Origin of the sequence: Silanimonas sp. (assembly GCF_027530345.1) — a bacterium.
Classification (GTDB): domain Bacteria; phylum Pseudomonadota; class Gammaproteobacteria; order Xanthomonadales; family Xanthomonadaceae; genus Silanimonas.
In genome coordinates, this window is sequence record NZ_JAPZQK010000008.1 from 1 (window position 1) to 55470 (window position 55470).

The 55470-nt window shown below is 69.1% G+C and carries 54 protein-coding genes, 1 tRNA gene and 1 other RNA gene; 37 read left to right on the forward strand and 19 right to left on the reverse strand.

Annotation, left to right across the window (positions count from 1 at the left end):
* The first annotated feature begins 211 nt into the window (after nucleotides 1–211).
* Nucleotides 212–949, forward strand: a complete 738-nt coding sequence (locus tag O9255_RS04570; RefSeq protein ID WP_297865664.1) for a MobA/MobL family protein — start codon at nucleotides 212–214, stop codon at nucleotides 947–949.
* 183 nt (nucleotides 950–1132) lie between these two features.
* On the opposite strand, the gene O9255_RS04575 is transcribed toward O9255_RS04570, so the two are convergent.
* From O9255_RS04575 to O9255_RS04590, 4 genes are all read right to left on the reverse strand, one after another.
* Nucleotides 1133–2482 (reverse strand): DUF3987 domain-containing protein, encoded by a 1350-nt coding sequence (locus O9255_RS04575; RefSeq protein WP_297865665.1) that lies wholly within the window; start codon nucleotides 2480–2482, stop codon nucleotides 1133–1135.
* Nucleotides 2479–2898 (reverse strand): hypothetical protein, encoded by a 420-nt coding sequence (locus O9255_RS04580; protein WP_297865666.1) that lies wholly within the window; start codon nucleotides 2896–2898, stop codon nucleotides 2479–2481. The genes O9255_RS04575 and O9255_RS04580 overlap by 4 nt, the downstream gene beginning before the upstream one ends.
* 10 nt (nucleotides 2899–2908) lie before the next feature.
* Nucleotides 2909–3208 (reverse strand): hypothetical protein, encoded by a 300-nt coding sequence (locus tag O9255_RS04585; protein WP_297865667.1) that lies wholly within the window; start codon nucleotides 3206–3208, stop codon nucleotides 2909–2911.
* A gap of 329 nt (nucleotides 3209–3537) precedes the next feature.
* Nucleotides 3538–4203, reverse strand: coding sequence for a hypothetical protein (locus tag O9255_RS04590; RefSeq protein WP_297865668.1), 666 nt, complete (start codon nucleotides 4201–4203; stop codon nucleotides 3538–3540).
* Nucleotides 4204–4206: 3 nt separating this feature from the next.
* Between O9255_RS04590 and O9255_RS04595 the strand changes: the two genes are divergently transcribed.
* Complete coding sequence (locus O9255_RS04595) at nucleotides 4207–6009, forward strand: hypothetical protein (protein ID WP_297865669.1); 1803 nt, start codon at nucleotides 4207–4209, stop codon at nucleotides 6007–6009.
* Between the two features lie 39 nt (nucleotides 6010–6048).
* Here O9255_RS04595 and O9255_RS04600 read toward each other — a convergent pair whose 3' ends face one another.
* Nucleotides 6049–7611, reverse strand: a complete 1563-nt coding sequence (locus O9255_RS04600; RefSeq protein ID WP_297865670.1) for a hypothetical protein — start codon at nucleotides 7609–7611, stop codon at nucleotides 6049–6051.
* A 280-nt stretch (nucleotides 7612–7891) separates the two neighbouring features.
* On the opposite strand from O9255_RS04600, the gene O9255_RS04605 reads away from it, so the two are divergent.
* The 4 genes from O9255_RS04605 to trpC are packed head-to-tail and all read left to right on the forward strand — an operon-like array spanning nucleotide 7892 to nucleotide 10681.
* Nucleotides 7892–8473 (forward strand): aminodeoxychorismate/anthranilate synthase component II, encoded by a 582-nt coding sequence (locus O9255_RS04605; protein WP_297865671.1) that lies wholly within the window; start codon nucleotides 7892–7894, stop codon nucleotides 8471–8473.
* On the forward strand, nucleotides 8473–8853 hold the full coding sequence (locus tag O9255_RS04610; protein WP_297865672.1) for a hypothetical protein: 381 nt from the start codon (nucleotides 8473–8475) through the stop codon (nucleotides 8851–8853). The genes O9255_RS04605 and O9255_RS04610 overlap by 1 nt, the downstream gene beginning before the upstream one ends.
* 2 nt (nucleotides 8854–8855) lie before the next feature.
* Nucleotides 8856–9896: an anthranilate phosphoribosyltransferase gene (gene trpD / locus O9255_RS04615; protein WP_297865673.1), complete on the forward strand. Its 1041-nt coding sequence runs from the start codon at nucleotides 8856–8858 to the stop codon at nucleotides 9894–9896.
* On the forward strand, nucleotides 9893–10681 hold the full coding sequence (trpC, locus tag O9255_RS04620; protein ID WP_297865674.1) for an indole-3-glycerol phosphate synthase TrpC: 789 nt from the start codon (nucleotides 9893–9895) through the stop codon (nucleotides 10679–10681). The genes trpD and trpC overlap by 4 nt, the downstream gene beginning before the upstream one ends.
* Before the next feature lie 39 nt (nucleotides 10682–10720).
* Here trpC and crp read toward each other — a convergent pair whose 3' ends face one another.
* Nucleotides 10721–11422 carry a cAMP-activated global transcriptional regulator CRP gene (crp, locus tag O9255_RS04625; RefSeq protein ID WP_297865675.1) on the reverse strand — a complete coding sequence of 234 codons (702 nt, stop codon included), beginning with the start codon at nucleotides 11420–11422 and terminating at the stop codon, nucleotides 10721–10723.
* Nucleotides 11423–11577: 155 nt separating this feature from the next.
* Between crp and speD the strand changes: the two genes are divergently transcribed.
* Together speD and O9255_RS04635 are read left to right on the forward strand one after the other, a co-directional pair.
* Entirely contained in the window at nucleotides 11578–12402 is an 825-nt protein-coding gene (gene speD / locus O9255_RS04630) for an adenosylmethionine decarboxylase (protein WP_297865676.1), read from the forward strand.
* A gap of 7 nt (nucleotides 12403–12409) precedes the next feature.
* Nucleotides 12410–12733, forward strand: coding sequence for a multidrug efflux SMR transporter (locus O9255_RS04635; RefSeq protein WP_297865677.1), 324 nt, complete (start codon nucleotides 12410–12412; stop codon nucleotides 12731–12733).
* Here the strand turns inward: O9255_RS04635 and coq7 are convergent.
* A complete protein-coding gene (gene coq7 / locus O9255_RS04640; RefSeq protein ID WP_297865678.1) occupies nucleotides 12730–13383 on the reverse strand; it encodes a 2-polyprenyl-3-methyl-6-methoxy-1,4-benzoquinone monooxygenase in 654 nt (217 codons plus the stop codon). The two genes, O9255_RS04635 and coq7, sit on opposite strands and share 4 nt — an antisense overlap.
* A 191-nt stretch (nucleotides 13384–13574) precedes the next feature.
* On the opposite strand from coq7, the gene rplM reads away from it, so the two are divergent.
* The 4 genes from rplM to O9255_RS04660 all read left to right on the forward strand — a co-directional run bounded on the left by rplM (nucleotide 13575) and on the right by O9255_RS04660 (nucleotide 15705).
* On the forward strand, nucleotides 13575–14009 hold the full coding sequence (gene rplM, locus O9255_RS04645; RefSeq protein WP_297865679.1) for a 50S ribosomal protein L13: 435 nt from the start codon (nucleotides 13575–13577) through the stop codon (nucleotides 14007–14009).
* Nucleotides 14010–14021: 12 nt separating this feature from the next.
* A complete protein-coding gene (rpsI, locus tag O9255_RS04650; RefSeq protein WP_297865680.1) occupies nucleotides 14022–14414 on the forward strand; it encodes a 30S ribosomal protein S9 in 393 nt (130 codons plus the stop codon).
* A gap of 47 nt (nucleotides 14415–14461) precedes the next feature.
* A tRNA-Gln gene (locus O9255_RS04655) sits at nucleotides 14462–14536 on the forward strand.
* A gap of 89 nt (nucleotides 14537–14625) precedes the next feature.
* Nucleotides 14626–15705 carry a cyclic nucleotide-binding domain-containing protein gene (locus tag O9255_RS04660; protein WP_297865681.1) on the forward strand — a complete coding sequence of 360 codons (1080 nt, stop codon included), beginning with the start codon at nucleotides 14626–14628 and terminating at the stop codon, nucleotides 15703–15705.
* Between the two features lie 3 nt (nucleotides 15706–15708).
* On the opposite strand, the gene rpiA is transcribed toward O9255_RS04660, so the two are convergent.
* The 7 genes from rpiA to O9255_RS04695 all read right to left on the reverse strand — a co-directional run bounded on the left by rpiA (nucleotide 15709) and on the right by O9255_RS04695 (nucleotide 20465).
* A complete protein-coding gene (gene rpiA, locus O9255_RS04665; protein ID WP_297865682.1) occupies nucleotides 15709–16362 on the reverse strand; it encodes a ribose-5-phosphate isomerase RpiA in 654 nt (217 codons plus the stop codon).
* The gene (locus tag O9255_RS04670) at nucleotides 16359–16841 is read right to left on the reverse strand and encodes an EVE domain-containing protein (RefSeq protein ID WP_297865683.1); all 483 of its coding nucleotides are present in this window, start codon (nucleotides 16839–16841) and stop codon (nucleotides 16359–16361) included. The genes rpiA and O9255_RS04670 overlap by 4 nt, the downstream gene beginning before the upstream one ends.
* Before the next feature lies 1 nt (nucleotide 16842).
* On the reverse strand, nucleotides 16843–17409 hold the full coding sequence (locus O9255_RS04675) for a 5-formyltetrahydrofolate cyclo-ligase (RefSeq protein ID WP_297865684.1): 567 nt from the start codon (nucleotides 17407–17409) through the stop codon (nucleotides 16843–16845).
* 31 nt (nucleotides 17410–17440) lie between these two features.
* A non-coding RNA gene (ssrS, locus tag O9255_RS04680) (6S RNA) lies at nucleotides 17441–17628 on the reverse strand.
* A gap of 67 nt (nucleotides 17629–17695) precedes the next feature.
* Nucleotides 17696–17995, reverse strand: a complete 300-nt coding sequence (locus O9255_RS04685) for a cell division protein ZapA (protein WP_297865685.1) — start codon at nucleotides 17993–17995, stop codon at nucleotides 17696–17698.
* Nucleotides 17992–18216, reverse strand: a complete 225-nt coding sequence (locus O9255_RS04690) for a TIGR02449 family protein (RefSeq protein WP_297865686.1) — start codon at nucleotides 18214–18216, stop codon at nucleotides 17992–17994. The genes O9255_RS04685 and O9255_RS04690 overlap by 4 nt, the downstream gene beginning before the upstream one ends.
* A 32-nt stretch (nucleotides 18217–18248) precedes the next feature.
* Nucleotides 18249–20465: a GGDEF domain-containing phosphodiesterase gene (locus tag O9255_RS04695; RefSeq protein WP_297865687.1), complete on the reverse strand. Its 2217-nt coding sequence runs from the start codon at nucleotides 20463–20465 to the stop codon at nucleotides 18249–18251.
* A 115-nt stretch (nucleotides 20466–20580) separates the two neighbouring features.
* Between O9255_RS04695 and O9255_RS04700 the strand changes: the two genes are divergently transcribed.
* Together O9255_RS04700 and O9255_RS04705 are read left to right on the forward strand one after the other, a co-directional pair.
* On the forward strand, nucleotides 20581–21120 hold the full coding sequence (locus O9255_RS04700) for a UPF0149 family protein (protein WP_297865688.1): 540 nt from the start codon (nucleotides 20581–20583) through the stop codon (nucleotides 21118–21120).
* Complete coding sequence (locus O9255_RS04705; RefSeq protein WP_297865689.1) at nucleotides 21120–22454, forward strand: aminopeptidase P N-terminal domain-containing protein; 1335 nt, start codon at nucleotides 21120–21122, stop codon at nucleotides 22452–22454. The genes O9255_RS04700 and O9255_RS04705 overlap by 1 nt, the downstream gene beginning before the upstream one ends.
* A 10-nt stretch (nucleotides 22455–22464) precedes the next feature.
* On the opposite strand, the gene O9255_RS04710 is transcribed toward O9255_RS04705, so the two are convergent.
* The gene (locus O9255_RS04710) at nucleotides 22465–22890 is read right to left on the reverse strand and encodes a DNA polymerase III subunit chi (RefSeq protein WP_297865690.1); all 426 of its coding nucleotides are present in this window, start codon (nucleotides 22888–22890) and stop codon (nucleotides 22465–22467) included.
* A complete protein-coding gene (locus tag O9255_RS04715) occupies nucleotides 22887–24353 on the reverse strand; it encodes a leucyl aminopeptidase (protein WP_297865691.1) in 1467 nt (488 codons plus the stop codon). Before O9255_RS04715 ends, O9255_RS04710 begins: the two co-directional genes overlap by 4 nt.
* Before the next feature lie 132 nt (nucleotides 24354–24485).
* Between O9255_RS04715 and lptF the strand changes: the two genes are divergently transcribed.
* Nucleotides 24486–25574 carry an LPS export ABC transporter permease LptF gene (gene lptF, locus O9255_RS04720; RefSeq protein ID WP_297865692.1) on the forward strand — a complete coding sequence of 363 codons (1089 nt, stop codon included), beginning with the start codon at nucleotides 24486–24488 and terminating at the stop codon, nucleotides 25572–25574.
* Nucleotides 25571–26665 (forward strand): LPS export ABC transporter permease LptG, encoded by a 1095-nt coding sequence (lptG, locus tag O9255_RS04725; protein ID WP_297865693.1) that lies wholly within the window; start codon nucleotides 25571–25573, stop codon nucleotides 26663–26665. The genes lptF and lptG overlap by 4 nt, the downstream gene beginning before the upstream one ends.
* Here the strand turns inward: lptG and O9255_RS04730 are convergent, their stop codons facing one another.
* Nucleotides 26666–27187: an RDD family protein gene (locus O9255_RS04730; protein ID WP_297865694.1), complete on the reverse strand. Its 522-nt coding sequence runs from the start codon at nucleotides 27185–27187 to the stop codon at nucleotides 26666–26668. It lies immediately after the preceding gene.
* An 80-nt stretch (nucleotides 27188–27267) separates the two neighbouring features.
* On the opposite strand from O9255_RS04730, the gene xerD reads away from it, so the two are divergent.
* The 19 genes from xerD to O9255_RS04825 all read left to right on the forward strand — a co-directional run bounded on the left by xerD (nucleotide 27268) and on the right by O9255_RS04825 (nucleotide 48364).
* Nucleotides 27268–28230 (forward strand): site-specific tyrosine recombinase XerD, encoded by a 963-nt coding sequence (gene xerD, locus O9255_RS04735; RefSeq protein WP_297865878.1) that lies wholly within the window; start codon nucleotides 27268–27270, stop codon nucleotides 28228–28230.
* Nucleotides 28231–28343: 113 nt separating this feature from the next.
* Complete coding sequence (locus tag O9255_RS04740) at nucleotides 28344–29144, forward strand: DsbC family protein (protein WP_297865695.1); 801 nt, start codon at nucleotides 28344–28346, stop codon at nucleotides 29142–29144.
* Between the two features lie 113 nt (nucleotides 29145–29257).
* Entirely contained in the window at nucleotides 29258–33109 is a 3852-nt protein-coding gene (gene purL, locus O9255_RS04745; RefSeq protein WP_297865696.1) for a phosphoribosylformylglycinamidine synthase, read from the forward strand.
* A gap of 59 nt (nucleotides 33110–33168) precedes the next feature.
* Entirely contained in the window at nucleotides 33169–34896 is a 1728-nt protein-coding gene (gene gspE / locus O9255_RS04750; protein ID WP_297865697.1) for a type II secretion system ATPase GspE, read from the forward strand.
* Between the two features lie 4 nt (nucleotides 34897–34900).
* Nucleotides 34901–36124, forward strand: a complete 1224-nt coding sequence (locus O9255_RS04755) for a type II secretion system F family protein (protein WP_297865698.1) — start codon at nucleotides 34901–34903, stop codon at nucleotides 36122–36124.
* On the forward strand, nucleotides 36124–36549 hold the full coding sequence (gspG, locus tag O9255_RS04760; RefSeq protein ID WP_297865699.1) for a type II secretion system major pseudopilin GspG: 426 nt from the start codon (nucleotides 36124–36126) through the stop codon (nucleotides 36547–36549). Before O9255_RS04755 ends, gspG begins: the two co-directional genes overlap by 1 nt.
* A gap of 38 nt (nucleotides 36550–36587) precedes the next feature.
* Nucleotides 36588–37118, forward strand: a complete 531-nt coding sequence (locus O9255_RS04765) for a GspH/FimT family pseudopilin (protein ID WP_297865700.1) — start codon at nucleotides 36588–36590, stop codon at nucleotides 37116–37118.
* On the forward strand, nucleotides 37115–37603 hold the full coding sequence (locus tag O9255_RS04770) for a prepilin-type N-terminal cleavage/methylation domain-containing protein (RefSeq protein ID WP_297865701.1): 489 nt from the start codon (nucleotides 37115–37117) through the stop codon (nucleotides 37601–37603). Before O9255_RS04765 ends, O9255_RS04770 begins: the two co-directional genes overlap by 4 nt.
* Nucleotides 37600–38268 carry a prepilin-type N-terminal cleavage/methylation domain-containing protein gene (locus O9255_RS04775; RefSeq protein ID WP_297865702.1) on the forward strand — a complete coding sequence of 223 codons (669 nt, stop codon included), beginning with the start codon at nucleotides 37600–37602 and terminating at the stop codon, nucleotides 38266–38268. Before O9255_RS04770 ends, O9255_RS04775 begins: the two co-directional genes overlap by 4 nt.
* Nucleotides 38265–39176, forward strand: coding sequence for a type II secretion system protein GspK (locus tag O9255_RS04780; protein WP_297865703.1), 912 nt, complete (start codon nucleotides 38265–38267; stop codon nucleotides 39174–39176). The genes O9255_RS04775 and O9255_RS04780 overlap by 4 nt, the downstream gene beginning before the upstream one ends.
* Nucleotides 39176–40309 (forward strand): PilN domain-containing protein, encoded by a 1134-nt coding sequence (locus tag O9255_RS04785; protein WP_297865704.1) that lies wholly within the window; start codon nucleotides 39176–39178, stop codon nucleotides 40307–40309. The genes O9255_RS04780 and O9255_RS04785 overlap by 1 nt, the downstream gene beginning before the upstream one ends.
* Nucleotides 40293–40904, forward strand: a complete 612-nt coding sequence (gene gspM, locus O9255_RS04790; protein ID WP_297865705.1) for a type II secretion system protein GspM — start codon at nucleotides 40293–40295, stop codon at nucleotides 40902–40904. Before O9255_RS04785 ends, gspM begins: the two co-directional genes overlap by 17 nt.
* Nucleotides 40897–41646 (forward strand): hypothetical protein, encoded by a 750-nt coding sequence (locus O9255_RS04795; protein WP_297865706.1) that lies wholly within the window; start codon nucleotides 40897–40899, stop codon nucleotides 41644–41646. The genes gspM and O9255_RS04795 overlap by 8 nt, the downstream gene beginning before the upstream one ends.
* The gene (gene gspD, locus O9255_RS04800; RefSeq protein WP_297865707.1) at nucleotides 41643–43817 is read left to right on the forward strand and encodes a type II secretion system secretin GspD; all 2175 of its coding nucleotides are present in this window, start codon (nucleotides 41643–41645) and stop codon (nucleotides 43815–43817) included. The genes O9255_RS04795 and gspD overlap by 4 nt, the downstream gene beginning before the upstream one ends.
* Before the next feature lie 6 nt (nucleotides 43818–43823).
* Nucleotides 43824–44597, forward strand: a complete 774-nt coding sequence (locus O9255_RS04805) for an ABC transporter permease (protein WP_297865708.1) — start codon at nucleotides 43824–43826, stop codon at nucleotides 44595–44597.
* Nucleotides 44594–45793, forward strand: coding sequence for an ABC transporter ATP-binding protein (locus O9255_RS04810; RefSeq protein WP_297865709.1), 1200 nt, complete (start codon nucleotides 44594–44596; stop codon nucleotides 45791–45793). The genes O9255_RS04805 and O9255_RS04810 overlap by 4 nt, the downstream gene beginning before the upstream one ends.
* Complete coding sequence (locus O9255_RS04815; protein WP_297865710.1) at nucleotides 45790–46656, forward strand: glycosyltransferase; 867 nt, start codon at nucleotides 45790–45792, stop codon at nucleotides 46654–46656. The genes O9255_RS04810 and O9255_RS04815 overlap by 4 nt, the downstream gene beginning before the upstream one ends.
* Nucleotides 46653–47501, forward strand: a complete 849-nt coding sequence (locus O9255_RS04820; RefSeq protein ID WP_297865711.1) for a class I SAM-dependent methyltransferase — start codon at nucleotides 46653–46655, stop codon at nucleotides 47499–47501. The genes O9255_RS04815 and O9255_RS04820 overlap by 4 nt, the downstream gene beginning before the upstream one ends.
* The gene (locus O9255_RS04825) at nucleotides 47498–48364 is read left to right on the forward strand and encodes a glycosyltransferase family 2 protein (protein ID WP_297865712.1); all 867 of its coding nucleotides are present in this window, start codon (nucleotides 47498–47500) and stop codon (nucleotides 48362–48364) included. Before O9255_RS04820 ends, O9255_RS04825 begins: the two co-directional genes overlap by 4 nt.
* Here the strand turns inward: O9255_RS04825 and pyrF are convergent.
* Together pyrF and ettA are read right to left on the reverse strand one after the other, a co-directional pair.
* Nucleotides 48355–49200 carry an orotidine-5'-phosphate decarboxylase gene (gene pyrF, locus O9255_RS04830; RefSeq protein ID WP_297865713.1) on the reverse strand — a complete coding sequence of 282 codons (846 nt, stop codon included), beginning with the start codon at nucleotides 49198–49200 and terminating at the stop codon, nucleotides 48355–48357. The genes O9255_RS04825 and pyrF overlap by 10 nt on opposite strands.
* Before the next feature lie 4 nt (nucleotides 49201–49204).
* The gene (ettA, locus tag O9255_RS04835; RefSeq protein WP_297865714.1) at nucleotides 49205–50866 is read right to left on the reverse strand and encodes an energy-dependent translational throttle protein EttA; all 1662 of its coding nucleotides are present in this window, start codon (nucleotides 50864–50866) and stop codon (nucleotides 49205–49207) included.
* 207 nt (nucleotides 50867–51073) lie between these two features.
* Between ettA and O9255_RS04840 the strand changes: the two genes are divergently transcribed.
* Together O9255_RS04840 and O9255_RS04845 are read left to right on the forward strand one after the other, a co-directional pair.
* Nucleotides 51074–51601 (forward strand): RcnB family protein, encoded by a 528-nt coding sequence (locus O9255_RS04840; RefSeq protein ID WP_297865715.1) that lies wholly within the window; start codon nucleotides 51074–51076, stop codon nucleotides 51599–51601.
* 118 nt (nucleotides 51602–51719) lie between these two features.
* Nucleotides 51720–55364, forward strand: coding sequence for a condensation domain-containing protein (locus O9255_RS04845; protein WP_297865716.1), 3645 nt, complete (start codon nucleotides 51720–51722; stop codon nucleotides 55362–55364).
* Nucleotides 55365–55470: the final 106 nt, after the last annotated feature.

A 55470-nucleotide genomic window follows, 5' to 3' on the forward strand; every position in this document is an offset into this window, starting at 1 on the left:
CCACTGCGACGAATACTCGGACTGGTGCTCCAGCACCATCCGAACCGAACGCTCACGCACCTCGGGTGCGTACCTCGCCAATCTGTTCATGCTCCAATCCTCTCAAGGTTCGGAGCCTCCGAGAAAGCCGGGGCGGTTCAGAACCAGTCGAAAGCCGATGGCGAAACCATCGGCTTTTTCTATTTCTAGTTCAAGAAAGGGTAGTGTTTGTATGGCTACGTATCACGTCGAACTCAAGGCGGGGAAGAAGGGGAGTGCGGAGAAGCACTCCAGATACATTGCGCGGGAGCAGGAGTACCGGAACCGGGGGGACCTCCTCTTTTCGGGGCACGGGAACATGCCCTCGTGGGCGCTGGAGAGCCCCGGAGTGTTCTGGCGGCCCGCAGACATGTTCGAACGCGCGAACGGCGCGGTGTACCGGGAGATGATCATCGCGCTGCCTCGGGGGATGGAGGAGGATCAACTCCGCAACCTCGTTGAAGACATGATCCCCGGTCTGATTGCTGGTAGGCCCTACCAGTACGCCGTCCACACGCCAGACTCATCGATTGATGGCGGCGAGAACCCGCACCTTCACCTGATGTACTCGGACCGCGTCGATGACGGCGTCAATCGACCCCCAGAGCAGTACTTCATGCGGTACAACCCTGCTCGTCCCGACAAGGGCGGGTGCAAGAAGCTGAGCGGAGGGCTCAATCGCCTGCAGCTTCGTGACGACCTGATTGCGAAGCGTCGGCATGTCGCGGACGTACAGAACGCCCACCTGAAGCTGTATGGACGGACGGACCTGGTGGACTATCGGACGCTGAAGGAACAAGGCGTCGAACGGCCACCGGAGCGTCACTTGGGTCCGGCCAGAGTCCGACAGATGGGCCAGGACGAGCGTGCGGCAGTTGCCGGCGGAAGGGGTGGAATCGACGCCAGTCGCGTTACAACGGAGTTGAACTGAGTCCTGGGGCATCCCCGCGACCTCGGCCCCGCGAGGTTCGGTAGTGTCGCTCCGGAGGGTGCCTCAGGGGCGGAATCGGCAGTCGGAGGCTGCCCGCGGGGCGGGCACAAAAAAAACCTGCTACGGACGTAGCAGGTTTTCGGTTCGTACATCGGATTTGGTGACCTAGAGCGGCTGAAGGGCCTAAACACCGGACGTCGGGGCGTACATGTGTCCTTGGGTCATGATCGGCTGCCCAGGCAGGGGTTTCAGCTCCACATACCGTCGTCCGTTCTTCCGCACGCTCCTCAGTTCTCCGCGTTGTTCGAGCGTTGCAAGCAGTTGGTCGATCGTTTCAGGGTCTCGCAGGTGGCGCGGTCCGTACCGCGCGAGGTCGGCCTGAAGCACCGGGGGCGGCAGCGCGTACATGCTACGGTACTTGCAGCTCAGCCATTCGCTGAGACAGTCGGCGTCACGGTTGTGGCTCACCTCCGGCACGAAGTACTTCAGGTAGTGCCGCGAGAAGTGCTGGCAGATCACGATGGCACACCACATGACCTTCTCGCTGATTGGTCCGTCGAACCCTTCGTACACATGAAGCAGTCCGGCGACGCGCGTGACGTTCTCAGGCAGTCGTCGCGCGTGCTCCGGGGCGCATTCGAGGTGCCCGCCCGGACTGCTCGCTTGGAGAATGTGGTGGCGGTAACGACGCCAGACCTCCGCCGCTTCAGCGCCCATCACCAGTACCTTGCGTTTCGCGTCACGTTTGTCTGCAGCATCGACGTTGAGCTTCAGCAGGCACAGCCCACGCTCCTCGAAGGCGCGCTTCGCCGGGGTTTCAGTTTGGCCGAGATTGAAGCGCTGGACGCCCAACGCGATCGGTGCGACAGCGGTGATCACACGGCCGAGGAAGCCGTCGTCGCGCAGCTCATCGCCCTTCTTGCGCAGGACCCGGCCGATCACTCCAGGCTGGACCATCACGAGCATGGTCAGCCTGGCATTCCGGAGAGCGAGATTGCCGGTGTGGACCCGCCGGGTGCGAATCGTTTCGCCAGACCACAGGGCATTCAGCTTGATCGAGGCCGCCTGGACGAGGCCCGTCATCAGATCCTTGCCTTCGAACGACACGAGGCCGCCCATGCGAAGTTCGTGGAGTCCAGCGACGAGTGCGGGGACCGTGGTGTCCTTGTAGAGGAACGAACGGCCACTCAGCGCGGGCCAGTCACTCGACTCGAACTCTTCAATGAAGGTCAGAAAGTGACTGCCCGCAACGGACTTCCCGGAGCCAGTCTCTCCGACGCCAATCATCATCAGCGAGACCGGGCAGACCTTGCCGTCAGGGCTCTCGACGTCGACAAGGTTCTGGCAGGACATGGCCATAGCCGCCAAGGCGCATGCATAGCCGAAGTCCGCCGGTTGACCCGTCACCATCTCGAACTCATTGACGGCGTTCTGGAAGATCGGAACCGGCAGGTTGCCAAGTTTGTAATCGATGGCGCCCGGACTGTAGGCCTCCGACGGCATGCCGGGTTGGATGAAGTTACGGTAGCTCACGGCGTGCTCTCCTCAGTCACGTCCGCAGCCGAGATCGCGCCCGGAAAAGCGAGCGCCGCGGCCATCAGCCCGCTCGGGTGCTTGGGCTTGTTGAACAGCGACGGCGTAGCCTGGCCGCAGGTCGGGCAGGGGCCAGCCCCGCTCTCGTCCCGGCTCGCGAACGTCTCGATCAGTTCGTCGAAGAGCGCCGGGTACAGCTTGAGACCGGCGTCTTCGAGGATCTTCAGCAGGACCTTGCGCGGCACGTTGCGACCAAGGGCGTCCCGGACCCCGGGGTAGTACTGCTCGAACTGCTTCATCTTCTGGCGCTTGGTGTCGCCGTCCAGCGACGCAATCAGGCGAAGAGCCTTCTGCGCCTTGGTCTCGCGGCCCTCGGAGGCTTTCACGTCCGTCTTCACGTCATTCGGAGTCGTCATGGCTTGGCCCTCAGTGCACGCGACGGCTGGCGCGAGAGTTCACCCACGCATTGAGTTCGTCGACGTAGTAATAGGTCGGGCCATTCTCCGAGTCGCCGAGCTTGAACTTGAGGGGGAACGTGGGGTCCCACGAAGCGTGCTTCGGGTTCTGGCGTGCCCAGAACTTGCTCTTGCGGCAGCCGGTCAGCTTCATCGCTTCGTTCGCGCAGACGAACTTGGGACGAGGAGTCTCGATGCAGTCGTCGTTGGCGGCAGTTTCACGGATCAAGGTCTTCAGCGACTGAACCTCCTGAAACAGGCGGAGGATCATCGGGTAGAGCGGATGCGTCTCGGCTTCCCGTGCCTTAAGGTTGCTCTTCATCTTGGGTACTCGCGGTTAGGTCGTACGGGCGGAGGTTGTCCTCCGGCAGCCACTGATGTGGCGGCGGGCGAGAGCATCGCCGGGGGGAATTCCTGGTGGCCATCCGGACTTTTTTGGACGCGAATGGACCCATCCGGCCGGCAAGGGTTGTCCTTCCCGCGATCTAGGGCCTCTGGGAGAGGTGGGGTGTCATGCGGGGCCGATCGCCCCCGTGTTGCCGGCGTGGGATTTGCCCGATGACGACGGTCGATGCTTGTCGGCTTTTCTGGTGCAGCGGGCTAGCGCAGGAGCGATCCCGAGAGAGTTACGGGATCGAACGAGAACACGTGCTCAGTGGGCGAGTCATGGCATCGCCCAACGAGGCGATCTGGATAGGCGGAACCGCCTTCGTCCAGGTCCACGTCTGCCGAGCACACCGGGCATACCCCCCAGTGCCGCACGACGGAGAAGACTCGTCCCCCCACCTTCCGATCACTGTCGTGCATGGCACGCAACTGACCATGAAGCTGACTGATCGCCAGATAGGACACTCCTGCCAGGGTGACCCGACGACTGGGCAGCTCCCTGACCGGGCGCGAGAGTGTCCATAGCCCGATCGAGAGGGCCACCACCAGCGCGAGTTGCGCGAGGTCTGCCGTGGACACCGGCCGGGGTCTGGACCAGTCCAAGTAGACGAGAAAGCCGAGCGCCCCGATGAGTCCCATGTTGAGGACCGCGGAACCCAGCAGGACGTAGCCCCGCCACGAATTGATGCGGAAGGGCTGGCTTCCAACCAGAAGCCTCATCCACAGCGCCGGCTTAGCGGGGTCGATTCGATAAGTGATGGCTAGAGGTCCCACCGGTTGGGGGGCGGCGGCCGGCGGATCGCGGAGACTCCTCTCGATGCTCGTGTCATCAGGGGCGAATGGGACCGCTTCCTCAAAGGCGATCGAGAAGCGGGTCATGTGATGCCGCCCCCCGCCGGCATGGATAACGAGGCTCGGCACAAGCTCGCTTCCCCGATCTCGGGAGAACTGTGCAAGGTGGGTCTTCCGGCTCGACCACCATCGCCCCATTTCCCCGGCTCGAAGCGGGGCAACGGGGAGGGCGGAGTCTCCTCCCTTCTGGAGACGCCACAGGTCAGCAAGGGTTTGGCTGTCCTTCTCGGGGGGAGGGTCGCCTCGCTCGAGGGCTACCGACGTCGCCTCGAGCAGGTGACGCAAAGCCATTGGAATGCGCTGCTGGCCGCCGTTCTGCTCGATCCAGTCAAGGGCGAGCCTCACCGCAAAAACCTGGGGATTCCTGGTTTCCCCGCCTTTTGGACTGTTTCCCTGCATGGCCTCCGCCGACCTTTTGCTTTCCCTTTTCCCGAGGAAAGCACAATGCCGTTGCCGCCGGAAACGTTCCAGCTTGAAAGCTCAGAACCCCGCCCTACGGGACGGTCCGGCTTTCGGGTCCCCTTTGGGCTGCGAGACGGGCGCGCCTGGGCGCCGGCCGAGGTCGCGAAGGGAAAGGCCTGCGGTTGCGTCTGCCCCGGTTGTCACGCCCCCCTCTCCGCGAAGGCTCAGAACAGTCGGCGGAAGCGACCGCACTTCGCCCACCTGGTCGACATGGGATGCACGACAGGGCGCGAAACCGGAATCCACCTTCGGGCAAAGCAGCTCATCGCCGAGAGGGGGCGGCTGCTGCTGCCAACGTGGATGGGGTCGCCCCAGATGACCCCCAACCCTCCACTGGAGCAAGACATCTCCGGCTATTGGCACCAAGGACGGGGTGTCGACGTTCCCGAGAGATGGGGCACCCTAAACGAGGTCCGCTTGGAGCATCGAATGGGCGCGTTCACGCCTGACGTCCTTGCCGTGGAGGACGAGGAAACACTCCTGATCGAGGTCCGGGTGACGCATGCCGTCGATGAGCCCAAGCTGGAGTGGGCGAGATGCGCCGGCTATCGGATGCTCGAGATCGATCTTTCTAGGCTGGATCGGAACACACCCCACGACATCGAGGCATTCGAGCACGCCGTCCTGTCGGACGCGAGGAATCGGCACTGGATCGCGCATCCGGCAGCGGAACTCGAATGGCAGCAGTCCAAAGCGGAGTTGATTCAGCAGGTTGCCGAGCGGAATGCATGGATCACTGACCAGCGCGAGCGGGCAGCTCTCGCTGAAAAGGACCGAAGGGAGAAACTGCTTCGTGGTGCGAAGCAAAGAGACGAGCGAAAAGAGTTCGTGCGACGGCAGGCCCGTGGGAAGCATGCCGAAGACTTAAGCATGCTCATGAGCCTGACGGATCCCGTTCGAGTAGCACGCCTTCTCGAGGACTACCGCCAAGCATCGGAAGACCGAGTGGCCACACTTCTGAACGGCGTTCCGGAAACCGTCCGGGACGCCATGTGTTCATGGCACAAGGATGCGTGGGTCTTCGGCATCCACCCAATGGCGTGGCAACTCCAGGCCTATGTTCACTTCGTTGGACGCCAGTCCGCCGGACACCGCTTCAACCAGCGCGACGTCTCCAGCTGGGTTCGGCGCAGCTTTCCTACCGAAGCCTCTCTCTACCGACTGTTCGTCGCCAAGTACGTAGCGCGCGCCGAAGCCCGAAAAGCCGGGTATGCCAAGCGATCACTGGATTACTGGGTGTTTTCTCCGGAAGAGAATGCGCGGATCCCGGACTTCTATGCGCCGATCAACGACTTCATCCAACGCCTGGTTCGAGCCAAAGTTATCCGCGAGATGCCCGCACCAATTGGCGAATGCGAGGTTGCTGTCTGAAGCGGCTCGGGTAACTTTCCATTCGTCGTGATCGCTCGGTCACTTCTTGTGCAGAAGATCGTCGATAACGTTACTGATCTGCTCCTTCCGCTCTATGGCGGAGGCGAGTTCGACCGCGCTCACGCAATCGGCTGCTTTCTCAAGAAGCACTCGCTGAAGATCCAGCTTGGCCTCGTTCCTTTCCGAGAATCCTAGAATTCCTGCTTTCATCCACTCGTATCGAAGGCTCCACGCCTGCGACAAGGCTTCTGGAATCTCGGCGGGTTCGTCTGGGTCGCCGAGGACCCTCTTTTTGAGTGTTGAGCTTAGTGATCGGGAAATCGTTCCCTTTCCGTACGCGCGGACTAGGAACTTTGTTGGTGACCTGTGCTCATCCAGCACCGAGAGAGCCGCTGCAACCACTTCGGTCATCGAGACCTTGATCATCCCTGTGTCGAGGGTGCCTCTGCTGAAGGCCAGAGTGCGCGACAGTAGCTCCACGGACTCTTTGGCGGACTGTTCGAAGTCCGCAGCGCTCGGACGAAATCCGATGGCTGCTTCCACCATCGCCATGACAGCATCTCGTCGTTCAACAAGTAGCGACGTGACGTCTCGAAGTTCGATTGCTTGGGTTGCAAAATCAATCTCCTGGTCTAGCTCGGAGACAAAGGTTGCTGATGCTGCATTGAGGAGCGGCAGTACATTGTTGACTCGGGATGTCTTGGTCGAAGAAGGCAGGACCCCGTGAAGGGAAAGCAGGAAGTTCAGAGATTCCCAGCGATGCGTGTGCGTGTAGAGGTCAACATCGAGTCGCCTCTCTTGGTGAGTCTTCTCTTCAGCTGGAAAGTCGATTTCAGAAATTCGGCGACTAGCGTTGCGAAGGAATTGAATGCCTTCGCTTCGCCAGATGTTTCCCCGGCTAGCTGCGAGAAGTGATGAGAACGCGGCATCGATCCAGTCAGGTATTGAGCTGTAGAACGAGTCGATCTTGTCCGCGACGACGGTAGCAATCTCGATGCTCAGGTAATCCCTAAGCTCGGCGACCGTGGAGGAGAAGCTTCTCGAATAGAGGGTGGGGTGTTCGGTTCGTGACTCGAACGACGCGCTTGCGAGCGTGGGCAGCCTGAGGAGGCTGAAGATTCGCTCCCTTCTGCCAGACAGATGCTTGTTCGGATCGCGGCCAAGTTGTTCAAGCAAGTAAACAACACGAAGGGTGTTTTGCTTGTCAGGGTAATCGCTGAGGCGAGCACCGACGAGCGTTTTGATGGCTTGTCCGAGGTGTTCGAACTCGTTATTGCGCGTTTCCGGATCGTCTCCGGCCTTCCTCTCGGCGCGCACCTTCGTTGCCAGTGCTCTCAGGTAGCATTGTGATCTGGGGATGTCGGTGCTCGAGCCGAGATCGAAGGGGTCTGCGAAGACCTCCCGGCGTTTCTCCGGAGTCATCGCTTCCCTGAGGATTAGACGAAGTAGCGAGATGGAGGGGCCTTCAGATTGAAGAATCGTCTCGCTTCTGAGGCTGCGATAGCGCTCGTCGTTCCCGAAGATGAATTGCTTCGTGAACAGATCAATGTCCAGTTGCTCGCCGACGCGGTTGAGAGTGTCGGCATTCAGGGGGATAGGCATGCTGTGAGGATGGTTGGCCTGGGCGCCGAGGGCAGCATCTGACCACTCCTCACACACCGTTCGAAAGGTGCCTCCTCATCTGGCGTCGGTTGAGTCGGCTGCCCCGCGCTTCAGATCCTCGTAGGAGACGGGGAGCGTCGACCCGACAGCCGCTCCATCTCCGGTAAGCTCTCGCCCTCTTTGACGCCCGCGGCACCGTTTCGGAATGCGGGTATCTAAGCGGGTACGGATGCCGATAGGTCGTCATCAAGCCCAATAAAAACAAGGACTTGATGCTTTTATGTTGCTGATGATCGACAACTACGACAGCTTCACCTTCAACCTCGTGCAGTACCTGCAGGAGCTCGGTGAGGACGTCCGCGTCGTCCGCAACGACGAGCTCACCGTGGCACAGATCGACGCGCTCAAGCCCGACCGCATTGTCATCTCGCCAGGCCCCTGTACGCCGAACGAGGCGGGCGTGTCCGTCGAGGTGATGAAGACGCTGGGCCCGCGCATCCCGGTGTTCGGCGTCTGCCTCGGCCACCAATCGCTGGGGCAGGCCTTCGGCGGCGACGTCGTGCGCGCCAAGGTCATCATGCATGGCAAGACTTCGCCGATCCGCCACGCCGGCTTGGGCGTGTTCGCCGGTATTCCCGACCCGTTCGAGGCCACGCGCTACCACTCGCTGGTGGTGAAGCAGGAGACCCTGCCCGCCGCGCTCGAAGTCACCGCATGGACGGAAGGCGAAGACGGCGGCATCGACGAGATCATGGGCTTGCGCCATCGCGAGTTCCCGGTCGAAGGCGTGCAGTTCCACCCCGAGTCCATCCTCACGCAGCACGGCCACGCGCTGCTGAAGAACTTCATCGAGCGTCGCTGATGCGTGCGGTTCTTCTCGCCTCCGCATTCGCCGCGCTGTGCCTCGGGGCACTTCCGGTCCTCGCGGTCCCATCGACGGATGCCGAACCTGCGCCTTCGGCCCGCACCGCGGGCGCCGAGCGCCTCGACGGCGCCAGTGCCGAAGCGTTTGCCGACAGCCTTGCCGCGCTCGAGGCGGACATGGGGGATGCCGCGAAGCTGGCCCTGCACATGAAGCTCGCGCAGGTGCGGGCCAAGTTGGCCGAGCAGCGCGGCCGCCCGCTCACCGACGCGGAGTTCGCCACGGCGCTGGACGGCAAGACGCTGGCCGAGCTCGACACCCTCGCCGACGCCGCGCCGACGCACATCACCATCGATATCGAAACCAGCGACGACACCTGACCATGCCTTTGTCCCCCCAGCAGGCGCTCCAGCGCATCATCGAGCACCGCGAGATCTTCCACGACGAGATGATCGACCTGATGCGCCAGGTCATGCGCGGCGATGTCTCGCCGGTGATGACCGCGGCCATCTTCATCGCGCTGCGCGTACGCAAGGAAACGGTGGGCGAGATCGCTGGTGCCGCGGAAGTGATGCGCGAGTTCTCCGCGAAGGTGGAGGTCGCCGACCCGGCGCACTTCGTCGACATCGTCGGCACCGGTGGCGACGGCGCGCACACCTTCAACATCTCGACCGCCAGCATGTTCGTGGCGGCGGCGGCCGGCGCCACCGTGGCAAAGCACGGCAATCGCAGCGTCAGCTCGAAGTCGGGCAGCGCCGACGTGCTCGAAGCGCTTGGCTGCGCCATCGAGTTGCAGCCGGCGCAAGTGGCGGCCTGCCTCGCCGAGAGCGGCATGGGCTTCATGTTCGCGCCCATCCACCATCCGGCGATGAAGAACGTCGCGCCCGTGCGCCGCGAAATGGCCGTCCGCACGCTGTTCAACATCCTCGGCCCGCTGACCAATCCGGCGGGTGCGCCGAACATCCTGATGGGCGTCTTCCATCCCGACCTCGTCGGCATCCAGGCCCGCGTGCTGAAGAAGCTCGGCAGCAAGCGCGCCCTGGTGGTCTGGGGCCGCGACGGCGTCGACGAGATCTCGCTCGGCGAGCGCACCTTGGTCGGTGAACTGCGCAACGGCGAGATCAGCGAGTACGAGATCGCCCCGGAGGATTTCGGTCTGGCCCGCGCGCCGCTGTCGGCGCTCCGCGTCGACGACCCGCAAGCCTCGAAGGCGATGCTGCTCGAGGCCATCGAAGGTCGGGGCGGCCCCGCTGCCGACGTCGTCGCACTGAACGCCGGCGCCGCGCTCTATGCCGCCGGCATTGCCGTGAGCATCCAGGACGGCCTCGCCCGTGCTCGCGCCGAAATGGCGAAGGGCACGCCGCGCGCGAAGCTCGACCAGTTCGTCGCCCTGACGAACGCCAAGGCCGGAGCCGGCGCATGAGCGACATCCTGCAGAAGATCCTCGCCCGCAAGGCCGAGGAAGTCGCCGCCCGTCGAGCCCAGGCCCCGCTGGCCGAGGTGGCCGCCCGTGCCCGCGATGCGTCGCCGGTCCGCGGCTTCGCCGCTGCGCTCGAAGCGAAGATCGCCGCCGGCCACGCCGCGGTGATCGCCGAGGTGAAGAAGGCGAGCCCGTCGAAGGGCGTGCTGCGCGCCGACTTCCGTCCCGCAGACATCGCCGCCAGCTACGAACGCGGCGGCGCGGCCTGCCTCTCGGTGCTGACCGACGTGGACTTCTTCCAGGGCCACGACGACTACCTCGTGCAGGCCCGTTCGGCCTGCGCGCTGCCGGTGCTGCGGAAGGACTTCACCGTCGACGAGTACCAGATCCACGAAGCCCGCGCGCTCGGCGCCGATGCGGTGCTGCTGATCGTCGCGGCGCTCGACGATGCGCAGCTTGCCGGCCTCAGCAATTTGGCGATGGGCTTGGGCTTGGACGTGCTGGTCGAAGTGCACGACGCCGACGAGCTCGAGCGTGCGCTGCAGACGGCTTCGCCGCTGATCGGCATCAACAACCGCAACCTGCGCACCTTCGACGTCTCGCTCGATGCCACGCTTGGCATGAAAGCCTCGGTGCCGGCGGACCGTCGCCTCGTCACCGAGAGCGGCATCCTTGCCCGCACGGACGTGGAAACGATGCGCACTGCCGGCGTGCATGCCTTCCTCGTCGGCGAAGCCTTCATGCGCGCCGAGGAGCCCGGCGAGGCCCTGCGCGCGCTGTTCGACTGAGTGCGATGCGGCGCCATGAGGGCGCCGCCGGGTCCCGCTTCAGCGGGTGCCGTACACCACGATGGTCTTGCCGCGGGCGTGCAGCAGGCCCTGCTCCTGCAGCTGCTTGAGGACGCGGCCGGCCATTTCGCGCGAGCAGCCGACGATCCGCGCCAGCTCCTGGCGCGACACGCGGATCTGCGTGCCCTGCGGGTGGCTCATCGCGTCGGGTTCCTGGCAGAGATCGTGCAGGGCGCGGATGATACGGCTGCCGACATCGAGGAAGGCGAGGCGGCTGGCCTTGCGGCTGGTTTCGAGCAGGCGCTTGGAGAGCTGGGCGCCGATGACGTAGAGCAGCTTGGGCGCGTCGGCCGAGAGCGGGCCGGTGAGCAGCTGGTGCAAGCGCTCGTAGCTGATCTCGGCCAGTTCGACCGGCGACCGGGTGCGCAGCGTCACCACGCGCTTGTCGGCTTTCACGAAGAGGCCCATCTCGCCAACGAAGTCGCCGGGGTTGGCGTAGCTCAACACCAGTTCGCGGTCCTCGGATTCCTCGCTGATCACGCTGACCGAGCCGGAGACCACGTAGTACAGCGTCGTGGCCGCATCGCCCGGGCGGAACACGTCGGTGCGGTTCGGGTACTTGCGTCGATGGCACTGGTCGAGGAAGCGCGCCAGCGTGGCTTTGTCGAGGTCCAGTGGCGAACTGGCCACCTGCGAGCGGACCGTCGGGGTCAGCAGGGTGGCGGAGGCGGTCTGGATCATGGGGTGTCCCTTCGAAGCGTTTCCTTAGCTTATGGCCCCCGGGACTGTGGATTCAATCGCATTTTCGCCCCGCTGACCCGAAAGGGTGGCCCCCGGGGGCGCGTTGCCCGATAATCCCGGCCCCTTAGCGCCACCCCTCCTCAAGGACCCCCGCCGTGGTCAAGCCGCTGCCGCGTCTCCGCCTGCAAGGTTTCAACAACCTGACCAAGGCGCTGAGCTTCAACATCTACGACGTCTGCTACGCGGTCACCGAGGAGCAGCGCCAGCGCTACATCGAGTACATCGACGAGGCGTACAACGCCGAGCGCCTGACCCAGATCCTGACCGACGTGGCCGAGATCATCGGCGCGAACATCCTCAACGTGGCCCGCCAGGACTACGACCCGCAGGGCGCCTCGGTGACGATTCTCATCTCCGAGGAGCCGGTCATCGACAAGAAGGCGGCCGGCAAGGAGATCATCGCCGACGCCGTCGTCGAGCACGACGAGGCCCCGGAAGCCTCGGTGGTCGCGCACCTCGACAAGTCGCACATCACGGTGCACACCTATCCGGAAACGCACCCGCACAACGGCATCGCGACCTTCCGCGCCGACATCGACGTGGCGACCTGCGGCGTCATCTCGCCGCTGAAGGCCCTGAACTACCTGATCGAGAGCTTCGAGTCCGACATCGTGATCATGGACTACCGCGTCCGTGGCTTCACCCGCGACGTGAAGGGCACGAAGCACTACATCGACCACCGCATCAACTCGATCCAGGACTTCCTCGCGAAGCCCATCAAGTCGAAGTACGAGATGATCGACGTGAACGTCTACCAGGAGAACATCTTCCACACGAAGATGCACCTGAAGGAGTTCGACCTCGACACCTACCTGTTCGAGGAAAAGGCCAAGAACCTCAGCTTCAAGGACCGCATGCGCATCGAGGCGCAGCTGAAGCGCGAGATCGAAGAGCTGTTCCACGGCCGCAACCTGACCTGACCCGCGCATGGGCGCCGCCTGGCTCTGGTTGCTGGCGGCCGGCCTGTTCGAGATCGTCTGGGCGGTCGGCCTGAAGTACAGCGAGGGCTTCAGCCGCCTCGGACCGAGCGCCATCACCGTCGCCGCCATGGGCGCCAGTTTCTGGTGCCTCGCCCGCGCCCTGCGCGAGATCCCGCTCGGGACCGGTTACGCGGTGTGGGTGGGCATCGGCGCGGTCGGCACCGCCATCGCCGGTGTGCTGCTGTTCTCCGAGCCGGCCACGTGGCCGCGCGCGTTCTGCGTCGGCCTGATCCTCGCCGGCATCATCGGCCTGAAGCTCACCTCGGCCTAGAGCCGGTAGGCGGTCGCCTTCATCAGCTTCGAAACGGCCGCCATCGCCTGCGGGATGGGCGTCGGCAGCGTGCGTGCGCCGGCTTCGAGCGCGTGGTCGGCATGCCGCGCTTCGTCGGCCTTCATCACCTCCAGCACCGCGCGCGAGCGGGCATCACCCTCGGGCAGCGTCTCGAGGTGTTCAGCCAGATGCGCCTCGACCTGGCGTTCGGTTTCGACCACGAATCCGAGGTTCCAGCCGTCGCCACGCAGGCCCGCGGCCACGCCGATGGCGTAGCTGCCGGCGTACCAGAGCGGATTCAGCAGGCTGGGGCGGCTGTGGAGTTCGTCGAGGCGGTCGGCGCACCAGGCGAGGTGGTCGGTCTCCTCCTGCGCGGCCTCGCGCAGCTGGGCGCGCACCGCCGGGTCACGCGCCACTGCGGCCTGCCCCGAATACAGCGCCTGCGCGCAGACCTCGCCCGTGTGGTTGATGCGCATCAGCCCGGCCGCATGGCGGCGGGCGGCCTCGTCGAGTTCCGCCTCCGCGTGGGCTGTGCCAGGGTTGACGCGCTGCGCCTCGGGCCGTGCGAACACCGTGTTCAGGGCGCCCTGGAGCTCGCCGAGCCAGTGGTCGAGCGGACGGTTGTCGCGGATGAGCGTGGGGAGGGGCACGGTGCTCTGGAGTGGTGGGCGGCGATGCCGTATGCTCGCCCACCCTCGCGCCGTCGCGCCAGCCACGCCTTGTGAACTCCGGTTCCGGGCGGGAACCTGAACGCCGGACACGCCCCTGCCCCTTGCAAAGGGTCGGGCGGCCAGCTATCCTTTTTCGTCTACCCTTTCACTATTCGCTTTCTGGAGCTGTCATGAAGAGCATGACCGTCAGCGCCAAGGCCGAGACCGTCCAGCGCGACTGGTTCGTCGTCGATGCGGCCGGCAAGACCTTGGGCCGCCTGTGCTCGGAACTGGCGTTCCGTTTGCGCGGCAAGCACAAGCCGACCTGGAGCCCGCACGTCGACACCGGTGACTACTTCGTGGTCATCAACGCCGACAAGATCGCGGTCACCGGCAACAAGCTGAAGGACAAGATGTACTACCGGTTCACCGGTTACATCGGCAACCTGAAGTCCGAGTCCCTCGGGCAGGCCCTCGACCGTCACGCCGAGCGCGTGATCGAGATCGGCGTCAAGGGCATGCTGCCGAAGACCCCGCTGGGCCGCGCGATGTTCCGCAAGCTCAAGGTCTACACCGGCGCCGAGCACCCGCACACCGCCCAGCAGCCGAAGCCGCTGGACCTGTAAAAGAGACCGCACATGGCACTCCAGCAGAATTACGGCACCGGCCGCCGCAAGTCCTCGACCGCCCGCGTGTTCCTGCGCAAGGGCACGGGCAACATCACCGTCAACGGTCGTCCGCTTGACGAGTTCTTCGGCCGCGAGACCTCGCGCATGATCGTGCGCCAGCCGCTCGAGCTGACGAAGACCACCGAGCAGTTCGACATCCTCGTGACGGTCGAAGGCGGCGGCACCACCGGTCAGGCCGGTGCGATCCGCCTCGGCGTCTCGCGCGCCCTGGTCGAGTACAACGATCAGCTGAAGCCGGAACTGCGCAAGGCCGGTTACATGACCCGCGACGCCCGCGAAGTCGAGCGTAAGAAGGTCGGCCTCCACAAGGCTCGCCGCGCCACGCAGTTCTCGAAGCGCTAAGCTTCGGCCCGGCGCCGGCTCTGCTGGCGCTGGTGCTCTGGATCTACAGCCCGTTAGCCAAGCGGTAAGGCACCTGACTCTGACTCAGGCATTCGGTGGTTCGAATCCATCACGGGCTGCCACTCCGGCAGCAACCAACGGCCCTTCGGGGCCGTTTGTCGTTTCAGGGGCCGGTGGCGCATCCTGAGGGCCTCCCCCAAGGACGCCCACCATGACCGTTGCCAGCCAGGAGCTCGCCCCGCTCTTCCCCCTCGGCGGCCTGCGCCCCGAGACGCGGCAGTACCTCGCGCGCGAGGCGCTGGAACACACCGTGGGTCGCGGCGAGCTGGTGTTCCAGGCCGGCGACATCGACGACGACACCGTCTACGTGATCCGCGGCGACGTGCGCTGCGATTATCCGGACGGGCGCCGCACGCTGCACCAAGCCGACTCGCCGGTGCACGGCCGCTACCCGTTGAACGACGCGGCACCTCGGCGTTTCCGGGCCACGGTCGAAAGCCGCGATGCCCGCCTGCTGCGCCTGAACCGCCGGCAGGTCGAGAAGCTGATCGCCTGGGACCAGATCAGCCGCCAGCCCAGCTTCCGATTCTTCGATGAACGTGCGAACGGCAACGACTGGGCCTACCGGCTGCTGCAGGCGCCGGCGTTCAGCCGCTTGCCGACCGGCAACCTTGAGAAGCTGTTCCAGGCCTTCGTCGAGCAGCCTGTCGCGCCGGGCGAAGTGGTGGTCAGCGAAGGGGACGTGCCCGGCGACTTCTACGTGATCCGCGAGGGCACGGCCTCGGTGACCAAGACGCTGGACGGTGCACCGAAGGTGGTTGCGTACCTGGCGGAGGGCGATGCTTTCGGCGAAGACGGCCTGCTCTCGAACCAGCCGCGCAACGCAACGGTGCGGATGCTGCAGGGCGGCCGCCTGCTCCGGCTGTCGCGCGCGGACTTCGATTCGGTGCTGAAGCCGCCCGTCATCAAGTGGCTGCTGCCTGCCGAAGCGGCGAAGCGGGCGCAGGAGGGCGCGATCGTGCTCGACGTGCGCCTGCCGGAGGAGGTCGCCCAACGCTCGATCACCGGCGCGCTGAATGTCCCGTTGGCCCGGCTGCGAGAGGATGCGCCGGGCCGCCTGCCACCCGGGCGTCCGGTCATCGTGTACTGCAACACCGGCGAACGCTCGGCCGCGGCCGCCTTCGTGCTCTCGCGCCTCGAGTACAACGTGAGCGCGATCCACGGCGGGCTGGCGGCGATGCTGCGCCTGCAGGCGCAGCAACAGGCCATGGCCGAAGCCGCGAAGGGCTGAGGCTCAGCGGTTCTTGCGGACGTTGCCGGCGCTGATCACCACGTCGGCGGCGCGGCGCGCGAACAGCCCGCAGGTGACCACGCCCGGGATCTGGTTCAGCTCGCGCTCGAGCGTGAGGGGATCGACGATGTGCAGGTTGTGCACGTCGAGGATCCAGTTGCCGTTGTCCGTGGTGACGCCTTCGCGCCACACCGGCTGGCCGCCCATCGCGACGATCTTGCGGCCCACGAGCGAGCGCGCCATCGGGATCACCTCGACCGGCAGCGGGAAGCGACCGAGCACGTCGACTTCCTTGGCGGCATCGATGATGCAGACGAACTTCGCCGAGGCCTCGGCGATGATCTTCTCGCGCGTCAGCGCGGCCCCGCCGCCCTTGATCAGACGATTGAAGGGGTCGCACTCGTCGGCGCCGTCGACGTAGAGCGAGAGCGGGCCGGCGGCGTTCAAGTCCATGACGGGGATGCCCAGCGACTTCAGCTGGGCGGTGCTCTGCTCGGAGCTGGAGACGGCGGCCTCGATGCGATCCTTCATGCCGCCGAGGCCATCGATGAAGTGCTTCACCGTCGACCCGGTGCCGACGCCGATGATCATGCCGTCCTCGACGTACTCGAGGGCCTTGAGCGCGGAGGCGCGTTTCTGTTCGTCGGCGGTGCTCATGGGCGTTGCTTCTCCAGCGTGAGGATGTGTTTCCACTGCGCGGCGGTGACCGGCAGCACGGACAGGCGGGTGCCGCGACGCAGCAGCACGAAGTCGTCGAGCGCGTCGGCGTGGCTGCGCAGCTCGTCGAGGGAGATCGCGCGCGACAGCTTGCGCTCGAAGCCGACGTCGACCAGCCACCAGCGCGGGTCTTCGTGGCTGCTCTTGGCGTCGAAGTAGTCGGATTTCGCGTCGAACTGCGTCGGGTCGGGGTAGGGCGTCGAAGCGACGGTCGCGAGCCCGTAGATGCCGGGCACGTCCGCGTTCGAGTGGTAGAAGAACACGCCGTCGCCGACGCGCATCTGCTTCCACATGAAGTTGCGCGCCTGGTAGTTGCGCACGCCGCTCCAGGGCTCGACGCCGACGCGTTCGAGGTCGTCGATGGAGAACTCGTCCGGCTCGGACTTCATCAGCCAGTACTGGCGGGCGGGCTTGGGCATGTCAGCGGTCGAAGCGGTGGAAGGCGGAGGGCGTGACGACGGCATCGAGCGGGACATCCCAGTCGGCGGCCTCGAGCGCGTCGACCTGCTGGCAGTCGTAGGCGATGCCGATCAGTCGCGGGACGAGCGTGCGGTCGGGCGAGGGCGCGTGATCGCGCTCCGTGCGCCGGAACGCGAAGCTGCGGTCGTACCAGCCGCCGCCCTGGCCGAGGCGATCGCCCTTCGCGTCGAACGCGAGCAGGGGGACCAGCACGACGGCGAGCTCGTCGGCGGCGCGAAGCGGGCCGGCGGCGGGCTCGGGGATGCCATGGCGGTTGGGTTCCAGCGCCTGGCCGGCCGACCACTCGCGGAAGCGCAGGCGGCCGTCCTCGTGCAGCACGGGCAGGCACCATCGCAGCGTTGCGGGCAGGTTGGCCTGAACCGCGTGCAGCGGAAGTTCGCCGCCGACGGCCCAGTAGCCGGCAATGCGGCCTTCGAAGGCGGCGAGTTCGGGCAACAGGTGCGAAGCGACGGCCGCCGCCGCGTCGAGCCGGTCGCGGACGGGCAGCGCACGGCGGCGCTCGCGCATCGAGGCTCGAAGCTCGCTGGGGTTCAAGAAGACGTCCTCCGCCGTGCCGATGCGTACGAAACGACCTTGATCCCGAGGATCAAGTGGGAGCGCAGTCACCGCGTTCAGGCTTTCCGCAGCAGGGCGGACATGCACACCGGCGATGAAGCTGAATTCCCGGGCCGTATTTATGGGTCAAGGCGAAATGTTAGCGCACGCTGTCGAGCACAGCAGAGGACGCACGCGGAGTATAGCCGGCCGACGGCGTCGCCATGCCGTGACGGGCGTCGCGGGGCGACGTCGTCGTTCAGCGCGCCGCGTGGACGGCGAGCAGCGATTCGAGCTTGCGATTGAGGTCGGCGATGCCGCGCGAAAGCTCGCCGTCGCGGCCGTCGAGCTCGCGGCGGAAGGCATTCACTTCGGCCGCGAGGTTCAGCGCGGCGATCACGGCGATGCGGTCGAACGCCGCCATCTTGTTGTCGCCGCGGATACCTCGCATCCGCGCATCCAGCAGCTGTGCGGCAGCCTGCAGCGACTCGCGCTCCTCCGGCGGGCAGCCGATGGTGAACTCGCGGTCGAGGATGCGGATGTTGACGCCCTCGCTCACGGGCTGGCCTCCATCGACTTCAGGCGCTGGATCATCGCCTCGACGCGGCTGCGCGCCTGCTCGTTCTTCGAGAGCAGCTGGGCGCGCTCGCCGGCGAGCTGCTCTTGGGCCTGCATCAGTCGTCGGTTCTCGTCGGAGAGCCGTTGCACCACGGAGACGAGGGCGTCGATGCGGGCGGCGAGCGTCGCAAGGTCGTCGCGCGGGTCGGGATGTCGGCTCATGACGGCATCTTGGTCGGCGACGGGAAAGGTGGTCAAGCGGCGCTGGCACCGCCGCGCGGCGCCTCGTTCCGCTCGCGCACGAAAGCGAGCGCCTGCGGGGTCTCGAGCGGCCGTGACAACCAGTAGCCCTGGATCTCGTCGCAGCCCTGGCCCCGCAGGTAGCCGAGTTGGGCGGGCGTCTCCACGCCTTCGGCTACCACGTGCAGGCCGAGTGAGTGCGCCATCGTGATGATCGTGGCCGTGATGGCCTTGTCGTCGGGGTCGTCGGTGAGGTCGCCGATGAATTCCTTGTCGATCTTCAGCGTGTCGATCGGCAGGCGCTTCAGGTAGATCAGCGACGAGTAGCCCGTGCCGAAATCGTCGATAGCGACTCTGACGCCGACCTCGCGCAGCTGGTGCAGGACCGCCAGCGTCTGCTCGGCGTTCTGCATGACCATGGTCTCGGTGACCTCCAGCTCGATGCGTCCCGGCGGCACGCCGGTCTCGGCGAGGATCTTGCGCAGCTGCTCGGCGAGCGGCGCGCGCAGCAGCTGCAGCACCGAGACGTTGATGCTGCAGGATAGATCGACGAGGCCGTCGTCGCGCCAGTGGCGCAGCGTCCGGCAGGCTTCGTGCATCACCCACTCGCCGATGCCGAGGATCAGGCCGCTTTCCTCGGCCAGCGGGATGAACTCGACGGGGCTGACGTCGCCGAGCCCGGCGGACCGCCAGCGGAGCAGGGCTTCGACGCCGACGATGCGATCGCTGCGCAGGCTGAGGCGCGGCTGGAAGACGAGGCGGAACTCATCCTGTGCCAATGCGCGGCGCAGGGCGGCCAGCAGGGTGGCGCGCCGGCGGGCCTCCGCGTCCATGGCCTCGTCGTAGATCTCGAAGGTGTTCCGACCCTGTGACTTCGCCTGGTACATCGCGGTGTCGGCGTACTTCAGCAGGTCGGTCGGCACCATCGCGTGGTCGGGGTACAGGCTGATGCCGATGGAGGGCGTGATGCTGACGTTGTGCCGCTCGTCGACCTCCAGCGGCAGGCTGAAGGCGGCGAGCAGTTCGCGGGCGAGGCGCCCGGCCGAGTCGATGCTGTCCAGGTCCTCGACGATGATCGTGAATTCGTCGCCGCCGAGCCTGGCCACTGTGTCGGTGGGGCCGACGGCGGCCTGCAGGCGCGCGGCCGCGGCCTTCAGGAGCCGGTCGCCGGCCGCGTGGCCCAGTGAATCGTTGATGTCCTTGAAGTGGTCGAGGTCGATGAACAGCACGGCCACGCGGCTTTCCTGACGGCGCGCGCGGATGATGGCGCGGGACAGGCGTTCGGAAAGCAGCGTGCGGTTCGGCAGGCCGGTGAGCGTGTCGTAGTTGGCGAGGTAGCGCAGTTCCTGCTCGGCGCGCTTCTTCTGCGTGATGTCGTTGACGACGGCGACGAAGTGCGTGCGCTGCTGGTTGCCGTCGGTGACTTCGGAGAGTTCGATCCAGCTCAGGAATTCGCCGCCGTCCTTGCGGCGCTGCCACATCTCGCCGCTCCAGTGGCCGCTGCGGACGACGATGCTGCGGACGCGCTGGTAGAACTCCGTGCTGTGCTGCGATGAGTCGAGCAGGTTGGAGGCGAGGCCGAGAACGTCGCCCTCGCTGTAGCCCGTGATCCGCGAGAAGGCGGAGTTCACGGCCACGAAGGTGAAGTCGAGGTCGATCACCGAGACCGCCTCGCTCATGCTGCGGAAGACCTCGTAGGCCACGCGGGTTTCGCGTTCGGCGCGCCGGAGGTCCTGGATGTCGCGGGTGGTGCCGCCCAGCTTCACGGCCTTGCCGCTGGCGTCGCGCTCGGTGACCTTGCCGCGGGCGCGCACCCAACGCCAGCCGCCGTCCTCGTGGCGGATCCGGTGCTCGGACTCGAACAGCTCGGTTTCGCCGTTGACGTGGCGTTCGACGAGCCGACGGAGTCGCTCGACGTCGTCGGGATGGACCGCTTCCTCACGCCACTTCGCCAGCGGCACGTGGTCCGGCGCGGACGCGCCAGCGAGGCGCTGGATGCCCTGCCGGGCGAGCACGCCGGTGCGCACGTCGAGTTCCCAGAACACGTCGCCCGAGGTGGAGAGGACGAGGTCGAGCTGCTGCTTCAGGCGGCGGACCTGCCCGAGATGCTGGTCGTCCTCCACATCTCGCCGGCGCATCGAACGGGCCCACGCGACCACCAGTCCCAGCAGGGCCACGCCCAGCACGACCACCAGGAACCAGGCTTCGGCTGCGAGAGGGGCAGCAGGCATTGCGGGGGGTCGCCTCGGAGTTGCCGGCAGGAACGGCAGTGTACGCAGGGTGCGCATGCGCACCAAGGGCGGCGGGCCGCTGCTAGACTGCCGCCATCGAATTCGACGGCGTGAAATGTCCGATTCCCTGCCCCCTTATGCCGCGGTGGCCGAGCAGATCGCCGCCCTGGCCCTCTCGGTCGATGCGTCCGAATTGCACGGTTCGCTCTGCGCCCTCCGCTGCGGGCACCCCCGCCGGGCCAACTGGCTCGCCGAGGCGATGGGCGACGACACCGTGCCGTTGCCGCCGGCCTCCTCGGCGCTCGGGCAACTCGATGCCGCCACCATCGAACAGCTTGGCGAGACCGACTTCGGCCTCGAGCTGCTGCTGCCGGACGACGATGCACCGGTGGCCGAACGTGGCGAAGCGCTGGTGGCCTGGTGCCGCGGCTTCCTCGGTGGCGTGGGCTTGGCCGGCATCGAGCCCAAGCTGGGCGAGGAGGCGCGTGAAGCCTTGGGCGACGTCGCCCGCATCGCTGAATCCGACGTCAGCTACGACGATCCGGAAGCCGACGAGGAGGCGCTCGTGGAACTCGAGGAGTTCGTCCGCGTGGCGGCCCTGCTGATCCACGGCGACTGCCTCGCCGCCTCCGGCGATCGCAAGCGCCTGCACTGATGGCGGTAACGAAGGCCCCGGCCGAAGTCGCGAAGGGCGAGTACCAGCGCCGCCGCCGCGCCCTTCTGCAGATGGCGCAGGACGACGCCATCCTGATCCTTCCGGCGGCGCCGGAGCGCATCCGCAGCCACGACACGCACCATCCCTACCGGCAGGACTCCGACTTCGCCTACCTCACCGGCTTTCCGGAGCCGGAAGCCGTGCTGGTGCTGGTGCCGGGCCGCGCCCATGGCGAGACCCTGCTGTTCTGCCGCGAGCGCCATCCAGAGCGCGAACTGTGGGACGGCCCGCGCGCTGGCCCGGAAGGCGCCGTCTCGGCCTACGGCATCGACGACGCCTACCCCATCGACGACATCGACGAGATCCTGCCGGGCCTGCTCGAAGGGCGCTCGCGCGTCTACTACCACTTCGGCCGCGACACCGATTTCGACCTCAAGCTGATCGGCTGGGTGAACCGCGTCCGCGCGCAGGCGCGGCAGGGCGCGCAGTCGCCGCACGAGTTCCTCGAACTGGGCCACCTGCTGCACGAACTGCGGCTGTTCAAGTCGCCGGCCGAACTGAAGCAGATGCGCTTCGCCGCCGTGGTGGCCGCGGAAGCGCAGAAGGCCGCGATGCGCGCGACCCGCGCCGGAGGGCGCGAGTTCGAAGTGGAGGCGGCGCTGTGGGCGGTGTGGCGTGCGCACGATTGCGTGCCGGCCTACAACCCCATCGTCGGCGCCGGCCCGAACGGTTGCGTGCTGCACTACATCGCCAACAACGGCGCGCTGCGTGACGGCGACCTGCTGCTCTGTGACGCCGGCGCGGAGTTCCGCGGCTACGCCAGCGACATCACCCGCACCTGGCCGGTCAACGGCCGCTATTCGAAGGAACAGCGCGCCCTGTACGACCTGGTGCTCGCGGCGCAGGCCGCTGCCCTCGCGCAGGCGGTGCCCGGTCGGCCCTACGCCGCGGTGCACAACGCGGCCGTCGAAGTGCTCGCCGATGGCTTGCTCTCGCTGGGGCTGCTCAAGGGCACGTTGAAGAAAGCCTTGGAAAGCGAGGCCTACAAGGCCTTCTACATGCACAAGACCGGGCACTGGATCGGCCTCGACGTGCACGACGTCGGCGACTACAAGGTGGCGGGCGAATCGCGCCTGCTCGAGCCCGGCATGGTGTTCACGGTGGAGCCCGGCCTCTACATCGCGCCCGACGCGAAGGTGTCGGCCAAATGGCGCGGCATCGGCATCGGCATCCGCATCGAGGACGAAGTGCGCATCACCGACGACGGCGGCGAAGTGCTGACCGGTGCGGTGCCGAAGGATGCCGACGCGATCGAGGCCTGGATGGCGGGCTGAGGCCCGCGCCTCACATGTCGTGCTTGTTGAGTGCCAAGCCGCGGGCCTGGTACTGCTTCCAGCGCTCGCGCAGCGGTTCGCGCGCCGCCGGGTCGGCGGGCACCACTTCCAGCACGCGCTCGAAGCCCTCGGGCACCGTTTCCGCCCGGAGGTTGATCACCATCGCCCGCATCGGGGCGTCGATGCCGGGCGGCACGATCAGCACGGGCACGTCGGCGTCGTCCTCGTCGAGACCGGCGATCTGGTGCTCGATGAAGCTGTCCTCCTCGAACGACCACAGCAGGTCGTCGAGTTCTTCCGCCTGCTGGGGCGTGGCGCACAGCACCAGCGTGGGCTTGCCGGTGCCGTGGCAGCGCTTGGCCAGTTCGCAGGCGAGCAGCAGGGGCTGCTCGCGGAAGCGAGGCTTGTCGATCAGGTAGAAGTCGGCCCGGCTCACTTCGCCTGGTCGATCAGCCAGCGCGTCAGCAGGCCGACGGGGCGGCCGGTGGCCATGCCCTTGCGGCCTTCGTCCGAGCTGCTGCCGGCGATGTCGAGGTGCGCCCAGCGCTGGCCTTCGGCGAAGCGCGCGAGGAAGCAGGCCGCGGTGATCGAGCCGGCCGCCTTGCCGCCGATGTTGTAGACGTCCGCGTAGATCGAATCGAGCTGCGACTGGTAGTCGTCCCAGATCGGCAGGCGCCACGCGCGGTCGTGCGCGTATTCGCCGGCGGCGAGCAGTTCCGCGGCGAGGTCGTCGTGGTGCGACATCAGGCCGGTGGCGTGCTTGCCGAGCGCGATGATCACCGCGCCGGTCAGCGTGGCGACGTCGACCAGGGCCTTCGGCTCGAAGCGCTGCGCGTAGGTCAGCGCGTCGCAGAGGATCAGGCGGCCCTCGGCGTCGGTGTTGCCGACCTCGATGGTCTTGCCGCTCATCGAGGTGAGCACGTCGGACGGGCGATAGGCGTTGCCGTCCGGCATGTTCTCGACCGCGGCGGCGATGGCGATCACGTTGATGGGCAGCTTGAGCTTCGCGGCGGTGAGGAAGCTGCCGAGCACGCTGGCCGCGCCCAGCATGTCGAACTTCATCTCTTCGATGCCGCCCTGCACCTTGAGGTTGATGCCGCCGGTGTCGAAGGTGATGCCCTTGCCGACCAGCACGTGCGGCTTGGCGGCGCCACCGCCGCTCCACTTCAGCACGATGACCTTCGGGCGGTTGTGCGAACCGCGGCCGACGGCCAGCAGCGAGCCCATGCCCAGCGCCTCGAGGTCGGCCTCTTCCAGCACCTCGACCTGCACGCCGTCGTTCTCCGCGGCGATCTTGCGGGCGGTCTCGGCGAGGTAGGCCGGGTTGCAGATGTTCGGCGGCAGGTGGCCGAGCTCGCGGGCCAGTTCGGTACCGGCGGCGATGGCCTTGCCGCGATCCAGCGCCGCGGCGTCGTCGCCGGTGATCGACAGGGCCACGAGGTCCGGCGCGGGGCCGGCCTTGCGCGTGGCCGTGTAGCGGTAGGCCGCGTGGTCGGCGCAGGCCACGGCCTGCTCGATGGCGAAGCCGGCGTCGCGGCCTTCGATGGCGAGTTCGCTCAGGGTCAGCAGCGCGCGTTTGGCCGGGGTGGCCTTCACGGCGCGCAGCGCGTCGCCGATCAACTTCTGGTAGCCGGCGGTGTTGAGCTTGCCGGCCTCACCGGCGCCCACCACCAGCACGCGCGGCGCAGCCACGCCCGGCAGGTCGGTGAGCAGGGTGGTGCGGCCGGCCTTGCCGGGCAGGTCGCCGCGGGCGTGAAGCGCCGTGAGGCGGCCGCCGCTGGCGGCGTCGATGGCCGCGGCGCTGGCGCTCAGGCGCCCATCGGCGTGGATGGCGACGATGACGGCGTCGGTGGCCACCGACGGGGCGGCGGAGAGGTTCAGGTCGAATTCGAGTGCCATCGGGGAGTTTCCGTAGAATGCAGCGCCTTGCCGGCATCGCCGGAAGGACAGGTCGGTGCCGAGGCACTGGCCGCCAGTGCGGCGGTGCCCCGTGGGGGCCGCGAGTGTAATCGATCCCGTGCGAGGACCGCCTTGACGACCCTGCAGCGTTACCTCGTGCGACAGCTGGCCGCGACCACCGCGGCCACGGTGGTCGTGCTGCTGCTGGTCGGGCTCGGCGGCGTGTTTGCCGACCTCGTCTCCGAGATCGGCCGCGGCCGCGTGCCGGCGCCGCTGCTGTTCTCCCAGCTCGGACTGCGCCTGGTCTCCTACCTGCCGCTGGTGCTGCCGCTCGGCCTGTTCATCGGGCTGCTGATGGGCATCAGCCGCCTGTACCGCGACAGCGAGATGGCCGTGCTGTTCTCCCTCGGCCAGGGGCCGCGCCAGCTGGTCGGCCCGGTGATGCTCATCGCGCTGCCGGTGGCCGCGGTGATCGCCACGTGCAGCCTGTGGCTGGGCCCGCTGGCCGAGCGTCTGGCCACCGAAGCGGTCGCCAACGCGAACCGCAGCTTCCTCGTCGCGGGCCTCGATGCCGGTCGCTTCGTTGAATTGCCGGGCGGGCGCGGCGTGGTCTTCGTCGGTTCGCTTTCGCCCGACGGTCGCGAGTTCAAGCGGCTGTTCGTGCAGATGCAGCGTGGTGATCGCGTCGACGTGATCACTGCGGTGGAAGGCGAGATGTTCGTCGAACGCGGCGGCCGTTTCCTCCGCCTGCGAGACGGCTTCCGCGCCGAAGGCCAGCCGGGGGAGCGCGACTTCCGCCTGCAGCGCTTCCAGGTGAACGAGGTGCGCTTGCCCGACGTGGAGAACGAGAACCGCAATCCGCTGGCGGGCCGCCCGACGCTGGCGCTGATCAGCCCCACGGCGACACCGCGGGCCCGGGCGGAGTTCCACTACCGCATTGGCGTGCCGATGTTCGCGGTCGTGCTGGCCCTCCTCGCCCTGCCGCTGTCGCGCAGCCCGCCGCGGCAGGCGCGCTACGGCCGGATGATCGTCGCCACGCTGGCCTACGTCTTCGGCAGCAACCTGCTCATCCTGGGGCGCACGTGGCTGGGCACCGGCCAGATCCCCATCCAGCTCGGGCTGTGGTGGCTGCTGGTGCCGGCGTTCGCGCTCGCGATCTGGCTGGTGTGGCGTGACGGCGAGCCGCCGTTGTGGCGTCGCGGATCGGCGGTGCGCGCATGAGCGCCCTCCCGGTCCATCGCTGGTTTGTCGGCCGCTCGGTCTTGTTGACGGTGCTGGCCACGTGGGGGGTGCTCACCGGTTTCGCTGTGCTTGGCGCCCTGATTGGCCAGATGGACGACCTCGGCAAGGGCGACTACGGGCTCGGCCATGCCGCGCTCTATCTCGCGCTGCAGACGCCGCGCCGGGCCTACGAGAGTTTCCCGATGGCGGCGGTGATCGGCAGCGTGCTCGCGCTGGGAGCACACGCCGCGAAATCCGAGCTGGTGGCGTTGCGCGCAGCCGGACTGTCGCCGATGCGCATTGGCGCGACGGCCCTGATGGCCGTGGCGATCGTCGTGGTGCCGCTGATGGCGGCCATGGAGATCGTGATCCCCGGCGCCGAACAGCAGGCGCAGGCGCTCAAGCTGGCGGCGATGAAGCACGAGGTCACGCTGGCCGGCGGCGCCAACGTCTGGGCCCGCGAGGGCAGCGAAGTGTTCAACGCGCAGGGCGGCGAAAGCCGGGTGGTCGAGGGCCGGACCGTGCTGGTGTTCAACCAGGTGCGCGTGTTCGCCTTCGATCCGCAAGGCCGCCTCGCATGGATCCAGGAGGCCGGCGAGGCCGATTACGACGAGACGCGCGGCTGGCAGCTCCGCGACGTCAAGCGCACCACGTTCAGCGCACGCAGCGTGGCGGTGGAGCAGTTCGACGTCCAATCCTGGGCGACGGCCCTTCGTCCCGGTGCCATCGAGGCCAGCCTGCAGCATCCCGACCTGCTCTCGACGATGGCGCTGGGTGGCCGGATCGAGCAGCTGAAGCGCAACGGCCTCGATGCCGGCCTGCTGCTCGAGGCCTACTGGGCGCGATGGTTCTTCCCGCTGACGACGCTGGCCCTGGTGTTCGCGGCGCTGCCGGTGGCCTTCGGGCAGCAGCGCAGTGGTGGCTTCGGGCAGCGGCTGTTCATCGGCATCGTCTTCGCGCTGGTGGCGCGGCTTGTCCAACCGATGCTGGTCAACCTCGCCAAGGCCTACCAGTGGCCGATCGTGCTCGCCTACGCTTTGCCCGTGCTGCTGCTGGTCGCGCTCGGCGCCTGGTGGATCCGCCGACGCTGATCAGGGCGGCGTGAGGCGAACGAAACGCGTGCCCGCGAAGCGGTCGTAAAGCGCCTGGCCCTCGCGGTCGAACAGTGACCACAGCGGCCCGGCCGCCGCGATGGCCGCACCGATCCAGAACGGCAGCAGGCGCTCGATGCCGGGCAGCAGCGCGAAGAGCTCGATGCCGGCAATGGCCGGTACCGTCGCGAAGGAATAGCGCTGCAGCAACGCAAGGCGCGTCGCCCGCGTGCCGTCGAAAGCGACCACCTTCAGGCGCCAGGGGCGCATGCCCAAGGTCTGCCCGCCGCGCGACCAGCTCAGCACGAAGTACGCGCCGGTGGCACTCCATGCGCCGGCCACGAGTAGTGGCGCCATCCAAGGCAGGTCGCTGAGGTCCGGGTGGCCGAGGGCGGCGGCCACCGCGGTGACCACACCGCCGAAGGCCAGCACCAGCGCGAAGACCGGGAAGAGGTCGTAGACGAGGGCGAGCAGGCGCCAGCCGAGGTGGGCAGGCCGGGCCTGCGGGGTCGAAACGGTCATGCCGCAAGGATACCGGCGCCCTCGGCTAGAGTGCCGTCATGAGCGACGCCTCCGTGGCCCTGCGCGCGCCGCGCCGGCCAATGACCACCGCCGAACGCCGGGTCCTCGGCGCGGACTGGCCCGAACTCCCGGCCGAGGACGCCGCCGACATCGAGGCCTTCCTGCGCCGCCACTGGGCGGAAACCGGCAGTGCGCGCGCCACCCAGGCGGCTTACCGCGGCGACCTCGTGCTGGCCGCGCGCTGGCTGGCCTCGCGGGGGCGTGGCGGCCTGCGCGCCGCGGCGCGCGCCGATCTGTTCGCCCTGCTGGAAATGCGGGCGGGCGCCGGTTACGCCGCGCGCAGCACGGCACGCCTGATGGCCGCGCTCCGCGCGTTCTTTGCCGATGCCCTGCGCCACCAACGCGTCCCGGCCGATCCGACGGCCTTGCTCGAACTGCCGGCCTTGCCGCGGTCGCTGCCCAAGGCGCTCGCGGAATCGCAGGTCGAGGCCCTCTTGCAGGCCCCGGACCTCGGCACGCCGGCCGGGCTGGCGGAGCGCACCCTCCTCGAGCTGCTGTATGCCACCGGCTTGCGTGTCTCCGAGCTGGTGGACCTGCCCACCTTGGCCGTGAACCTCCGCCAGGGCGTGTTGCGCGTGCGCGGCAAGGGCGGCAAGGAGCGGCTGGTGCCGATCGGGGCCGAAGCGCAGCACTGGCTGGAGCGCTACCTCGCCGAGGCCCGGCCCGCGCTGGCGCGTGGCGCGACCGAGCGCCGCGCCAACCCGACGGCGCTTTTCCTCGGTGCTCATGGCGAGCCGTGGACGCGCCAGCAGTTCTGGGCGCGACTGAAGGCCTTGGCCGCATTGGCCGGCATCGACGCGGCGAAGGTCACGCCGCACGGCCTCCGGCACAGCTTCGCGACCCACCTGCTGAACCACGGCGCCGACCTCCGCGTGGTGCAGATGCTGCTTGGCCACAGCAGCCTCTCGACCACGCAGATCTACACCCATGTCGCTCGCGAGGGCCTGAAGCGCCTGCACGCCGCCCACCATCCGCGCGGTTGAGTGTGCGGGAACTCGGCACCGCGCTCACGGTCGGAGCCCGGGTGCTGTGATTCAATACGGCGTCTGATTGGCACCGCGGCGTCTGCCGCCCCCCTTCTTTTCCTGGAACGCCCATGCGCCGTCGCCTTGCCCCGCTGTCCGCACTCGCCCTTTCGCTCGGCCTCGGCCTGTCGGCCTGCGCCCAGCCGGCGCCGCCGGCCCAGGCGGCGACGAGCACGCCGGCAGCGGGCGAGGCCGCGGTGCGCGCGACGTTGGCCGGCGCGCTGCCCGGTGCGGAGATCCGCCGCCTGCGCCCGGCGCCGATCGCCGGCTTCACCGAAGCCGTGGTCGCGGGTCGCGTGTTCTACGTGAGCAATGACGGCCGCTACATCATCGACGGCGCGGTCATCGACATGCAGGAGCGCCGCAACATCGCCGAATCGGCGATGGACGACATCCGCGTCGAAGGCCTCAAGGCCATCCCGACCGCGCAGCGCATCGTGTTCGCGCCGCGGGACCCGAAGTACACGGTGACCGTGTTCACCGACATCGACTGCGGTTATTGCCGGATGTTCCACCAGCACGTGGCCGAGTACAACGCGCTCGGGATCGCGGTGGAGTACCTGTTTTTCCCGCGCGCCGGCGAAGGTTCGGAGGGCTGGGCCAAGGCCGAGTCGGTGTGGTGCGCCACGGACCCGCGCCAGGCCATGACCGACGCCAAGGCCGGCAAGACTTTGCCGCCGGGTAACTGCGAGAACCCGGTCGGGGCGGAGTTCGCCCTCGGCCAGGACGTGGGGGTCAACGCCACGCCGGCGGTCTTCGCGGCCAATGGCGCCCAGCTGGGCGGCTATCTCGAGCCGCAGCGCCTGCTGGCCGCCCTCGAGGCGAACGCGGCCGCCGAGGCCGCCGCGAAGGCCACCACCGCCGCGCGCTGAGGCCCGTTCCGCCGACGCCTCCTCCTTTGGACGGGGTGGTGCGGCCGGGAACGGAGGGGCAGGGCGGGGGCTTTGCTAGAATTCGCACCCCGCCTCGTCGGAACCGCTGGTCCATGATCGTGCTCGAGGGCCTTCCGGCCCTGTCCGCCTTCCGCCTGCAACGCCTCCGGGCCGAGTGCCAGGCGATCCATCCCGCGGTCGAGGTGCTGGACACCCACCACGTCTACCTGATCCAGCCCCGCGACGGCGCCGCCGTCGACACCGGGGCGGTCGGGGCCATCCTGGAAGGCTGCATCGCCACCACGCCGACGCCGACCGGAGCGGTCAGCCGCTACGTGGTGCCGCGTCTCGGCACCCTGTCGCCTTGGGCCAGCAAGGCCGGCGAGATCCTGCGCGGTGCCGGGCACGCCATCGCCCGCGTCGAGCGCGGGCTTCGCATCGACGTCGCGAACTGGCCCGCCGATGCGGAGACGGCGAAGCGCCTTGCCCGCGTGCTGCACGACCCGATGACGCAGTCGATCGTCGTTTCCATCGACGAGGCCGCCGCGCTGTTCCGCGTGCCGCCGAAGGGCACCGTCGAGCACATCGCGCCGGCCGATCTTCCCGCCGCCAACGGCCGCCTCGGCCTCGCGCTCTCCGAGGACGAGATCGCCTACCTGCAGGAGGCCTACACCCAGCTGGGCCGGCCGGCGACGGACGCCGAGCTGATGATGTTCGCGCAGGCGAACTCCGAGCATTGCCGGCACAAGATCTTCAACGCCAGCTGGACGATCGACGGCGAGGAGCAGACGCACTCGCTGTTCAAGATGATCAAGGCGACGCACGCCGCGACGCCGCAGTTCACGCTCACCGCCTACGCCGACAACGCCGCCGTGGTCGAAGGCCATGCGGGCCGCCGCTTCCGTCCCGATCTCGCCAGCGGCGAGTACGTGGCCGAGCCGGTGGCCGACAGCGCGTACTGCATCAAGGTCGAGACCCACAACCACCCGACGGCGATCTCGCCGTTCCCGGGCGCCTCCACCGGCGCCGGCGGCGAGATCCGCGACGAGGGCGCCACCGGCCGCGGCGGCAAGCCCAAGGCCGGCCTGACCGGCTTCACCGTCTCGCACCTGCGCATCCCCGGTGCGCCGCAGCCCTGGGAGCAGGCGCGCGCGCTGAACCCGCGCATGGCCCCGGCCTTCGAGATCATGCGCGACGGCCCGCTGGGCGCCGCGGCCTTCAACAACGAGTTCGGCCGTCCGGCGCTGTCGGGCTACTTCCGCAGCTTCGAGCTGCCGACGGAAACGCCCGGCCTGGTCCGCGCCTACGACAAGCCGATCATGCTGGCCGGCGGCCTCGGCGCCATCGACCGAGGGCAGGTGAAGAAGCTGGGCCTGCGCGATGGCGACCTCGTCATCGTGATCGGCGGCCCGGCGATGCTGATCGGCCTTGGCGGCGGTGCCGCCAGCTCGCTCGCCTCCGGCCAGAGCAGTGAAGACCTCGATTTCGCTTCCGTGCAGCGCGACAACCCGGAGATGGAGCGCCGCGTGCAGGAGGTCATCGACCGCTGCGTGGCGCTCGGTGCCGGTAACCCGATCCGCGCTTTCCACGACGTCGGCGCCGGCGGCTTGTCGAACGCCATTCCGGAACTGCTGCACGACGCGGGCCTGGGCGGCCGCATCCAGATGGCGAAGATCCCGAGCGACGACCCGTCGCTGTCGCCGATGCAGCTGTGGTGCAACGAGTCGCAGGAGCGCTACGTGCTCGGCATCGCGCCGGAGCACCTCGCAGACTTCGACGCGATCTGCGCGCGCGAGCGCTGCTTGTATGCCGCGGTCGGCGTGGCCACGAACGACGAGGTGCTGGTGCTGGAAGCGCCGGACGGCTCGCGCCCCATCGATCTTCCGATGAGCGTGCTGTTCGGCAAGGCGCCGAAGATGCACCGCGACACCGCGCACGTGGCGCCGACCCGCTGGCAGAAGCTCGACACCGCCGCGCTCGACCTGCGCGAGGCCGGCCTGCGCGTGCTCGCGCACCCGACGGTGGCGAGCAAGAGCTTCCTGATCACCATCGGCGACCGCAGCGTCGGCGGCCTCACCGCCCGCGACCAGATGGTCGGCCCCTGGCAGCTGCCGGTGGCCGACGTCGCCATCACCCTCACCGACTTCCACGGCTTTGCCGGCGAAGCGATGGCGATGGGCGAGCGCACGCCGCTGGCGCTGATCGATGCCAGGGCCTCCGCGCGCATGGCCGTGGGTGAAGCGATCACCAACCTGGTCGCGGCGCCGATCGGTGTGCTGGAGGAAGTGAAGCTCTCGGCCAACTGGATGGCGGCGTGCTCGCACCCCGGCGAGGACGCCGCGCTGTTCGATGCGGTGAAGGCCGTGGGCCTCGAACTCTGCCCCGAACTGGATCTCTCGATCCCGGTCGGCAAGGACTCGCTGTCGATGCAGGCGCAGTACGCCGTCGATGGCAGCCCGGAGAAGTCGGTGTCGCCGGTCTCGCTGATCATCACCGCCTTCGCCCGCGTGGCGGACGTGCGCGCGCAGCTCACGCCCGATTTGAAGCGCGGCGTCGACTCGGAGCTGTGGCTGATCGGGCTCGGTGCGGGCAAGAAGCGCCTCGGCGGTTCGATCCTCGCGCAGTGCCACAACGCCTTCGGCGGCACCGCGCCCGACCTCGACGACCCGCAGCGCCTCAAGGATTTCGTCGCGCTGATCGGCGAGGCGCGCGAGGACAAGCTGCTCCTCGCGTACCACGACCGCAGCGATGGCGGTGCTTTCGCCACGCTGTGCGAGATGGCCTTCGCCGGCCACCTGGGCCTCGATATCGCGCTCGACGGCTGGGGCGACGACCCGTTCCGCACGCTGTTCGCCGAGGAGCTTGGCGCGGTGGTGCAGGTGGCGGTCGAGGACCGCGCGGCCTTCGCCGACCTCGTCGAGCGCCACGGCCTCACTGAATGCGCGCAGCGCGTCGGCAAGCCCGTCAGCGCCCCGCGCGTGCGCGTCAGCGACGAAGGCAAGGCGCTGGCCGAATGGTCGTGGACCGAACTCTTCGAGGCCTGGTGGGCGACCAGCCATGCCATGCAGCAGCGCCGCGACGATCCGGCCTGCGCCGATGACGAGAAAGAGGCCCGCCGCCGCTTCGACGACGCCGGCCTGAATCCGAAGCTCACGTTCGAGCCGAAGGACGACATCGCCGCGCCGTTCATCAACACGGGTGTGCGCCCGCGCATGGCGATCGTGCGCGAGCAGGGCGTCAACGGCCAGATCGAAATGGCCGCCGCCTTCGACCGCGCCGGCTTCACGGCGGTCGACGTGCACATGAGCGACCTGATCGAAGGCCGCGTGCGCCTCGACGGCTTCAAGGGCCTCGCGGCCTGCGGCGGCTTCAGCTACGGCGACGTGCTCGGTGCGGGCCGCGGCTGGGCCACCTCGATCCTCACCCGCGATGCGCTTCGCGAGCAGTTCGCCACGTTCTTCGCACGGTCGGACAGCTTCAGTCTCGGCGTCTGCAACGGCTGCCAGATGCTGGCGCAGCTCAAGGACCTCGTGCCGGGCGCCGAGCATTGGCCGCGCTTCGTCCGAAACTTGAGCGAGCAGTACGAGGCCCGCGTGGCGCAGGTGCTCGTCGAGGAATCGCCGTCGGTGCTGCTGAAGGGCATGGCCGGCTCGCGCATCCCGATCGTCGTTTCGCACGGCGAGGGCCGCGCGCGCTTCAGCGACGACGCTCACCGCGCCGCCGCCGCGGTGGCGATGCGCTACGTGGATGGCGAGGGCCGTGTCACCCAGGCCTTCCCGGCGAACCCGAACGGCTCGCCCGACGGCATCGCCGGCCTCACCTCACGCGATGGCCGCGCCACGCTGATGATGCCGCACCCGGAACGCGTGTTCCGCACCGTGCAGCTGAGCTGGGCGCCGGCGGGTTGGGGCGAGGATTCGCCGTGGCTGCGGCTGTTCCGCAACGCGCGGGCCTTCGTCGCCTGAGGCCTCGGGGCGGGGCGCGGGCCTCGAACGCGGTCACTCGCCCCTGATACGCTTGGGCGATGCCTGATACCGACGCCCTCGCCCCCCCCGACAGCGGCCTCGACACCGACCTCGATGCCCGCATCGCCGCGGCCCTCGTGGCCCGCGGCCGCCTGAAGGACGCCGATCTCGTCCGCGCCGAGCGCCTGCGCGCCGAAACCGGCGGCGCACTGCCGGGCCTGCTGGTGAAGCTCGGCATGGTCTCCGAGCGCGACATGGCCGACACGCTCGGCGATGTGCTCGGCCTGCCGCTGATGGCGGCGAAGGACTGCCCGGACGCTCCGCCGGCCGGCGTGGCCCTGGCGATCAAGTTCCTGAAGCACCACGCGATCTGCCCGGTGGGCGAGGACGAGCACAGCGTCACCGTCCTCTGCGCTGACCCGCAGGACGCCTACCTCGCCGATGCCGTGCGCCTCGCTACCGGCCGCGCGGTGAAGCTCGCCGTGGGCCTGCGCTCGGAGATCAGCGACCTCGTCGAGCGCTACTACGGCCAGGGCCGGAGCGCGCTCGGCAGCATCGTCGAGGACGTCGGCGAAGAATCGCGCGAAGAGGACGACGTCGAGCACCTGCGCGACCTCGCTTCCGAGGCGCCGGTGATCCGCCTCGTGAACCTGCTGATCCAGCGCGCGGTCGAGACGCGCGCGTCGGACATCCACATCGAGCCCTTCGAAACGCGGCTGAAGGTGCGCTACCGCATCGACGGCGTGCTGATCGATGCCGAGAGCCCGCCGGCTGCACTGACTGCAGCAGTGATCTCGCGCATCAAGATCATGGCCAAGCTCAACATCGCCGAGCGCCGCCTGCCGCAGGACGGCCGCATCATGGTGCGCGTGCAGGGCAAGGAGCTCGACCTGCGCGTCAGCACGGTGCCGACGCAGCACGGCGAGAGCGTGGTGATGCGTTTGCTGGACCGCGAGTCGGTGGTGTTCGACTTCCACCAGCTCGGCTTCACCGACGAGTTCCTTCCGCAGTTCATGAAGGTGCTCGACCAGCCCCACGGCATCCTGCTCGTCACCGGCCCCACCGGCTCGGGCAAGACCACGACGCTGTACACCGCGCTGTCGAAGCTCAATACCGACGACGTCAAGATCATCACCGTCGAGGACCCGGTCGAGTACCAGATCGAGGGCATCAACCAGATCCAGGCCAAGGCGCAGATCGGCCTCGACTTCGCCACGGCCCTGCGCAGCATCGTCCGCCAGGATCCGGACATCATCATGATCGGCGAGATGCGCGACCTCGAGACGGCGAAGATCGCCATCCAGTCGGCGCTGACCGGCCACCTCGTGCTCAGCACGCTGCACACCAACAGCGCGGCCGGCGGCATCACCCGCCTGCTCGACATGGGCGTCGAGGACTACCTGCTCACCTCGACGATCAACGGCATCCTCGGCCAGCGCCTGGTGCGTCGCCTCGAGCCGACCCACGCCGAGCGCTACGAAGCGAGTGCCGAGGAGATCGAGAAGTTCGGCCTGCGCCGCCTGCAGCCGGAGGGGACGATTCACCTGTACCGCCCGAAGCCTTCCGCGCTCACCCCGACGGGCTACCTCGGCCGCACGACGATCATGGAGTTCCTCGTTGTCGACGACGCCATCCGCAAGCTGGTGATGCAGCACGCGACCAGCGTCGAGATCGAGCGCGAGGCGCGGGCGCGTGGGATGAGGACGATGTACGAGGACGGCCTCGCCAAGGCCCTCGCCGGCCAGACGACCATCGAGGAAGTGCTGCGCGTGACGGAAGAGGCGTGATCGCGTGGCGCTGTTCCGCTACAAGGCCCTGAGCGCCGCCGGCGAAGCCCTCGCCGGCACGATGGAGGCCGCGCGCGCCGAGGACGTCGTCGCTCGCCTGCAGGAGCAGGGCCATCTGCCGCTCGACGTCGGCACTTCGCTGGAGGAGGGCGCCGGTGCCGGCTTGGCGGCGCTGTTCCGCAAGAAGGCGCTCGACGAGGCGGCGGTGCTGCAGTTCACCCAGCAGCTGGCAACGCTGCTGGGGGCTGGCCAGGCGTTGGATCGCGCGCTGGGCACCTTGCTGGATCTTCCGGATAACCCGCAGAGCCGCCGCGTGATCGAGCGCATTCGCGACGCCGTGCGCGGCGGCCTGCCGCTCTCGGCCGCCCTCGAACAGCAGCACGGGCTGTTCTCGCGGCTGTACGTGAACCTCGTGCGTGCCGGCGAAGCCGGTGGCGGCCTGCAGGTCGCGCTGCTGCGCCTCGGCGAGTACCTCGAGCGCGCCGCGGCGCTGAAGGCGCAGGTGATCTCGGCGCTGATCTATCCGATCCTGCTGCTCGTGATGGTGCTGGCGGTCTGCGCGCTGCTGCTCGGCGTGGTGGTGCCGCAGTTCAACGACCTGCTGGCCAGCACCGACGTCACGCTGCCCTGGTACACCCAGCTGGTGCTGGGCAGCGGCATGCTGATGCGGAACTACGGCCTCTACCTGTTCATCGCCGGCGCCGTAGCGCTGCTGCTCGGTGCCCGGCACTTCCGCCAGCCCGAGCCGCGGGCGCGGCTCGATGCCTGGCTGCTCGGCCGCCCGCGCATCGGCGAGCTGCTCGCGCGCTACGAGACGGCGCGCTTCGCCCGCACGCTGGGCACCCTGCTGGGCAACGGCGTGCCCTTGCTGAACGGCCTTGGGATCGCCCGGCAGGTGATGGACAACCGCGCCCTCGGCGCCGCGTTGGAGCGCGCCACGGACGAGGTGAAGACCGGGCAGGGGCTGGCCTTTGCACTGTCGCGGACGAAACTCTTTCCCCGCCTCGCGGTCCAGATGGTGCAGGTGGGCGAGGAATCCGGCGAACTGGGCGCGATGCTGCTGAAGGTGGCCGACACCTTTGACGCGGAAACCCAGCGCGCCATCCAGCGGGCCTTGGCCGCGCTGGTGCCCTTCATCACCGTGCTGATGGCGCTGCTGGTCGGCGTCGTGATCATGGCCGTGCTGGTCCCGATCTACCAACTCACGAGTTCCGCAGGAGTGTTGTGATGCGCAAGACGTCCCCCGGCTTCGCCGTCCGTTCGCAGTCGGGCTTCAGCCTGATGGAGATCCTGATCGTCGTCGGCATCATCGCCGCGATCATGGCCTTCGCGGCCAGCCAGATCTTCGGCGGCAAGGACCAGGCCAACGTGCGCCTGACCGAGACGCAGCTGGAATCGCTGGCGGCCAAGGTCGAGCAGTACCGGATGGACACCGGACAGATCCCGTCCTCGCTGGACGCGCTGGTGACCAACCCCGGCGCCAGCGGCTGGCTCGGCCCCTACGTGCGCAAGGCTGAAGACCTGCAGGACGCCTGGCGCCGCCCGGTTCAGATCCGCACGCCCGGCGCGAACGGCGAGTTCGAGCTGGTGAGCCTCGGCAGCGATGGCAAGCCCGGCGGTGAGAGCACCGCCGCCGACATCGTCAAGCCCTGAGGCGGGCGGACGTCGCGTGATCCGATGAAGGCCTACGGATGAAGCACGCGACGCGAGCGGCCGGCTTCACGCTGATCGAAGCGCTGGTGGTGATGGCGCTGATGGCGACGGCCTTCGCGCTGTTCGCCGGTGCGCTGGTCGGCGCGCTGCCGGGCCAGCAGCTGCGCGACGCCACGCATCGCCTCGCCGCCGAGATGCGCGCCACCCGCGCGCGCGCCGTGGCCACCGGCATCGACCAGAGCTTCGTCATCGACACGCAGGCGCGCACCTGGCGCAGCGGTGCCAGCGATGAGTTCGTGGAGGCGTTCGCTCCGATACCGGGCACGAAGCCCGGCGCTTCCGGCGGCGGCGCGCGCCGCCAAGGCGAACTCGACGACGCCTTGGCCCTGGGCGCCACCGTCGCGCGCGAGGAGCAGCCGGGCCCGGGCATCGCCGCGATCCGTTTCTTCGCCGACGGCAGCAGCACCGGCGGCCGTGTCGTCGTCCGTCGCGGGGATGCCGCGTGGCGCGTGGATGTGAACTGGCTGACCGGCGCGGTGCGCGTCGAGCGCGGCGAGGGCGGGCGATGAGCCCGCTTGCGCCACCTTCGGGTCGCGTGGCGGTCGCGCGCCAGCGCGGCTTCACGCTGCTCGAAGTGCTGCTGGCCTTCGCCCTGCTGGCGGGTGCCTCGGTGCTGCTGCTTTCGATCCTCTCGAACGGCCTGCGCGACGTTGCCGATGCCGAGCGCCACGGCGAAGCGGCCCTGCATGCACGCAGCCTGATGGACAACTTCGGGCGCATGGAACGCCTGCGGCCGGGCGGCCGCAATGGCCAAATCGACGACGGCCGCTACCGCTGGGCCCTCGAAGTGCAGCGCGTGGAAGACCCCCTGCCGGCGCTCTTGCCGGCACCGGGCGAGGCGACGCTGGGGCCGGGCGCGGATGGCATCGTCGATGCCGGCGAGCCCGTGCTGTACCGCCTCGATCTCACGCTGCAGTGGGGCGAGGGTGGACCGAAGCAGACCTTCCGCACCTCGACGCTGCGCGCGCTCTACCCGCTGCCGGAGGACCTGTGAGGGCGCGCGGCTTCTCGTTGCTGGAAATGCTGGTGGCGGTGGCGCTGCTGGCCACCGGCCTCGCGCTCGCCTTCGGCATCGTGCAGGGCAGCGTGCGCGCGTCCACCTCGGCCGAGCGCGTGGCCGCGCACAGCGATCGCGTGCGCACCGTGCATGGCTTCGTGCGCCGGCAGGTCGCCGCCGCGCTGCCGCAGCCGATCGATCCTGCGGCCGGGTTCGAGGAGATCCGCCTGCTTCGCCTGTCGTCCGATCGCATCGAGTTCATCGGCGAGATGCCGGGCTATCTCGGTCGCGGCGGTCCCTACCTGCAGGTGCTGCGCCTGCAGCGCGGCACGCGCGGGACGGCACTGCTGTTCGAGCATCGCCTGATGACGGCCGAAGGCCCGCTGAAGGCTGAGCGGCCAGCGGAGGTGCTGATCGACGGCCTCGCCGAGGCGCGCTTCAGTGCCCGGGCTTTCGGCCCGGACGGTCGACCCGAGGCTTGGGCTTCGGAGTGGACGCGCCTCGGCCAGTTGCCCAGCCAGGTGCGCTTCACCGCGCGCTTCGCCGAGCCGCGCTTGCGCTTTCCCGACCTCGTGGTGCCGCTGCGCTACAGCCTGTCGGGCGCGACCGGCGCGGTGCCCGAAGCCGCGCGTCGCGACACCGGCGGGGAGAGCCAGCAATGAGCCGGCGTCCCTTGGTCCGCGGCGCCGTCCGTCACCAGCGCGGCGTCGCGCTGATCGTGGTGATGTGGCTGCTGGTGCTGCTGGCGGCGATCGTCGGATTGTTCGCGCTGAACTCGCATGCGGAGGCCGTGCAGGCCTCGGCCGTGCGCCAGCGCACCGAGCTCGACCACGCGGCGGAAGCCGGCATCGAGGCCGTCGCCGCGCGCCTGCTGGCGGTCGATGCGCGCCGACGCCCGGTGCCCGACGGCCGCGAATCCACCTTCGACTTCGGCAACGGCATCACGGTGACCGTGGCCGTCACCGACGAAAGCGGCAAGGTCGACCTCAATGTCGCCGACGTGCTGCTGTTGCAGCGCTTGTTCGAAGCCACCGGCGTGGCGAGCGAAGAGGCCACCCGGCTGGCTGGCGCCATCGTCGACTGGCGGGATGCCGATGGGCTGGTGAGCGCGGCGGGCGGCGGCGAGGAGCGCGACTACCGCAGTGCGGGCCTGCCCTACGGACCCGCCAATCGGCCCTTCGCCCAGGTGTCGGACGTCCAGCGCGTGCTGGGCATGCGCCATGCGCTGTACCGGCGCGTGCGGCCCTACCTGACGGTGTACACCGGCCTCGCGCAGCCGAACCTCGCGTTCGCCGACCGCCCCGTGCTGGTCGCGCTGGGCTTGGCCCCGCCCGTGATCGAGCAGATCCTTGCGGCCCGTGCCCTGGTGCAGCCGGGCCTGCCGCCGCCGGCCTTGCCGGGCGGCATAGTTCTCGCTGCCGGCGGCACCGGCACGTATAGTGTTTCCAGCCGCGCCGCGCGTACTGACGGGCCCAGGGCCGAACTCGAAGCCACCGTCCGGGTCGGCGCCGGGGGCTTTCTCGGTCAGGTCTACACGCCGCTGGTCTGGCGCTACGGACAACAGGACTGATGGCCACACCCCCCGCTGCCAATCTCCCGTGGGACACCTTGCGCCTGCGCTGGGCGGCCAGCCCCGTGCCGGCCGCCTTGTCGCGCTGGTGGGAGGACCTGCTCGACCTTCTCCCGCCCTCGCTGGCCCGACTGTGGTTCCCACCGGTGCGCCGCCTGTGGCTGCGTTGGGAGGGCGATGCCCTCCACCCCACCGAAGAGGCCGGCCGCGAGCGCGTGGCCCTGCCCGCGGTGCCGTTGGCCGACGGCGAAGGCGCGGCGCTGATCGCCGCCAGCCTCGATCGCCGCGGCGTGGACGGCGAACTCTGGCTCGCCCTGCCGGCCTCGCAGGCGCTCGTGCGCACGCTGTCGCTCCCGCTGGCCGCCGAGCCGCAGCTCGAGGGCGTGCTGCGCCACGAGATCGATCGCCAGACGCCCTTCAGCGCCGACCAGGTCGTGCACGCCGCGCAGGTGCTGTCGCGCCATCCTGCCGAAGGGCAGCTGCGTGCCGAGCTGGTGGTCGTGCCGAAGGCCACGCTGGACGCCGCGCTGGCGGCCCTCGGCCCGCTGGCGGCGCGCCTCTCCGGGGTGGACATCGATGACGCCGCGCACCGCGCCGGACGCCGTCGCAATGTGCTTCCACTTGCGCAGCGCGTGCAGCGCACCGACCGCGATGCCCGGGTACGCATTTCGGTGATCGCGGTCGCGGCACTCGCCCTGCTGGCCACCGGGTTCGTCACGCTCGGCAACCGCGAGCGCGCGCTGGCGGCGCTCGAAGCGCAGCGTGACGCAGCCTTCGAGACGGCCCGCGAAGCCCGCGCCCTGCGCCTGCAACTGGACGGGGCGGCGAGCGCCGCGAACTTCCTCGCCGAGCAGCGGCAGAAGCGCCCCACGATGCTGGAGGTGCTCGACGACCTGACGCGCCGCCTGCCCGACGATGTCTACCTGCAGCGCTTCTCCGTGGAGCAGGACCGCGTGACGATCAGCGGGGCGGCGCGCTCCGCCGGCAGCATCGTCGCCACGCTGCAGGGCTCGCCCTACCTGAAGGGCCCGGCGCTGGCCGGCGCCGTGCAGCAGGACCGCAGCACCGGCCGCGACGGCTTCACCGTCGTCGCCGAACTCGTGCCGGGAGGTCGCGATGCGCCGCAGCCTTGAGCGCTTCCGCCCGCTGCTCTGGCTCGGCATCGTCGCGGTGCTGGGCTATGGCCTGCTCGTGCACTGGTGGTGGACGGCGCCCATGCTGGCGCTGGGCGACCAGATCGCCGACGTGCGCGACGAGGAACTCGGCCTGCGCATGGAAGGCGAGCAGATCCCGCAACTGCAGGCGCGCCTGGCCGAGGTGCGCGCGGCGGAAGCAGCGAACCCCGGCTTCCTCGCCGAGCCGAACAAGGACCTCGCCGCCGCGGCGCTGGTGCAGCGGCTGGAATCCGAAGTGCGCCGCGTGGCGCCGAACCCGCTGGCTTGCGAGATCACGTCCCGCACGCCGCTCGAAGCGCAGAGCAGCGACCCCTACCCGCGCGTGACGATGCAGGTGCGCCTGCGCTGCGACGCGGCGATGCTCGGCGCGTTGCTGCACGGGCTGGAAAGCGGCAGCCCGCAGCTGTTCATCGACAATCTCGCCTTCAACAGCATGGCCGCGTACTTCGGCGCGGGGCAGGGTGCCACCGACAGCCGCGTGGACGCGGTGTTCGACCTTTACGGCTACCTGCGCCCGACCGCGCCGGTGCAGGAGGGCGACCCGAATGCTTGAGGCCCTGCGTCCCGCCACGTGGTTGTCCGGCGCCGTGGCCGCCTGGTGCGTCGGCCTGCTGCTGCTTGCTTTCGCCGGGCTCGGCGGGCGCGTCGGTCCGCATCCCGGCGACCCGGCGCTCGGCCCGCCCATCCCCGAGCTGCGCTTCAGCGAGAACGCGCCGCGCCTCGGCGCCGCCACCGACTACCTCGCGGTGGGCGATCGGCCGCTGTTCAATCCGGACCGCCGCCCCGCGCCGGTGGCCATCGCCAACACCGAGCAGCAGGCGCCGTTCAACGGCGTGCTCACCTCGGTGCTGATCACCGACACGTTGCGCATGGCCATCTTCAGCGAGGAGAACGGCCAGGTGAGCAAGCGCGTGCGCCTCGGCGACACCGTGCCCGGCACCAGCTGGCGCCTGTCGACGCTGGAACCGCGCCGCGCCGTGCTCGAGGGCCCCGAAGGCCAGCGTGTGCTCGACCTGCGCGTTTTCGACGGGCAAGGCGGCGCCGCGCCGACGCCCGTGGCCGCCATCGTCGAGGACAAGCCGGACAGCCCCGGCGCTCCGGCGGCCGCGGGCCAGCCCGGCGCGTCGAACCCGCCCAGCCTCGTTCAGCAGGCATCGCAGGCCGAGGCCGAATCGCAGCGCAGTGCCGCCGACCAGGCGCAGATCGACGCCATCCGCGCCCGCATCGAAGCGCGCCGCGCCCAATTGGCCGAACAGCAGGCCAAGAACAACAACGCCCCCGTTGCCGAGCAATGAACACCATGACCACCCCGCGCCTCCTGCTCGCCGCCGCCGTGATGACGGCCCTGGCCGGCTGCGCCACCACGCCGGTGCCCGACATCGCGCGCAACCCCGACCCGGCCACGCTGCCGACCATCGCGCGCAATGCCGACGGTGAAGCCATCGGCGGCCCGTCCTCCGCGGGCGAGCCCGACATGACCCCGGGCAGCGGCATCGTCATCAACGAGTCGCTCGCCGCGCAGGCGCCACCGCAGCTGCCGGAGGGCGGCGAGGCCACCTTCAATTTCGAAGGCGAATCGCTGCATGCCGTGGTGAAGGCGGTGCTGGGCGACCTGCTGCAGCAGAACTACGTGATCGCGCCGACGGTGCAGGGCACGGTGACGCTGGCCACGCCGCGCCCGGTGAGCCCGGCGCAGGCCCTCTCGCTGCTCGAAATGGTGCTGGGCTGGAACAACGCCCGCCTCGTGTGGAGCAACGGCCGCTACGCCATCCTGCCGGCCGACCAGGCCGTGGCCGGCAATCTCTCGCCGCGCACCGGCAGCGCCGCGAACGCGCGCGGCTTCGAGCTGCGCGCCGTGCCGCTGCAGTACGTCTCGGCCACCGAGATGGAGAAGCTGCTGAAGCCCTACGTGCGCCAGGGCGCCGTGGTGCAGGCCGACGCCGCGCGCAACCTGATCGTGCTCTCCGGCAGCCGCAGCGAGCTCGAGAACTACCTGCGCACCGTGCGCATCTTCGACGTCGATTGGCTGAAGGGCATGTCGGTCGGCGTGTTCCCGATCCAGAGCGCCGAGCCCGAGAAGATCGTCACTGCGCTGGAGCGCGTGTTCGGTGCGGAAAGCGGCACGCCGCTGGCCGGCATGTTCCGATTCCTGCCCGTGGAGGGCAGCAACTCGATCATCGTCATCACGCCGCAGCGCCAGTACCTGCAGAACGCGCGCGAGTGGATCGAGAAGCTCGACATGGCCGGCGAGGGCGCGCGGCTGTTCGTCTACGAAGTGAAGTACATGAAGGCGGGCGACCTCGCCTCGCAGCTGGGCACGGTGTTCGATGCCAGCGTGAGCAGCAGCGGCGGTTCGGGTTCGGCGTCGATTTCGCCGGGCCTGACGCCGGTGGAGCTGGGGGCCGTTTCGCGCGAGGCCGGGCAGATCTCGCAGCCGCAGCCCGCGGGTGGCGGTGGGGCCGGCCTCAGCACCGGCAGCGGCGAGTCGGGCATCGGCATCAGCGCCATCGAAGAGAGCAACGCGCTGATGGTGCGCGCCAGCCCGGCGCAGTGGGAGTCGATCCGCCGCGCCATCGAGCGGCTTGATGTGATGCCGTCGCAGGTGCACATCGAGGCGCAGGTGCTGGAGGTGACGCTGCAGGGCAACCTCAGCTACGGCGTGAACTGGTACTTCGAGAATGCGATTCCTGCCAGCCTCGCGGGTGGGCTGCGGCCCGGCCGCAGCAGCCTCGGCTTCGTGGGAGGTTCCGTGGCGCAGGATGCGGACGGCATCGCGTCGCTCGGCGCTACCTTCACGTCCAGCGATGCGGTGGCCGTAGTGAACCTGCTGGAGCGCGAATCCGACGTGCGCGTGCTGTCGACGCCCTCGCTGTTCGTGCGCAACAACGCCGAGGCCGCGCTCAACGTTGGCCAGAACCTCGCGGTCACCAGCACCAGCTTCAACCCGGGTACGGGCACCACGCCGGGCAACAACACCATCAGCAGCGTGCAGTACCTGCAAACCGGCACCAGCCTGAAGGTGAAGCCGCGCATCGGCGGCGATGGCATGGTCTTCCTCGAGATCGAGCAGGAGATCAGCTCGCCGACGGATCGACCGGACGGCGGTGGCAATCCCGACGTGAACACCAGCACGGTGACGACGGAAGCTCTCGTGCGCGATGGCGAGACGGTGATGCTGGCCGGCCTCATCCGGCAGTCGGACAACACGGGCAGCTCGGGCGTTCCGGGCCTCGCCAAGCTGCCGGTCGTTGGCGGCCTGTTCGGCACGCAGGGTCGCTCGCAGTTGCGCAGCGAAGTCGTGCTGCTGATCACGCCGCGCGTGGTGCGCACGCCGCAGCAGACGCGCACGCTCACCGACGACTACCTCGAGCGCTTCCAGGGCATGGCGCCGCTGCGCGCGCCGGGTGCGGCCCCCGCCACGCCGGTGGCGAACCCCCCGGCTGCCGAACCGCCGCCGGGCGGCTGATCCGCGATGCGGCTCGCCTCGGGCCCGGTGCTGCGCGAACTGCTCGCCCGCGAGTGGCGCGAGCGCTACCAGGGCAGCGTCCTCGGCGTCGCGTGGCTCGGCCTGCTGCCCTTGGCGCAGCTGGCCGTGCTGGCCTTCGTGTTCGGCACCCTGCTGCCGGCCCGCGCCTCGTCGGGCGCGTTGCCGTACCCGATGTTCCTCGCTCTCGGCCTGTTCCCGTGGCTGCTGTTCGCGAACGCGGTGAACCGCGGCGTCACCGCCTACCTCGACAACGCGGGGCTCATCGCCCGCGTGCCGCTGCCGCCGTCGCTTTACGTGCATGCGCGCGTGCTGGGCAGCGTGATCGTCGACGGCGCCGGGCTGGTGCTGGTGCTCGGCGTCTTGGTGGCTTTCGGCCTGCGCTTCGATGCGGTCGGCGCGCTGGCCGCGCTCGGCGGCGTGGCCGTGCTGGCGGTGATCGCGCTCGCGCTGGCGCGCATCGCCGCGCTGCTGCAGGTGTTCGTCCGCGACCTCGCGGCGCTGGTCGGGCAGCTCACCGGCCTCGGGTTCTTCCTCGCGCCGGTGCTCTACGAGCGCTCGCAGCTGCCGGCCGCGACCGCCGAGGCGCTCGGCTGGAACCCGCTGGTCGCGCCGCTCGAAGCGATCCGCCACGGGCTCTCCGGCGAAGGCGTGCTGCCTTGGGCGGCCTTGGGTGTGTCGGCGTGCGTGGCCGTCGTGCTGCTCGGGCTCTCGCTCGGCTTGCAGCGACGCGCTGGCCGCCATATCGAGGATTTCCTGTGAGCGCCTCGGCATCGACGCCGCCGGTGACGCGCGATGCACCATTGGTGCGCGTGGAAGGCCTGTCGAAGCGCTATCCCGTCGTCGGCGCCAGCGGTGATCGTCTCAGTGCACTCGGGCGCCTGCTGCTCGGTCGTGCGCCTTTGCGCGAGGTCGAGGTGCTGTCGGGGATCGACCTCGCGATCCATCGTGGCGAGTCGCTCGGCATCGTCGGCGAGAACGGCGCGGGCAAATCGACCTTGCTGAAGTTGATCACCGGCACGCTGACGCCGAGTACCGGCCGGGTCGTCAGTGAAGCCCGCATCGGTGCGTTGCTGGAGCTGGGCGCCGGCTTCCATCCCGAGTACAGCGGCCGCGACAACGTGCGCATGGCCGCGGCCATCCATGGTCTGGCGGGCGATGCGCTGGCGGCCAAGCTGCCCGAGATCGAAGCCTTCGCCGAGATCGGACGCTATTTCGACGAGCCGGTGAAGCACTACAGCAGCGGCATGGTGGTACGGCTCGGCTTCGCGGTGATCGCGGCGACGCGGCCCGACCTGCTGATCACCGACGAGGTGCTGGCCGTCGGCGACGAGCGCTTCCAGAAGAAGTGCATCCGCTGGATCGACCAGTACCTCGCCGAGGGCGGCACCCTGCTGCTGGTCTCGCACAGCACCTACCACGTGCAGAAGCTTTGCCGGCACGCGATCTGGCTGAAGGACGGCCGCATCGAGGCCCAAGGCGACGCCTTCGATGTGACGCAGCGCTACCAGGCGTGGCTGGAGCAGCGCGAGGCCGTGGATCGCGCGGCCACCGCGGCCGGCGGCGATTTCCGTATCGACGCCATGGAGGTCGCGATGCACGGCATGGAATCAACCCAAGGCGGCACGATCCGCATCGCGCTGCGCGCCAGCAGCCGGCACGGCGAACGTCCGCACCTGCTGGTCGGGCTGTCGCGCATCGACGGCACGGCGATCTTCGGCACCGGCACCGAGATCGACGGCGTGGCGGCCTGGCCGATCGGCGCGGAAGGGCAGGTGGGCGCACAGCTGGTGCTCGAGGACGTGCGCCTGCAGCCCGGCGACTACCGCCTCCGCGCGCACGCGATGGACCCCGAGGCCCTGCGCGTGTTCGACACGGTGGAGCGCACCTTCAGCGTGGGCGGCGCGAGCCGCGAGTTCGGCCTGCTGCGCCTGCCACACCGCTGGGAGGCGCCATGAACCCGAAAGCCGCCGCGCTGCCGGTTGTGGTCGTGCCGGTGTTCAACGCGCTCGACGAGCTGGACGCCTGCCTCGCCGCGCTGGACCGCACGCTGCCGGCTGGCGCGCGCGTGCACGTGGCGGACGACGCCTCCACCGACCCGCGCGTGCCGGCGCTGATCGCCGACTGGGTGCGACGCAGACGACTCGACGTGACGTCGGTGCGCCGCGAACGGAACCTCGGCTTCCCCGGCAACTGCAACGCCGCCTTCGCGGAGACCGGCGAGGCCGACGTGGTGTTGCTGAACTCCGACACCGAGCCGGCGGGCGACTGGCTGCTGCGCCTGGCGGCGGGCGCCGCCGCCGACCCCCGCCTCGCCAGCCTGACGCCGTGGAGCAATAACGGCGAAATCGTCTCGTACCCGAATTTCGTTTCCCCGAACCCGCTGCCGGACGACCCCGAGCCCCTCGCCCGCGCGGCGGCGCGGCTCACGCCGCGTTACCCCACGCTGCCCACGGCCGTCGGTTTCTGCATGTACCTGCGCCGTGCGGCCCTGATGGCCGTCGGCGGCTTCGACGCCGAGACCTTCGGCAAGGGCTACGGCGAGGAGAACGACTGGTGCCTGCGCGCCGAGGGCCACGGCTGGCGGCACGCGCTTTGCGACGACGCCTACGTGGTGCATCGCGGCCACGCCTCGTTCGCGGCGACCGGCCTCGCCCCGGGGGGCGAGAACCTGCGCCGGCTCAACGCCCGCTGGCCGGGTTACAACGAGCGGATCGCCCGCTTCATCCTCGACGACCCGCTGCGGGGCGACCGCGAGCGGCTTTCCGGCGCCCTCGCTATGCTGGCGGCCGAGAGCCCGCAGGGGGACCTGTTCCGATGAGCGACGCACCGCCGCCGCTGGCCTTTACTGGGGAGCGCTACCACCCCGAGGTGCCGCGCGAGATGGCCTACGAGCACTGGCATCGCTACGCCTTCGCGATGGAGCTGGCGCGTGGTCGCCACGTGCTCGATGCCGCCAGTGGCGAGGGCTACGGTGCCGCGCTGCTGGCGCGTACGGCGACGTCGGTGGTCGGCGTCGACCTCTCGCCCGAGGCGGTCGCGCACGCGCAGTCGCGTTACGGCGGGCCGCGCTTGCGTTTCGAGCAGGGCGACGTGCTGCGCCTCGAGGGCATCGCCGATGCCAGCCTCGACCTCGTCGTCAGCTTCGAGACCTTGGAACACGTGGACGAGCACGACGCCTTGCTCGCGGCCTTCAAGCGCGTGTTGAAGCCTGAAGGCCTGCTGGTGATCTCCACGCCGGACAAGCACACCTACACCGACCTCGCCGGCCAGCAGAATCCGCACCACGTCCGCGAGCTGTACCGCGAGGAGTTCGAAGCCCTGCTGTCGCGGCACTTCGCCCGCCACCGTCTGTATGGCCAGCGCGTGGTCACGCATTCGATGCTGTGGCGTCTCGACGGCGGCACCGGGGCGATCACCACCTACACGCAGGACGGCGATGACGTGTTCGGCGGCATGCGTGCGCTGCCGATGTACCACGTGGCCGTGTGCGCCAAGCGCGGCGAGGCCCTCGCCGGCCTGCCCGCGCTGTCCTGCTTCGCCGATGCGCAGCAGAGCGTGTTCGCGCACTACCAGCAGGTCATCCGCGAGCTGATGCTCACCGATCGCTACGCCCATACCTTGCGCGAGCGGTTGCGCGCGGCTGGACTGCCGGACGGCCCTTGAACCCGAATGCCGTCGACGCTGTCGTCGTCAGCTACGACAGCGCCTCCACCATCGACGCCAGCCTGCGTGCGCTGCTCCTGCAGCCGGAGCTCGCGAGCGTGCGCGTGGTCGACAACGGCTCCCGTGACGATACGGTGCGTCGCGTCGAGGCGATGGCCGCCGGCGATCCCCGCATCGTCCTGATCCGCCAGCCCGACAATCCCGGTTTCGCGGCCGGCTGCAATGCGGGCGCCTGTGCCGTGGCGCGCGGCGAACCGTCGCCATGGCTGCTGTTCGTGAATCCCGACCTGGAACTCCCACCCGGCGCGCTGGCCCGGCTGCTTGCGCACGCGTCGGCAATGCCGCGGCTCGGTCTGCTGGGGGCCGATTTGCGCGATTCCGCGGGGCAGCAGGACCCGGCCGCGCGCCGTCGCGATCTCTCGCTTTCGCGGATGCTGCTCGCCGCGGGCCGGCGCGGTGCGCTCGACGTCGAACCGGACGACATGCTCGTCGTGCAGCCGGTCGACACCTGCTCGGGCGCGCTGATGCTTGTTCCACGCGCGGCGTTCGATGCCGTCGGCGGCTGGGATGCGGGCTACCGTCTGCACGTCGAGGACCTCGATTTCTGCCGGCGCCTGCGCGCTGCCGGCTTCGTCGTGGCGGTGGCCAACGACGTGCCGGTGCTGCACCACCGTGGCGTATCGAGCCGTGCCCGGCCGTTCTTCGTCGAATGGCACAAGCATCGCGGGCTGTGGCGCTACTGGTGGCGCTTCGAAGCCCGCGGCGCGACGGCCCTGCTGGCGCCGCTGGTGCTGGCGGCGCTTGCGGCGCGGCTGCTGTTCTTGGCGTGGCCGGTGGCTGCGCTTCGTCTCGCTCAGCGGTAGCGGTTGATCGCGTCGCGCGTGTCGCGCGCCACGCGGGCCGCGGCTTCGGCGAAATCCGCGTCGCTGCTGGCGTAAAGGATGGCGCGCGAGCTGCTGATGATCAGGCCGGTGCGGTCGGCGTTGAGGCCGTGTTTCAGCACCGCTTCGACATCGCCACCCTGTGCGCCGATGCCCGGCACGAGAAGCGGGATGGACGGACCGACAATCGCACGCACTTCGCCAAGCTGTTCGGGCCACGTGGCGCCCACGACCAGCGAGAGGTTGCCGTTCGCGTTCCAGTCGCGCGCGGCCTTCTCGGCAACGCGCTGGTAGAGCGGGCGCACGCTGCCATCGGCGCCGGCCACCGGCAGATCCTGCAGGTCGGCCGCCCCCGGGTTCGAGGTGCGGCACAGCACCACCACGCCCTTGTCGGCGCGCTCGAGGTAGGGCGCCAGCGAATCGCTGCCGAGGTAGGGGTTCGCCGTCACGGCGTCAGCGCGGAAGCGGTCGAAGGCCTCGCGGGCGTAGTTCAGCGCGGTGCTGCCGATGTCGCCGCGCTTGGCGTCGAGGATCACCGGGATGCCGGGGTGCGCCGCATGCACGTAGGCGATGAGCCGTTCCAGCGCGTCCTCGGCACCCTGCGCCGCGAAGTGGGCGATCTGCGGCTTGAAGGCGCAGGCGTACTCCGCCGTGGCGTCGATGATCGCCTTGCCGAAGGTGAAGACGCGGTCCGGATCGTCGACCAGCGTCGAGGGGTAGCGCCCCGGCTCCGGGTCGATGCCGACGCAGAGCAGGGAGCCCGAGGCGGCCCAGCGGGCCGCCAGCGTCGCGTTGAAGCCGGTCGCCGCGGCGGCCATGGGCTTACTTCAGCGCCTTGAAGCGGATGCGCTTCGGGGCGGCGCCGTCGGCACCGAGGCGACGCTTCTTGTCTTCCTCGTACTCGCGGTAGTTGCCCATGAAGAACTCGACGTGCGAATCGCCTTCGAAAGCGATGATGTGCGTCGCGATGCGGTCGAGGAACCAGCGGTCGTGCGAAATGACCATCGCGCAGCCCGGGAACTCCAGCACGGCGTCTTCCAGCGCGCGAAGCGTTTCGATGTCGAGGTCGTTGGACGGTTCGTCGAGCAGCAGCACGTTGCCGCCCTGCAGCAGGGTCTTGGCGAGGTGCAGTCGGCCGCGTTCACCACCCGAGAGCGAGCCGACCATCTTCTGCTGGTCCTGGCCCTTGAAGTTGAAGCGGCCGATGTAGGCGCGCGACTGGATCTCGACACCGTTGATGTTGAGGATGTCGGCGCCGCCCGACACTTCCTGGAAGACGTTGTGGTTGCCCTCCAGCTTGTCGCGGCTCTGGTCGACGTAGGCCAGCTTGACCGTCGAGCCCATGGTGATCGTGCCGCTGTCCGGCTTTTCCTGCCCGGTGATCATGCGGAACAGCGTCGACTTGCCGGCGCCGTTCGGGCCGATGATCCCGACGATCGCGCCGTTCGGGATGATGAAGCTCAGGTCGTCGATCAGCACGCGGTCACCGTAGGCCTTGGTGACGTTCTTGAACTCGATGACGTTCTGGCCGAGGCGCTCGCCCGGCGGGATGAAGATCTCGTTGGTCTCGTTGCGGCGCTGGTAGTCGACCGACTGCAGCTCCTCGAGGCGGGCGAGGCGCGCCTTGCCCTTGGTGCGGCCGCCCTTGGCGTTCTGCCGCGACCACTCGAGTTCCTTCTGGATCGCCTTCTGGCGCGCCTTCTCGGAGTTCTCTTCCTGCTTCAGGCGCTCGTCCTTCTGCTCGAGCCACTGCGTGTAGTTGCCCTTCCACGGGATGCCGCGGCCGCGGTCGAGTTCGAGGATCCACTCGGCGGCGTTGTCGAGGAAGTAGCGGTCGTGGGTGACGGCCACCACGGTGCCCGCATAGCGGGCGAGGAACTGCTCCAGCCACTCCACCGATTCGGCGTCGAGGTGGTTGGTGGGTTCGTCGAGCAGCAGCATGTCGGGCTTCTGCAGCAGCAGGCGGCAGAGCGCGACGCGGCGCTTCTCACCACCGGAGAGCTTGCCGACGATGGCATCCCACGGCGGCAGGCGCAGGGCGTCGGCGGCCACTTCCAGCTGCTGCTCCACCTGGTGGGCGTCGCCGGCGGCGAGGATGGCCTCGAGCCGCGCCTGTTCTGCGGCGAGCTTGTCGAAGTCAGCGTTCTCTTCGGCGTAGGCCGCGTAGACGGCGTCCAGCTGAGCCTGCGCGCTGAAGATCTCGCCGAGGCCTTCCTCGACGGCTTCGCGCACGGTGTGCTCCGGATTGAGGCGCGGCTCCTGCTCGAGGTAACCGACCTTGATGCCGGGCTGCGGGCGCGCTTCGCCCACGAAATCCTTATCGACGCCGGCCATGATGCGCAGCACCGTCGACTTGCCGGCACCGTTCAGGCCGAGCAGGCCGATCTTCGCGCCGGGGAAGAAGGACAGCGAGATGTCCTTGATGATCTGGCGCTTCGGCGGAACGGTCTTCGAAACACCGTTCATGGTGTAGATGTACTGCATGTCTCACTCCATTCAGACGCGCCCGGCCGCGGCGGCGCCGGCGGCGGGAGGGGGCATACGGGGACGGCGCGAGTATACCGGAGGCCCGTCGGGCCCCGGCCGCGCGCTGAACGCCGCTGGCCGTTCAGGCGGCTGGCAAGAATCGATTCAGCCGCCGCCGCCGATGCTCGATGCGCACCCCCTCGATGCACCCCACGGAGGCTCCGCATGACTCTCGCCACCTTCCCCCGACTGGCCGCCGCCATCCTGCTGGGCGCCGCGATGCTCGCGTCCTCCCCGGCCGACGCCGGGCGCCGTGACCGCGGGTACGACCACCGTTACGAGCATCGCGACTGGGATGATCGCGACTACCGGCAGGGTTACCGGGACGGCCGCCGCGACGACCGTCGCTGGGAGCGCCGCTCGGATCGCCGCTGGGAGCGCCGTTGGGAGCGCCATGACGACCCCCGCGACTGGCGCCGCGACCATCGAGGCCGGGTGGTCTACCGTGAGGTCTACCCGGTGCCGGCCTACGGCTACGGCCCGCCGCCGCGCCATTACGGCCCGCCGCGCTGGGCCCGCGGACATCGCATCCACGATTACGGCTGGGCGCCGACCTACGTGGTCGTCGACTACGACCGCTACGGCCTCCGCCACCCGCCCCGCGGCCACCACTGGCGTCGCGACGACCGTGGCGACTGGCTGCTGGTGGCGATCGCCAGCGGCATCATCGCGGACGTGGTCTTCGGCCATTGAGATCGCCGGCGCGCGCCGCCGGTTGACAGGAAATTGCGAATTCCGTCACGCATTTCTTGACCCCGGGCCGGGCCGGAGGGGACAGTGATCCACCTCCCGCCCGCTGTGTGTTTCCCCCGTGTTTCAAGGACGAAATGCCCCCTCGCTCGCCGAGTCGCGTTCGCTTGCGGACGTCTTCATCGCGCGATGCGAAGCGGCCCCCGATGCACCGATCTATATCGATCTGGACGACGACGGTCGCCCGGGGGCGACGCTGTCCGGCCGCGCCTTGGCGGGCCGTGCGGCCGCATTCGCCGCTCGATTGGCCGAGACCTCGGCCGTTGGTGATCGCTTCCTTCTCCTGCTTCCGCCCGGCCTCGACTTCGTCACGGCGTTCTGGGGCTGCGTGCTGGCCGGGCGCGTGGCGGTTCCCGTGCCGTCCCTCGATGCCGCACGGCTGAAGAATGCGGCACCCCGGCTGCGCGCCATCGCGCTCGACGCCCAGGCGGCCTGCGTGGTTCTCCCTTCCTCGCTGGCCGAACGCTGGTTGGCGACGGACGGGCTCCCGGAGATGCCACTGCTCGCGATGGCGCCGGCCGCCGTCGGCGAGGCCGAGTGGAGCCCTGCCGCCCGGGCGGCAAACACCGATCCCGACGCCACCGTGTACCTGCAGTACACCTCCGGCTCGACGCGGGCGCCGCGCGGCGTCGTGATCGACTCGTTCAACGTGCTGGCGCAGTGCCGCGCTATCGGCGCGACGGGGGGAATAAACGCGGAGAGCCGCATCCTGAGCTGGCTGCCGCACCACCACGACTACGGGCTGGTGCAGGGCGTGCTGCTGCCGGTGTGCAGCGGGGCGACCGGCCACCTGATGTCGCCGATGGCCTTCCTGCGCCGGCCGCTGCGTTGGCTCGACGCGATCGCTCGTCTTGGGATCACCCACAGCGGGGCGCCGAACTTCGCGTATGCGGCCTGCGTGCGTGCACTGGCGGCCCACTCCGGATGGCAGGGCGATCTCCGCCACCTGCGTTCGATGAGTTGCGGCGCGGAACCCATCCACGCACCGACGATGGCCGCCTTCGTGGAGGCCTTCGCGCCGCACGGCTTGTCCGCGGGTGCGATATCGCCCGCCTACGGCATGGCCGAGGCCGTGTTGGCCATCACCGCGGTGCCGCCGGGCGTCGGTGTGACGGTGGGCGCCGACAGCGGTCGTGGTGCGCTGGTCTCCTGTGGGCGGCCGTTGCCTGGCATGCGGGTCCGCATCGTCGATCCCGAGTCGCGACGGGGCTGCCCGGAGGGCGTCGAAGGCGAGATCTGGGTGGCGGGCGACAGCGTGGGTCGCGGCTACTGGGGGGATGCCGCGCTCAGTGCCGAGACGTTCGAGGCTTTCGATGCCGCGGGCGAAGGGCCCTTCCTGCGCACCGGCGACCTCGGGCACCTGGTGGCCGGCGAGCTGGTCGTCACCGGGCGTCTCAAGGACCTGCTGATCGTCCGCGGGCGCAACCTGCATCCGCAGGACATCGAGTGGTGCGCACAGGCGGTCGATGCGGCGATGCGCACGGGCTACGGAGCGGCCTTCGCCGTCGCCGGAGAAGACGGTGACAACGCGGTGCTGGTGCAGGAGCTCGAGCGGACGGTTCCCGAGCTGGGCCCGCTTGCCCAGGCCGTCCGGCGTGCGGTGGCCGACGCCTTCGACCTGCCGCTGGCTGCGGTGGTCTTCGTGCGCAGCGGCAGCTTGCCTCGCACGTCGAGCGGGAAGATCCGTCGGAGCGCCTGCCGCGAGGCCTATCTCGCCGGCCAGCTCACCGTGCTGCATGTCGATGCAGGCGCCGCGTCGACGCCGGTCGAGGAAGCCCTGCCGAGGCCGGGGGTGGAAGCGGCGCTGGCCGAGCTGTGGCGTGAGTTGCTGCGCGTGGAGCGGGTGGGGCGGGGCGATGCCTTCATCGCCCTCGGTGGCGACTCGCTGCGTGCCACCCAGCTCGCCTCGCGGATCGGCGAGCGCTTCGGCGTGTCACTGGGGGTCGACTGGGTGCTGGCGCAGGCCGATCTCGCAGGCATGGCCGCCGGCATCGCGGCCGCAAGTCGCGCCGATGGAACCAACGTTCCTGAGGCGTGCATTCCGCGCATCGCTTCGCGGGATCGGGCCCCGACCTCGTTCTCGCAGCGGCGCATGTGGCTGGTGCAACAGCTCACGCCGGGCACCACCGCGTACAACATGGCCTTCGCCTTCCGCATCCGCGGCCGGCTCGACGTATCGCGCTTCGCCGCGGCGCTGGCGGCGGTGGCCGATCGCCACGACGTATTCCGCATCTACCTGGCCGTCGACGGCGACGACGTGTGCCAGCGAATTCATGCCCCCTTCGCGACGCCGATGGCGCTCCACGATGTTTCGGCGCTCTCGCCCGCGGCGCGGGACGAAGCCGCGCGCGCGTGGCTCGAAGCGCGCATCCGCCAGCCCTTCGACCTCGCGCAGGCCCCGCTGCATCACGCGCATCTCGTCCGGTTCGCCGACGACGAGCACGCCTTCCTGTGGGCCATACACCACGCCATCGGCGACCTGTGGTCGTTCGGCGTGCTGTTGCGCGAGCTCTCGTCGGCGTATGTCGACCTCGACACCTACTGCGCACGGCCCTTGGCGCGCCTCGATTACGTCGATTTCGCGTCCTGGCAGCGTTCCCCCGAGCGCGAAGCGGCGATGGCGCCCCAGCTCGAACGCTGGTGCCGACGGCTTCAGGGCGTCGCGCCGGTCGACCTGCCGGCCGATCGCCGCCGCATCGGTGCCCCGAGCGGCCACGGGGGCCGCGTGACCGTGGCCCTGGATGCCGGGTTGCGAGGGGCCTTGAAGGCCTTGTGCGGGCAGCGCGGGGTCACGCCGTTCATGGCCTTGCTGGCGGCGTACCAGGTTCTGCTGGCCCGGGTGAGCGGGCAGGGCGACGTGGCTGTCGCCACGCCTATCGCCAACCGCCATCGCCTCGACGTCGAAGGGCTGGTGGGCACCTTCGTGAACACGGTGGTGATGCGCACGGAGCTCGCCGGCAATCCGCGCTTCGACGTGCTGCTACAGCGCGTCCGCGGCGTCGCCCTCGAGGCCTACGCCGACCAGGATGCCCCGTTCGAACGGCTGGTCGCCCGATTGGCGGCGGACCGCACCGCCGGCGACATGCCGCTGGCGAACGTGATGTTCAACCTCGTCAGCGTGCCGTTCGACGCCCTCGCGCTCGGCCCGCATGCCATCGAGGCCTTCGATTTCGACCGCGGTGGCGCCCAGTTCGACCTGTCGCTGAGCGTCGACCTCGACGTGTTCGCGCAGGTGCACCTGGAGTACGCGGAGGACCGTTTCGATCGCGCCCGCGCGGAGGCCTTCGTCGAGGCCTACCTGCACCTGCTTGCCCAGACGGTGGCCTCGCCGGAGCTGCCGATCGAGGCCTATGCGATCGACGATCGTCTGCGGCGATCAGCGGTCGACGAGGAAGCGGTGTCCGCCATGGCGGACGATGCGGCCGATCCGCTGCCGCGGACGGCGAGTGGCGCCGAGGACGAGGCGGCCATCGACGCCTTGGCGCAGCGCCTGACCGCGCTGGCGCAGGAACTGCTGCCCGATGCCGAGGGGGACTACAGCTTCTTCGATGCGGGTGGCCACTCCCTGCTCGCGCTCCGCTACGCACGGATGGTGGAAGACGAGTTCGGCGTTCGCCTGTCGCTCGTGGCGATGGCGCGGAGCAGCCTGCGTGGGCTGGCGGCCGAACTCTGGCAGGCCGGTGCCGGGCGCGCAGGGCCGCCGTGAGCCCGGACCGGCTACGCCTGCCCGATCGCGCCTGAATTCGCCTGCCGGCCGCCCGGCAGCGGGCGACGGATCGCCGCGCCAGCCGCCCACGCTGCGCCCTTCCGTG

Excerpts from the sequence above, each read along its gene's own strand:
- trpC (WP_297865674.1), top strand. The coding sequence starts at position 9,893 with ATGAGCGACATCCTGCAGAAGATCCTCGCCCGCAAGGCCGAGGAAGTC.
- O9255_RS04820 (WP_297865711.1), top strand. The coding sequence starts at position 46,653 with ATGAGCGACGCACCGCCGCCGCTGGCCTTTACTGGGGAGCGCTACCAC.
- O9255_RS04815 (WP_297865710.1), top strand. The coding sequence starts at position 45,790 with ATGAACCCGAAAGCCGCCGCGCTGCCGGTTGTGGTCGTGCCGGTGTTC.
- lptG (WP_297865693.1), top strand. The coding sequence starts at position 25,571 with ATGAGCGCCCTCCCGGTCCATCGCTGGTTTGTCGGCCGCTCGGTCTTG.
- O9255_RS04780 (WP_297865703.1), top strand. The coding sequence starts at position 38,265 with ATGAGCCGGCGTCCCTTGGTCCGCGGCGCCGTCCGTCACCAGCGCGGC.
- rplM (WP_297865679.1), top strand. The coding sequence starts at position 13,575 with ATGAAGAGCATGACCGTCAGCGCCAAGGCCGAGACCGTCCAGCGCGAC.
- O9255_RS04580 (WP_297865666.1), bottom strand. The coding sequence starts at position 2,898 with ATGACGACTCCGAATGACGTGAAGACGGACGTGAAAGCCTCCGAGGGC.
- O9255_RS04670 (WP_297865683.1), bottom strand. The coding sequence starts at position 16,841 with ATGCCCAAGCCCGCCCGCCAGTACTGGCTGATGAAGTCCGAGCCGGAC.
- O9255_RS04740 (WP_297865695.1), top strand. The coding sequence starts at position 28,344 with ATGCGCCGTCGCCTTGCCCCGCTGTCCGCACTCGCCCTTTCGCTCGGC.
- ettA (WP_297865714.1), bottom strand. The coding sequence starts at position 50,866 with ATGCAGTACATCTACACCATGAACGGTGTTTCGAAGACCGTTCCGCCG.
- trpD (WP_297865673.1), top strand. The coding sequence starts at position 8,856 with ATGCCTTTGTCCCCCCAGCAGGCGCTCCAGCGCATCATCGAGCACCGC.
- O9255_RS04805 (WP_297865708.1), top strand. The coding sequence starts at position 43,824 with ATGCGGCTCGCCTCGGGCCCGGTGCTGCGCGAACTGCTCGCCCGCGAG.
- O9255_RS04595 (WP_297865669.1), top strand. The coding sequence starts at position 4,207 with ATGCCGCCCCCCGCCGGCATGGATAACGAGGCTCGGCACAAGCTCGCT.
- pyrF (WP_297865713.1), bottom strand. The coding sequence starts at position 49,200 with ATGGCCGCCGCGGCGACCGGCTTCAACGCGACGCTGGCGGCCCGCTGG.
- O9255_RS04605 (WP_297865671.1), top strand. The coding sequence starts at position 7,892 with ATGTTGCTGATGATCGACAACTACGACAGCTTCACCTTCAACCTCGTG.
- O9255_RS04700 (WP_297865688.1), top strand. The coding sequence starts at position 20,581 with ATGTCCGATTCCCTGCCCCCTTATGCCGCGGTGGCCGAGCAGATCGCC.
- purL (WP_297865696.1), top strand. The coding sequence starts at position 29,258 with ATGATCGTGCTCGAGGGCCTTCCGGCCCTGTCCGCCTTCCGCCTGCAA.
- O9255_RS04695 (WP_297865687.1), bottom strand. The coding sequence starts at position 20,465 with ATGCCTGCTGCCCCTCTCGCAGCCGAAGCCTGGTTCCTGGTGGTCGTG.
- rpiA (WP_297865682.1), bottom strand. The coding sequence starts at position 16,362 with ATGAGCACCGCCGACGAACAGAAACGCGCCTCCGCGCTCAAGGCCCTC.
- xerD (WP_297865878.1), top strand. The coding sequence starts at position 27,268 with ATGACCACCGCCGAACGCCGGGTCCTCGGCGCGGACTGGCCCGAACTC.
- O9255_RS04770 (WP_297865701.1), top strand. The coding sequence starts at position 37,115 with ATGAGCCCGCTTGCGCCACCTTCGGGTCGCGTGGCGGTCGCGCGCCAG.
- gspM (WP_297865705.1), top strand. The coding sequence starts at position 40,293 with ATGCGCCGCAGCCTTGAGCGCTTCCGCCCGCTGCTCTGGCTCGGCATC.
- O9255_RS04585 (WP_297865667.1), bottom strand. The coding sequence starts at position 3,208 with ATGATCCTCCGCCTGTTTCAGGAGGTTCAGTCGCTGAAGACCTTGATC.
- rpsI (WP_297865680.1), top strand. The coding sequence starts at position 14,022 with ATGGCACTCCAGCAGAATTACGGCACCGGCCGCCGCAAGTCCTCGACC.
- O9255_RS04795 (WP_297865706.1), top strand. The coding sequence starts at position 40,897 with ATGCTTGAGGCCCTGCGTCCCGCCACGTGGTTGTCCGGCGCCGTGGCC.
- O9255_RS04765 (WP_297865700.1), top strand. The coding sequence starts at position 36,588 with ATGAAGCACGCGACGCGAGCGGCCGGCTTCACGCTGATCGAAGCGCTG.
- O9255_RS04635 (WP_297865677.1), top strand. The coding sequence starts at position 12,410 with ATGGGCGCCGCCTGGCTCTGGTTGCTGGCGGCCGGCCTGTTCGAGATC.
- O9255_RS04600 (WP_297865670.1), bottom strand. The coding sequence starts at position 7,611 with ATGCCTATCCCCCTGAATGCCGACACTCTCAACCGCGTCGGCGAGCAA.
- crp (WP_297865675.1), bottom strand. The coding sequence starts at position 11,422 with ATGATCCAGACCGCCTCCGCCACCCTGCTGACCCCGACGGTCCGCTCG.
- O9255_RS04675 (WP_297865684.1), bottom strand. The coding sequence starts at position 17,409 with ATGCGCGAGCGCCGCCGTGCGCTGCCCGTCCGCGACCGGCTCGACGCG.
- gspE (WP_297865697.1), top strand. The coding sequence starts at position 33,169 with ATGCCTGATACCGACGCCCTCGCCCCCCCCGACAGCGGCCTCGACACC.
- O9255_RS04570 (WP_297865664.1), top strand. The coding sequence starts at position 212 with ATGGCTACGTATCACGTCGAACTCAAGGCGGGGAAGAAGGGGAGTGCG.
- O9255_RS04705 (WP_297865689.1), top strand. The coding sequence starts at position 21,120 with ATGGCGGTAACGAAGGCCCCGGCCGAAGTCGCGAAGGGCGAGTACCAG.
- gspD (WP_297865707.1), top strand. The coding sequence starts at position 41,643 with ATGAACACCATGACCACCCCGCGCCTCCTGCTCGCCGCCGCCGTGATG.
- O9255_RS04730 (WP_297865694.1), bottom strand. The coding sequence starts at position 27,187 with ATGACCGTTTCGACCCCGCAGGCCCGGCCTGCCCACCTCGGCTGGCGC.
- O9255_RS04840 (WP_297865715.1), top strand. The coding sequence starts at position 51,074 with ATGACTCTCGCCACCTTCCCCCGACTGGCCGCCGCCATCCTGCTGGGC.
- O9255_RS04660 (WP_297865681.1), top strand. The coding sequence starts at position 14,626 with ATGACCGTTGCCAGCCAGGAGCTCGCCCCGCTCTTCCCCCTCGGCGGC.
- O9255_RS04610 (WP_297865672.1), top strand. The coding sequence starts at position 8,473 with ATGCGTGCGGTTCTTCTCGCCTCCGCATTCGCCGCGCTGTGCCTCGGG.
- O9255_RS04715 (WP_297865691.1), bottom strand. The coding sequence starts at position 24,353 with ATGGCACTCGAATTCGACCTGAACCTCTCCGCCGCCCCGTCGGTGGCC.
- O9255_RS04590 (WP_297865668.1), bottom strand. The coding sequence starts at position 4,203 with ATGACCCGCTTCTCGATCGCCTTTGAGGAAGCGGTCCCATTCGCCCCT.
- O9255_RS04785 (WP_297865704.1), top strand. The coding sequence starts at position 39,176 with ATGGCCACACCCCCCGCTGCCAATCTCCCGTGGGACACCTTGCGCCTG.
- gspG (WP_297865699.1), top strand. The coding sequence starts at position 36,124 with ATGCGCAAGACGTCCCCCGGCTTCGCCGTCCGTTCGCAGTCGGGCTTC.
- O9255_RS04690 (WP_297865686.1), bottom strand. The coding sequence starts at position 18,216 with ATGAGCCGACATCCCGACCCGCGCGACGACCTTGCGACGCTCGCCGCC.